The organism is Aquirufa sp. A-Brett2-W8 (assembly GCF_054558755.1).
Genome location: NZ_JBPXKS010000002.1, coordinates 1 through 57,671, shown reverse-complemented (window position 1 = coordinate 57,671; position 57,671 = coordinate 1). Strand labels below are relative to the sequence as shown.

48 protein-coding genes, 1 tRNA gene and 1 pseudogene (1 of these 50 running past the window's edge) are annotated in these 57,671 nt (G+C 42.0%); 18 read left to right on the top strand and 32 right to left on the bottom strand.

Translation table 11 applies throughout. From position 1 onward, the window contains the following. Nucleotides 1–969, bottom strand: the 5' portion of a protein-coding gene (locus ACST13_RS00275) for a ribonucleoside-diphosphate reductase subunit alpha (protein WP_459521217.1). It extends 1,482 nt beyond the left edge of the window; the window shows 969 of its 2,451 coding nt (coding positions 1–969); the start codon lies at nucleotides 967–969; its stop codon lies beyond the left edge, outside the window. A 537-nt stretch (nucleotides 970–1,506) separates the two neighbouring features. On the opposite strand from ACST13_RS00275, the gene ACST13_RS00270 reads away from it, so the two are divergent. From ACST13_RS00270 to ACST13_RS00250, 5 genes are all read left to right on the top strand, one after another. Next, complete coding sequence (locus tag ACST13_RS00270; protein ID WP_459521216.1) at nucleotides 1,507–1,746, top strand: type B 50S ribosomal protein L31; 240 nt, start codon at nucleotides 1,507–1,509, stop codon at nucleotides 1,744–1,746. A 73-nt stretch (nucleotides 1,747–1,819) separates the two neighbouring features. Beyond that, entirely contained in the window at nucleotides 1,820–2,899 is a 1,080-nt protein-coding gene (locus ACST13_RS00265) for a hypothetical protein (RefSeq protein WP_459521215.1), read from the top strand. Between the two features lie 26 nt (nucleotides 2,900–2,925). Then, on the top strand, nucleotides 2,926–4,056 hold the full coding sequence (locus ACST13_RS00260) for a DNA polymerase III subunit (RefSeq protein ID WP_459521214.1): 1,131 nt from the start codon (nucleotides 2,926–2,928) through the stop codon (nucleotides 4,054–4,056). A 1-nt stretch (nucleotide 4,057) separates the two neighbouring features. Then, on the top strand, nucleotides 4,058–4,984 hold the full coding sequence (gene hemC / locus ACST13_RS00255; RefSeq protein WP_459521213.1) for a hydroxymethylbilane synthase: 927 nt from the start codon (nucleotides 4,058–4,060) through the stop codon (nucleotides 4,982–4,984). Then, entirely contained in the window at nucleotides 4,981–5,892 is a 912-nt protein-coding gene (locus ACST13_RS00250) for an SDR family oxidoreductase (RefSeq protein WP_459521212.1), read from the top strand. The genes hemC and ACST13_RS00250 overlap by 4 nt, the downstream gene beginning before the upstream one ends. Here the strand turns inward: ACST13_RS00250 and obgE are convergent. Together obgE and ACST13_RS00240 are read right to left on the bottom strand one after the other, a co-directional pair. Further along, nucleotides 5,884–6,981, bottom strand: coding sequence for a GTPase ObgE (gene obgE / locus ACST13_RS00245; RefSeq protein WP_459521515.1), 1,098 nt, complete (start codon nucleotides 6,979–6,981; stop codon nucleotides 5,884–5,886). The two genes, ACST13_RS00250 and obgE, sit on opposite strands and share 9 nt — an antisense overlap. A gap of 8 nt (nucleotides 6,982–6,989) precedes the next feature. Next, nucleotides 6,990–7,559 carry an adenylate kinase gene (locus ACST13_RS00240; protein ID WP_459521211.1) on the bottom strand — a complete coding sequence of 190 codons (570 nt, stop codon included), beginning with the start codon at nucleotides 7,557–7,559 and terminating at the stop codon, nucleotides 6,990–6,992. Nucleotides 7,560–7,662: 103 nt separating this feature from the next. On the opposite strand from ACST13_RS00240, the gene ACST13_RS00235 reads away from it, so the two are divergent. Further along, on the top strand, nucleotides 7,663–8,385 hold the full coding sequence (locus tag ACST13_RS00235) for a nitroreductase family protein (protein WP_459521210.1): 723 nt from the start codon (nucleotides 7,663–7,665) through the stop codon (nucleotides 8,383–8,385). Here ACST13_RS00235 and priA read toward each other — a convergent pair. The 12 genes from priA to sucD form a co-directional block, all read right to left on the bottom strand. Continuing rightward, entirely contained in the window at nucleotides 8,382–10,865 is a 2,484-nt protein-coding gene (gene priA, locus ACST13_RS00230; RefSeq protein ID WP_459521209.1) for a replication restart helicase PriA, read from the bottom strand. The two genes, ACST13_RS00235 and priA, sit on opposite strands and share 4 nt — an antisense overlap. Next, the gene (gene gldD / locus ACST13_RS00225) at nucleotides 10,856–11,440 is read right to left on the bottom strand and encodes a gliding motility lipoprotein GldD (protein WP_459521208.1); all 585 of its coding nucleotides are present in this window, start codon (nucleotides 11,438–11,440) and stop codon (nucleotides 10,856–10,858) included. The genes priA and gldD overlap by 10 nt, the downstream gene beginning before the upstream one ends. Nucleotides 11,441–11,446: 6 nt before the next feature. Beyond that, a complete protein-coding gene (locus ACST13_RS00220; RefSeq protein WP_459521207.1) occupies nucleotides 11,447–12,010 on the bottom strand; it encodes a lysophospholipid acyltransferase family protein in 564 nt (187 codons plus the stop codon). Between the two features lie 227 nt (nucleotides 12,011–12,237). Next, the gene (gene pyk, locus ACST13_RS00215; RefSeq protein ID WP_459521206.1) at nucleotides 12,238–13,713 is read right to left on the bottom strand and encodes a pyruvate kinase; all 1,476 of its coding nucleotides are present in this window, start codon (nucleotides 13,711–13,713) and stop codon (nucleotides 12,238–12,240) included. A 98-nt stretch (nucleotides 13,714–13,811) separates the two neighbouring features. After that, on the bottom strand, nucleotides 13,812–14,729 hold the full coding sequence (locus ACST13_RS00210) for a gliding motility protein GldN (RefSeq protein WP_459521205.1): 918 nt from the start codon (nucleotides 14,727–14,729) through the stop codon (nucleotides 13,812–13,814). A gap of 10 nt (nucleotides 14,730–14,739) precedes the next feature. Further along, nucleotides 14,740–16,332, bottom strand: coding sequence for a type IX secretion system motor protein PorM/GldM (porM, locus tag ACST13_RS00205; RefSeq protein ID WP_459521204.1), 1,593 nt, complete (start codon nucleotides 16,330–16,332; stop codon nucleotides 14,740–14,742). Between the two features lie 2 nt (nucleotides 16,333–16,334). Next, nucleotides 16,335–17,072: a type IX secretion system motor protein PorL/GldL gene (porL, locus tag ACST13_RS00200; protein ID WP_459521203.1), complete on the bottom strand. Its 738-nt coding sequence runs from the start codon at nucleotides 17,070–17,072 to the stop codon at nucleotides 16,335–16,337. A 32-nt stretch (nucleotides 17,073–17,104) separates the two neighbouring features. Beyond that, a complete protein-coding gene (gene porK / locus ACST13_RS00195; protein WP_459521202.1) occupies nucleotides 17,105–18,253 on the bottom strand; it encodes a T9SS ring complex lipoprotein PorK/GldK in 1,149 nt (382 codons plus the stop codon). A gap of 153 nt (nucleotides 18,254–18,406) precedes the next feature. Beyond that, nucleotides 18,407–19,399, bottom strand: a complete 993-nt coding sequence (locus tag ACST13_RS00190) for a PorP/SprF family type IX secretion system membrane protein (RefSeq protein WP_459521201.1) — start codon at nucleotides 19,397–19,399, stop codon at nucleotides 18,407–18,409. Nucleotides 19,400–19,462: 63 nt separating this feature from the next. Further along, entirely contained in the window at nucleotides 19,463–20,242 is a 780-nt protein-coding gene (locus tag ACST13_RS00185; RefSeq protein ID WP_459521200.1) for a uroporphyrinogen-III synthase, read from the bottom strand. An 85-nt stretch (nucleotides 20,243–20,327) separates the two neighbouring features. After that, entirely contained in the window at nucleotides 20,328–21,455 is a 1,128-nt protein-coding gene (locus ACST13_RS00180; protein ID WP_459521199.1) for a hypothetical protein, read from the bottom strand. A 70-nt stretch (nucleotides 21,456–21,525) separates the two neighbouring features. After that, on the bottom strand, nucleotides 21,526–22,404 hold the full coding sequence (gene sucD / locus ACST13_RS00175) for a succinate--CoA ligase subunit alpha (RefSeq protein ID WP_459521198.1): 879 nt from the start codon (nucleotides 22,402–22,404) through the stop codon (nucleotides 21,526–21,528). A gap of 142 nt (nucleotides 22,405–22,546) precedes the next feature. Here sucD and recN point away from each other — a divergent pair, with 142 nt between their 5' ends. From recN to ACST13_RS00155, 4 genes are all read left to right on the top strand, one after another. Continuing rightward, nucleotides 22,547–24,208, top strand: coding sequence for a DNA repair protein RecN (gene recN / locus ACST13_RS00170; RefSeq protein ID WP_459521197.1), 1,662 nt, complete (start codon nucleotides 22,547–22,549; stop codon nucleotides 24,206–24,208). Next, a complete protein-coding gene (locus ACST13_RS00165; protein WP_459521196.1) occupies nucleotides 24,205–24,585 on the top strand; it encodes a hypothetical protein in 381 nt (126 codons plus the stop codon). The genes recN and ACST13_RS00165 overlap by 4 nt, the downstream gene beginning before the upstream one ends. Next, the gene (locus tag ACST13_RS00160; RefSeq protein ID WP_459521195.1) at nucleotides 24,560–25,171 is read left to right on the top strand and encodes an SCO family protein; all 612 of its coding nucleotides are present in this window, start codon (nucleotides 24,560–24,562) and stop codon (nucleotides 25,169–25,171) included. Before ACST13_RS00165 ends, ACST13_RS00160 begins: the two co-directional genes overlap by 26 nt. A 97-nt stretch (nucleotides 25,172–25,268) precedes the next feature. Then, the gene (locus ACST13_RS00155) at nucleotides 25,269–25,643 is read left to right on the top strand and encodes a c-type cytochrome (protein WP_459521194.1); all 375 of its coding nucleotides are present in this window, start codon (nucleotides 25,269–25,271) and stop codon (nucleotides 25,641–25,643) included. Here ACST13_RS00155 and lptC read toward each other — a convergent pair. Together lptC and ACST13_RS00145 are read right to left on the bottom strand one after the other, a co-directional pair. Continuing rightward, entirely contained in the window at nucleotides 25,640–26,182 is a 543-nt protein-coding gene (gene lptC / locus ACST13_RS00150) for an LPS export ABC transporter periplasmic protein LptC (protein WP_459521193.1), read from the bottom strand. The genes ACST13_RS00155 and lptC overlap by 4 nt on opposite strands. A gap of 9 nt (nucleotides 26,183–26,191) precedes the next feature. Next, nucleotides 26,192–27,499, bottom strand: a complete 1,308-nt coding sequence (locus tag ACST13_RS00145) for a hypothetical protein (protein WP_459521192.1) — start codon at nucleotides 27,497–27,499, stop codon at nucleotides 26,192–26,194. On the opposite strand from ACST13_RS00145, the gene ACST13_RS00140 reads away from it, so the two are divergent. Next, complete coding sequence (locus ACST13_RS00140) at nucleotides 27,489–28,673, top strand: mechanosensitive ion channel family protein (RefSeq protein WP_459521191.1); 1,185 nt, start codon at nucleotides 27,489–27,491, stop codon at nucleotides 28,671–28,673. The genes ACST13_RS00145 and ACST13_RS00140 overlap by 11 nt on opposite strands. 254 nt (nucleotides 28,674–28,927) lie before the next feature. Here the strand turns inward: ACST13_RS00140 and ACST13_RS00135 are convergent, their stop codons facing one another. From ACST13_RS00135 to lhgO, 9 genes and pseudogenes are all read right to left on the bottom strand, one after another. Beyond that, nucleotides 28,928–30,067: a 2-isopropylmalate synthase gene (locus ACST13_RS00135; protein ID WP_459521190.1), complete on the bottom strand. Its 1,140-nt coding sequence runs from the start codon at nucleotides 30,065–30,067 to the stop codon at nucleotides 28,928–28,930. 213 nt (nucleotides 30,068–30,280) lie between these two features. Beyond that, nucleotides 30,281–31,093, bottom strand: a pseudogene (locus ACST13_RS00130) (pyridoxal-phosphate dependent enzyme). Nucleotides 31,094–31,120: 27 nt separating this feature from the next. Continuing rightward, nucleotides 31,121–31,270 carry a hypothetical protein gene (locus tag ACST13_RS00125; protein ID WP_459521189.1) on the bottom strand — a complete coding sequence of 50 codons (150 nt, stop codon included), beginning with the start codon at nucleotides 31,268–31,270 and terminating at the stop codon, nucleotides 31,121–31,123. Nucleotides 31,271–31,340: 70 nt separating this feature from the next. After that, the gene (gene ilvC, locus ACST13_RS00120) at nucleotides 31,341–32,384 is read right to left on the bottom strand and encodes a ketol-acid reductoisomerase (protein WP_459521188.1); all 1,044 of its coding nucleotides are present in this window, start codon (nucleotides 32,382–32,384) and stop codon (nucleotides 31,341–31,343) included. 33 nt (nucleotides 32,385–32,417) lie between these two features. After that, a complete protein-coding gene (ilvN, locus tag ACST13_RS00115; protein WP_459521187.1) occupies nucleotides 32,418–32,954 on the bottom strand; it encodes an acetolactate synthase small subunit in 537 nt (178 codons plus the stop codon). Between the two features lie 2 nt (nucleotides 32,955–32,956). After that, on the bottom strand, nucleotides 32,957–34,699 hold the full coding sequence (ilvB, locus tag ACST13_RS00110) for a biosynthetic-type acetolactate synthase large subunit (protein WP_459521186.1): 1,743 nt from the start codon (nucleotides 34,697–34,699) through the stop codon (nucleotides 32,957–32,959). Between the two features lie 86 nt (nucleotides 34,700–34,785). Beyond that, nucleotides 34,786–36,462, bottom strand: coding sequence for a dihydroxy-acid dehydratase (ilvD, locus tag ACST13_RS00105; RefSeq protein WP_459521185.1), 1,677 nt, complete (start codon nucleotides 36,460–36,462; stop codon nucleotides 34,786–34,788). 104 nt (nucleotides 36,463–36,566) lie between these two features. Beyond that, nucleotides 36,567–38,315 (bottom strand): ABC transporter ATP-binding protein, encoded by a 1,749-nt coding sequence (locus ACST13_RS00100; RefSeq protein ID WP_459521184.1) that lies wholly within the window; start codon nucleotides 38,313–38,315, stop codon nucleotides 36,567–36,569. A gap of 9 nt (nucleotides 38,316–38,324) precedes the next feature. Beyond that, the gene (lhgO, locus tag ACST13_RS00095; RefSeq protein WP_459521183.1) at nucleotides 38,325–39,524 is read right to left on the bottom strand and encodes an L-2-hydroxyglutarate oxidase; all 1,200 of its coding nucleotides are present in this window, start codon (nucleotides 39,522–39,524) and stop codon (nucleotides 38,325–38,327) included. A gap of 68 nt (nucleotides 39,525–39,592) precedes the next feature. Between lhgO and ACST13_RS00090 the strand changes: the two genes are divergently transcribed. The 3 genes from ACST13_RS00090 to ACST13_RS00080 all read left to right on the top strand — a co-directional run bounded on the left by ACST13_RS00090 (nucleotide 39,593) and on the right by ACST13_RS00080 (nucleotide 41,725). Next, a complete protein-coding gene (locus ACST13_RS00090; protein WP_459521182.1) occupies nucleotides 39,593–40,744 on the top strand; it encodes an anhydro-N-acetylmuramic acid kinase in 1,152 nt (383 codons plus the stop codon). A gap of 180 nt (nucleotides 40,745–40,924) precedes the next feature. Further along, nucleotides 40,925–41,641: an RluA family pseudouridine synthase gene (locus ACST13_RS00085; RefSeq protein ID WP_459521181.1), complete on the top strand. Its 717-nt coding sequence runs from the start codon at nucleotides 40,925–40,927 to the stop codon at nucleotides 41,639–41,641. Nucleotides 41,642–41,653: 12 nt separating this feature from the next. After that, nucleotides 41,654–41,725: transfer RNA gene (locus ACST13_RS00080), tRNA-Arg, on the top strand. A gap of 58 nt (nucleotides 41,726–41,783) precedes the next feature. Here the strand turns inward: ACST13_RS00080 and ACST13_RS00075 are convergent. Then, nucleotides 41,784–43,211, bottom strand: coding sequence for a sulfatase family protein (locus tag ACST13_RS00075; protein ID WP_459521180.1), 1,428 nt, complete (start codon nucleotides 43,209–43,211; stop codon nucleotides 41,784–41,786). Nucleotides 43,212–43,446: 235 nt separating this feature from the next. Between ACST13_RS00075 and ACST13_RS00070 the strand changes: the two genes are divergently transcribed. After that, entirely contained in the window at nucleotides 43,447–43,848 is a 402-nt protein-coding gene (locus ACST13_RS00070; RefSeq protein WP_459521179.1) for a PspC domain-containing protein, read from the top strand. A gap of 85 nt (nucleotides 43,849–43,933) precedes the next feature. Here ACST13_RS00070 and ACST13_RS00065 read toward each other — a convergent pair whose 3' ends face one another. The 5 genes from ACST13_RS00065 to ACST13_RS00045 all read right to left on the bottom strand — a co-directional run bounded on the left by ACST13_RS00065 (nucleotide 43,934) and on the right by ACST13_RS00045 (nucleotide 54,100). Beyond that, nucleotides 43,934–46,294: a glucosidase family protein gene (locus ACST13_RS00065; RefSeq protein WP_459521178.1), complete on the bottom strand. Its 2,361-nt coding sequence runs from the start codon at nucleotides 46,292–46,294 to the stop codon at nucleotides 43,934–43,936. 47 nt (nucleotides 46,295–46,341) lie between these two features. Further along, complete coding sequence (locus ACST13_RS00060; protein ID WP_459521177.1) at nucleotides 46,342–47,775, bottom strand: Gfo/Idh/MocA family protein; 1,434 nt, start codon at nucleotides 47,773–47,775, stop codon at nucleotides 46,342–46,344. A 70-nt stretch (nucleotides 47,776–47,845) separates the two neighbouring features. Further along, on the bottom strand, nucleotides 47,846–49,489 hold the full coding sequence (locus ACST13_RS00055) for an amidase (protein WP_459521176.1): 1,644 nt from the start codon (nucleotides 49,487–49,489) through the stop codon (nucleotides 47,846–47,848). A gap of 1 nt (nucleotide 49,490) precedes the next feature. Next, nucleotides 49,491–52,244 (bottom strand): alpha-amylase family glycosyl hydrolase, encoded by a 2,754-nt coding sequence (locus ACST13_RS00050; protein WP_459521175.1) that lies wholly within the window; start codon nucleotides 52,242–52,244, stop codon nucleotides 49,491–49,493. Next, nucleotides 52,241–54,100, bottom strand: a complete 1,860-nt coding sequence (locus ACST13_RS00045; protein WP_459521174.1) for a glycoside hydrolase family 13 protein — start codon at nucleotides 54,098–54,100, stop codon at nucleotides 52,241–52,243. The genes ACST13_RS00050 and ACST13_RS00045 overlap by 4 nt, the downstream gene beginning before the upstream one ends. Nucleotides 54,101–54,339: 239 nt before the next feature. On the opposite strand from ACST13_RS00045, the gene glmS reads away from it, so the two are divergent. The 3 genes from glmS (at nucleotide 54,340) to ACST13_RS00030 (ending at nucleotide 57,256) form a co-directional block, all read left to right on the top strand. Then, a complete protein-coding gene (gene glmS / locus ACST13_RS00040) occupies nucleotides 54,340–56,175 on the top strand; it encodes a glutamine--fructose-6-phosphate transaminase (isomerizing) (RefSeq protein WP_459521173.1) in 1,836 nt (611 codons plus the stop codon). A gap of 690 nt (nucleotides 56,176–56,865) precedes the next feature. Then, a complete protein-coding gene (locus tag ACST13_RS00035) occupies nucleotides 56,866–57,069 on the top strand; it encodes a hypothetical protein (RefSeq protein ID WP_459521172.1) in 204 nt (67 codons plus the stop codon). Then, nucleotides 57,050–57,256, top strand: coding sequence for a helix-turn-helix domain-containing protein (locus tag ACST13_RS00030; protein ID WP_459521171.1), 207 nt, complete (start codon nucleotides 57,050–57,052; stop codon nucleotides 57,254–57,256). Before ACST13_RS00035 ends, ACST13_RS00030 begins: the two co-directional genes overlap by 20 nt. Nucleotides 57,257–57,671 lie beyond the last annotated feature (415 nt).

The window sequence follows — 57,671 nt, the reverse complement described above, 5'->3', positions numbered from 1 at the left end:
CATTTCTTCTTTTCCGTGGTTCTTCTTCAATTCTAAGAATTCGAACACATCGGCATGCCAAGGCTCTAGGTAGATAGCAAAACTTCCTTTACGCTTTCCACCACCTTGATCTACGTAACGTGCTGTATCATTGAATACGCGTAACATGGGGATAATACCATTCGAAGTACCATTCGTTCCCTTGATATAAGAGCCCGTTGCACGGATGTTATGGATGCTTAATCCAATACCACCAGCTGACTGTGAAATCTTCGCTGTTTGCTTCAAGGTATCATAGATTCCTTCGATCGAATCATCCTGTACTGTTAGCAAGAAACAAGACGATAATTGAGGCTTCGGAGTACCTGCATTAAATAGGGTCGGAGTCGCGTGAGTAAACCAACGCTCAGACAATAAATTATAGGTCTCTATGGCTGCGGCAATATCTGTATGGTGAATGCCTACCGCTACACGCATAAGCATGTGTTGAGGGCGCTCTGCTATTTGACCATCTAGCTTTAATAGATACGATTTTTCTAGGGTCTTAAATCCGAAATAATCATAGCCAAAGTCACGGTCATAAATGATTGCTTCATCTAATTCAACCGCGTTATTTTTAATGATATCATACACCTCTTTAGAAAGAAGAGCTGCATTTTGTCCTGTCTTAGGATCAATGTACGTAAACAAACGTTTCATCGTGGCAGAGAACGACTTCAAGGTGTTCTTGTGCAAGTTAGAAACGGCGATACGAGCTGCTAGTACAGCATAATCAGGATGTTTAGTCGTCAAAGAGGCAGCTGTTTCAGCCGCTAAATTATCTAACTCAGTCGTTTTAACGCCATCAAACAAACCAGTGATCACTTTTCTGGCAACCTCTAGAGGTTGGACAAAAAATGGATCCAAGCTATAACTCAGCTTTTCTATTCTGGCGGTGATTTTGTCAAACTTGACTGATTCGCGACGACCGTCTCTTTTTACTACGTACATGTGTATCTATCTGTTAATATTTAAACCCGTTATAACCTATATAAATGCGAAAACCGACCAGCAAAAAAGAAGACCATAATTTCCCTGCGTTAAGAGAATTTTTATCTTAGCTTTTTGACCCTTTTTGAGTTAACAAATTGAGTATGTGGCGGTTTTGTTTTTATGCTTTCCTAAACCAAAAACTGAATCATCTTTGGCTGATTGTGCTATTGGTAAAATTAGAAAAAAAGCGCGCTCTGTGCAAACTATTTTTTGGCCAAAAAAAAAGAAATAAAAGGGCGTATTTGAAATACAACATGCAAACCCCCTTCCCTCAATTAATTAGCCGTATTGCTTCTTAGAAAAGTACTATAAAAATATTTTAAAAAAAATTAACACCGTTAATCCGCATAGAATACTCCAAAATTTTGTTACTAAAAATATTTGGAAAATAGAATACATTCTGTAATTTTGCATCCCCTATTGTAGGGTCCAAATATCCCCTTTGGAAAACATCATTTAAACAGGACGGCAGGGAATCGTCTATTATCCATTATCATGAAAAAAGATATCCACCCAGAATACAAAGAAATTGTATTTCACGATCTATCAGCTGATTACAAGTTTTTAACTCGTTCATGTGCTTCTACCACAGAAACAACAGAATTCGAAGGAGCTACTTACCCCGTATACAAACTAGAGGTTTCATCTCAATCTCACCCATTCTATACAGGTAAGAACGTATTGTTAGACACAACAGGACGTGTGGACAAATTCAACAAGCGTTACGCGAAGTAATTTTCCTGATGCCTATATTAAAAAGCCTTCTTCCATTTTTGGGGGAAGGCTTTTTTTATCCTAGATTTGTCCTATGCAGCTCAAGGTATATTTATTCGAGGATTTGGCCCTAAAAGCCTCCCTACAACCGCTCACTCAGCATCGTAAAGTCGCTGAATTATGGGTAGGAACGAGTAGCCTTGAAAGCAAGTGGCCTAACTTAGTTTCTAATCCGAACGAGGCGGATATTCAGGTGAACAGCGGCGTCTTACCTCTACCTGCGACTTTCGCCCTGTTGGATCAAATGCCGGAAGACACTACCTACGTAAATCAGGGTCAGATTTTAGCGACAAGAGGACAAGGCACGAATCGCATAGAACAACACCTTTCTTTCCTACAACACCCCGAAGATTTACTATCCTACCAGGCTGAGTTTTTAGGTTCTGAAATCAAGGGAAATAACCCGGCGGCCGTAAATAATACATTTATCCACGCCGAAGACATCTACATTCATTCCTCTGCTCAGGTGCATGGTAGCATTTTGGATGCCAGCAAAGGTCCCATCTATATAGGCGAGGGTGTTATTTTAGCTATTGGAACCCTCATTCAAGGCCCAGCGGCGTTCCTACAAGGCTCTTCAACGAATTTAGGGGCTAAGATTCGTCCGAACACGACAATCGGCGCGGGCTGTAAGGTGGGTGGTGAGATTAACCACTGCATCTTCTTCCCTTTCAGCAATAAAGCACACGAGGGTTATTTAGGTAATTCGATTGTGGGTTCGTTTTCTAATTTAGGGGCTTTGACGAACGGATCGAATCTGAGAAATGATATTCAAACCGTCTCACTTTATGATTATGTGTTGCAGGAGCCTCGGAATACAGGATTGAAGTCTTTAGGCCAAATCATTGGCGACTACGTCACCACCGGTGTGGGGACAAATTTGAATACTGGGACGGTGATTGGGAGTCATTGCAACGTTTCGAGCATCGGTTTTCCTCCTCGCTACATCCCTTCCTTTAGTTTTGGGGAGTATCCCGCCTTGCGATCTTTTGACTTTGAGAAAGCCTTCACCTCTGCCTGCAGTTGGATTGAATTGAAAAACCAAAAAATCCCCGAAAATCTGCGCCAAAGCATGGAAGAAATTTGGAAAGAGGGCACATCTTTCCGAAATTAGCTCTTTCTCTATAAATAGCTATTTGCATGCGATTTCAAGACATTCCAGGTCTGAATAAAATCAAGAACACCTTGTCGCTGGCGGTGCAAAATCAACATATCGCGCATGCCCAATTATTCGTGGGACCTCCCGGGGGAGCACAGCTTGCCATGGCACATGCCTTTATCACCTATTTATTTTGCACAAACCGTACGGAGACAGATGCATGTGGGCAATGTCCCAGTTGCCAGAAATTGCAACGTGGCGTTCACCCGGATGTAGTCTACATGTATCCCACGGTAATCACGAAGAAAATCAAGGAGGCAGAGTCCGACGCCTACCTACCCGATTGGCGAAAGTTTATCCAAGAATCGTATTTCAGAACCTTGCCCGAATGGCTTGGATATATGGGTGCAGAGGGCAATCGGCAGGGAAATATTCCGGTGGAGGAAACGCGTAAATTAGTCCAGAAAATTAGCTTAAAACCATTTGAAGCGCCCTTCAAGGTTGTACTCTTATGGAATCCGGAGACCTTAAATGCGTCAGCTGGAAATGCGCTTTTAAAGACTTTAGAGGAGCCACCTAGCTCGACCTTATTCATCTTAGTTTGTGCGGAACCTGATAAACTTTTAACGACGATTATCTCGAGAACGCAGCGCGTAAGTGTGGGGGCAGTGGATGTGGAAGAATTAGCTACCTATTTAGTTCAAAAGGCCGAAATTGATGCCGAAAAAGCCCACCAAATTGCCGTGAATTGCGAGGGAAATATCTCCGAAGCTTTGGAAAATTCCTCCTCCGATAACCTGAGCACCACGACCTGGTTTGCCGAATGGATGCGGGCTATTTATGCCCGCAACTTGTCGAAATTAGTCCAATTAGCCGATCAATTCGACGGCTTAGCGAAGGAAAACCAAAAAAGTATTTTAAGCTATAGCCTTCATATTTTCAGACAATGCCTCTACCAAATTTCGGATGCCAGCGCTTTGATCAAATCGTTAGAAAAGGAAAAAGCCTTCGTGGATAATTTCTCGAAGACCTTAAGCACCGAAAAGATCGCAACAATGACCGAAAAAATCTCAGAAGTGCATTACCACTTAGAGCGAAATGCCCGTGCTAAAATGGTGCATCTCGACCTGTCTCTTTACTTATTACGTGTGTTTCACGCGAAAAACTCCTGATATGAAAACGGTTCGCATCGGTACTCGAAATTCGGCTTTGGCTTTGTGGCAAGCTCACTACGTGGGAGCTTTGCTCGAAAAAGAAGGCTTAGCTTATGAAATCGTAGCGATCTCCACGAAAGGGGATCAAATACTCGATCGTTCCTTATCTAAAATCGGATCTAAAGGAGTCTTCACCGAAGAATTAGAAACCATGCTGCGCGCGGGAGAAATTGACATCGCCCAGCATTCCGCGAAGGACCTTCCCTCCCATTTACCTGCAGAACTCGAATTAATTGCGTTTACAGAGCGCGAATCACCGGAAGATGTCGTTTTAAGCCTGGATCCTTTGAAGACTTTAGCCACTAGCGAAACCTTGCGCATTGGTACCTCATCTACACGCAGACGTGCTTTCCTATCTCATTTTTATCCACAACACACCGCTGTGGAGATGCGAGGCAACTTACAGACACGTTTGGAAAAATTAAAAAATGGGGAATGCGATGCCATGCTATTGGCTTATGCCGGAGTTCATCGAATGGAGATGGAATCTTATATCACCCAGCACCTGGATATTGATCAATTTGTCCCGGCAGTAGGCCAAGGTTCTGTTGCGATTCAATGTGCTGTATCTTTAAATAAGGCCGTGAAATCTCTAGTGCGCAAAGCTTGCAACCATACTGCCACAGAGGCAACCTTATTAACAGAACGCCATTTATTAGCCCATTTAGAAGGGGGTTGCAGCGTTCCAGTATATGGCCATGCGGTACTTAAAGGCGATAAAATAGCCTTGCATGCCGGCGTTCTCAGCCTGGATGGAGTAGAAAATATTTATCATTCTGCGCAGGGATCAGATCCAGCTATCTTAGGAAAAGAGGTCGCGATGGAACTCATTCATTTAGGTGCGCATCAATTATTACGAAAAATCAGACAGCAATTAGGTTCATGAAAAAACGCATATTAATCACGGGTTCAAATGGTTTATTAGGTCAAAAATTAGTCGACCTTTTACGCAAACAAGCGAGTGTCGATTTAATCGCGACCGCCCGTGGAAATAATCGTTTACCGGTGACCGAAGGATATACCTATGCGTCTTTGGACATCACTAATAAAAGCGACGTTCTAGACATATTAGATCAATTCAAGCCTGATGTGGTGATTCATACGGCTGCTATGACGAATGTGGATACCTGTGAAACGGATCGAGACGGATGTGATGTACTAAATGTTAACTCAGTCGCTTATTTAATCGAAGCCTGCGAAAAACACGGAACTTATTTATGTCACTTGTCGACCGACTTCATCTTCGATGGAGCGGATGGACCCTATACGGAGGACGGTATAGCGAACCCGATTTCTTATTATGGAGAAAGTAAATTAAAAGCGGAACAATTACTGTTCGCCTCTAAGATCCGATGGAGCATTGCGCGCACGGTTTTAGTATATGGAATTGTTCCCGATATGAGCCGCTCTAACATCGTACTTTGGGTAAAAAAATCCTTAGAGGATGGAAAAACAATACAAGTAGTGACGGATCAATTCCGCACACCTACCCTAGCTGAAGATTTAGCGATGGGCTGCTGGTTATTAGCCAAAGACGAGGTAGAAGGCATTTTCAATATCTCTGGATCCGATTTCTTAACGCCTTACGAAATGGCCGTGATGACAGCAGATTATTACGGATTAGATAAATCACTTTTACAAAAAGCCGATTCGTCCACCTTCACCCAAACTGCAAAGAGACCCGCCAAAACGGGTTTCATTCTAGATAAAGCAAAAAAAGTTTTAGGTTATTCACCTAAAACCTTTCAAGAGGGTATCGCCATCATGGCGCAGCAAGTAGCTGATTTAATCTAATGCTTCTGGATCTTCCATCATTTCATCCGCCATCGGATTAACCACCGGAAGATCTAACATAAGGGGAGTTTCTTTTAACTTATCGAAGTCTTTATTATCATCTAATAAGGTATTCCAAAGTAAATCCTTCAATTCCTGAAGTCCTTCTTGAGTCACCGATGAAATTAATAAAACAGGAATGTCTTGTGGTAAACTTTCCCGCATTTCTGTTTCCATTTCTGGAATCGACAAGTCCATTTTAGACACAACGATAACGCGACGCTTTCCTAATAATTCCGGGTTATACTTTTCTAATTCTCCGGTCAAAATACGGTATTCTTCTCCCCAATTTTCTGCTTCAGATGGAATCAAAAAGCAAAGAATCGAGTTCCGTTCAATATGACGTAAAAATCTCAATCCCAAACCTTTACCCTCTGATGCACCTTCGATAATTCCCGGAATGTCGGCTACCACAAAGGACTTATCATCCCGGTATTCGACCACCCCTAATTGAGGCACTAAGGTAGTAAATGGGTAATCTGCAATTTCAGGCGTAGCCGCTGAAAGTACTGATAAAAGCGTTGACTTTCCCGCATTCGGAAAACCCACTAAACCTACATCAGCTAATATTTTCAATTCCATCACCACCCATACATCTTGACCCTCTTCACCCGGCTGCGCATGGCGAGGGGATTGATTCGTCGAAGACTTGAAATTATGATTTCCTAAACCACCACGACCGCCGGGTAGCAATAAAATCTTTTGCCCTTCTTCTGTTACTTCTGCCAGAAAATCATCCGTCTCCGCATCTTTTACAATCGTACCTAAAGGCACTTGAATATAGACATCTTCCCCTTCTGCCCCAGACCGACGTCCACCTTCGCCACCATTTCCACTATCAGCGATAATGTGCTTCCGGTATTTCAAGTGAATTAAGGTCCAAAGCTGTGTAGAGCCCACTAAATAGACGTGACCACCTCGACCTCCATCGCCACCATCTGGACCACCTTTAGGCACGTGTTTTTCCCTCCGAAAGTGGGATGAACCGCTTCCTCCTCGGCCGGAACGCAGATTTATTTTAACGTAGTCAATGAAATTCGTTGTCATTATTGCTTCTTTTATCCTTCGATAATCGAGAGAATTTGAGAGAAAATTTCCTCAATTTCACCGATACCGTTAATTCCTGAGAATTTATGTTGTGCGGCATAATAACCCGCCACTGGCGCTGTTTTTTCTCCGTATTCTTGTACGCGTTTGCGTATTAATTCTTCATTTTGATCATCTGGACGGCCTGAAGTCTTACCACGCTCTAATAATCGTTGAGTTAATTCTTCTTCGCTCACCTCTAGCGCAATCATGTGATTAATCGCTAATCGATGTCCTGATAATAAGTTGTCCAAAGCTTGCGCCTGTGCTTCTGTTCTAGGAAATCCATCAAAAATAAAGCCAGCCGCGTCCTTGTTCTCGTTCAATTTATTCTCAATCATTCCGATCACCACCGCATCAGGAACTAAAATTCCTTGATCCATTAATTTCTTCGCCTCTAAGCCTAAAGTCGTACCAGCAGAAATTTCCGCCCGTAATAAATCGCCCGTCGACAAGTGAATTAAACCATATTTAGCAATTAGCTTGGCGGACTGAGTACCTTTGCCTGCCCCTGGAGGCCCAAATAAAACTAGATTAAGCATATAAATGTGAGTTGCTATTTGAAAAATCAATTCGAACCACAAAGGTAATCAAATCGGAGGCAAAAGCGGGGATTTTCTACTATATTTGAAACAAAAAAACCAAATGCTTTCAACACAATTCGAAGAAATAATACAAAAGAGACGTTCTAATAGACGATATGACCCAGCAGTAAAAGTCGATGACGCCATCATTGAACGCAGCCTACAAAGATCCATTTTATCCCCGAATAGTAGCAATATGCAATTATGGGAGTTTTATTGGATCAAAAGTGAAACAGAGAAGAAAGCATTTCTTCCACTTTGCCTAGGTCAGTCGGCAGCAAAAGACACCGGACACATCGTCGTTTTTGTTACGCGCCAAGACCTTTGGAAGAAAAGAGCAGCCTGGAACTTAAAACAAGTAAATGAGTCTATTGAAGGGGAACCGACTAAAATGCAGAAAAGAGGTCTTCAATATTATGGCAAGCTAATCCCTTTATTATACCGCAACGATATCTTTGGCATTTCTACTTTCATCCGATGGAACATTTGTTTCTGGATGGGATTGCGTAAACCTATGATGCGTTTTGGAGGCAAAGCAGATCAACGGGTGATGGTTCATAAATCATGCGCCTTAGCAGCACAAACTTTTATGCTTTCGATTTCAGCCGAAGGATTTCAATCTTGTCCAATGGAAGGTTTTGACGCGGTGCGGGTAAAAAAACACTTGAATTTACCCTCTGGCGCTGAAATCAATATGATTGTCTCGGTGGGAAAAGGAACAGAAGAGGGTGTTTGGGGACCTCGATTTAGAGTACCATACGAGGACGTAGTTCACGTTCGTTAGTTACAATCGACGTCCACGATCACTTGCACGCCCTTGAAAGCGGGCTTGGTGGATAGCGTATCTAATTCTTCCCGAAGTGATTTTTTAAAGGACGCTAAAGCCACTCCTTTCTCTAGTTTGATGAGGATTTCCATGGCATATTGATTTCTAATGCGCTCGATTAAAGGCTTTTCGGGTCCTAATACGCGCCCATTGCCAAATTTGGCCTTCAATAAAAGTCCTAAATCTTTTGCAGCTGTCTCTACATTGCGAGCCTCAAAATGGCGCATCACAATTTTAATCAATCGAGTGAAAGGTGGATAATGATACCCCTCCCGTTCAATCATTTCGTCTGCATATAACTGCTCGTAATTCCCGTCCTGTATGTAGCCGAATAAGCGGTGATTAGGCTGATTCGTTTGAATATATACTTGCCCCTGGACATCGCGTCTCCCCGCGCGACCAGCTACTTGTGTGATTAATTGAAATCCTCGCTCATGAGCCCGGAAATCAGGGAAATTAATAATTTTATCTGCGTCAAAGATCGCTACGATAGATAAACCTTCAAAATCAAGACCCTTAGCGACCATTTGTGTTCCCACTAAAATATCCACCTGACCTTTTTGAATCTCCGTAATCAAACTTGTAAAAGCCGTCTTAGAACGGGTTGTATCTAAGTCCATACGCGCAACGCGGGCAGAAGGCAAATGCAGTTGCAATTCCTCTTCTAACTTTTCTGTGCCATAACCCATGGTTTTCATTTGAGCAGAACCACAAGCCCCACAACGGTGAATCAACGATTCGTGGTGACCACAATAATGGCAACGCAATTCCTGTTCGCGCGCGTGATAGGTTAAGGAAACATCACATTGATGACACGTAGCGATCCAATCACAATCTTGACATTGCAAATAGGGAGAATAGCCCCGTCTGTTTTGAAACAAAAGGCTTTGCTTACCCTGCTTTAAATTATCCGCTAATACCTCGATTAAATCAACCGAAAATCCGCCCTTCATCAGCTTCATCCGATTCGCGTATTTTGTATCGATGAAATGCATCGCGGGTAATTGCGCTGCACCAAAACGCTCTTTCAAGACCACCAGTCCATATTTGTCTTGTTTGGCCTGGTAATAGGTCTCCATCGAAGGCGTCGCTGAACCTAATAAAACCTTCGCTTTTTGCTGGTGTGCTAACATAATCGCCACGTCCCGCGCATGATACCTCGGAGCTGGATCGACCTGCTTAAAGGACGTCTCATGTTCCTCATCGATGATGATCAGTCCCAAATTCTTAAACGGCAAAAAGACCGAAGATCGCACGCCCACCACGAAAGGATATTTCCCCTCCACAATCGACTTCCACACTTCAACCCGCTCGTTATCCGAAAATTTAGAATGGTAGATGCCCACCTGCTCCCCAAAAATCCGCTTCAGACGAACCACAATCTGCGTCGTCAACGCAATCTCTGGCAATAAATACAATACCTGATCGCCATTTGCTAGCGCTTCTTGTATCAGCTTGATATAAATCTCCGTCTTCCCTGAGCCCGTGATTCCGTGCAATAAGACAACATCTTTCTCTTGAAATTGATTCAATATCGACTGATAAGCCTTTTCCTGTGGGGCATTTAGCGTAAAACTGGAAGGAACAAAATTTTCGTCCGCTTCATCGAAGCGCGAAACCACGATATCAAAGATTTCAAAAACTTGGTTTTTTACCAAGGTTTGTAAGGAGCTTTCGGATAAACCGGCCTGGCTGAAACTATTTTTTGCTAAACCTTTTTGATTCGTTTCTGGACTTCGTAAAACAGGGATGAATTGCAAATAATGCAAAAGAATTGCCATTTGTTTAGGCTTCTCCTCCAAGGATTGAATAAGATCCGTTAAGGCTAACTTATTTTCAAAGGGAGCTGCTAAACGAATCTTGCGCTGCACCTTGGGTGTGTAGCGATCTTTTAATTCATCAAAAATAATGACCGCATCCTTACCTACTAAGGCCTTAATTAACTGGTAAGGACTTTTGACTTCGGCGAATTTGGCAAGCTCATCATAAGTCAAAGCCCCCTTATCCCTAATCTCCACATAAATCGCAAGTTCTCTTTCTGTCAGCGTCTCTGGACTCGTAAATTCCGGATTTACTTGCACTTTTGACTGGCTCGAAATTTTCAAACCTGCCGGTAGTGCCACCTGAAATACCTCGCCTGGATAGCACATATAATAATCTGCCACCCATTGAAAAAGGGCGATTTGGGACGCAGTCACTAATGGTGAATCATCTAAAATCTCTAACAAATATTTTGCTTGATATTGCTTAGGCGGCTGGTGATGTACCGTTACGATGACACCTGTAAGCACTTTTTTAGTTCCAAAAGGTACCACCACCCGTAATCCCGCTTGCACAAATTCAGCCCATTCCCGAGGCACTCGGTACGTAAAGTACCGAGGAATAGGAAGCGGAAGCAAAGCATCCACAAAAACCGTTTTTTCTTCCCCTATTTCCATTGCAAGGTTTGAATCAAATGAATGGCATCTTGCTTTAAATAGCGAATCACGGGCGCTAAAGAATCATTCTTCATCGCGGTATTTAAGTACACTGCCCCTCGCAAGAAATGGGTCGTAGAGTCTGTGGCAAAAAACTGAAATGGGGTGGCTACCTCTCCTTCTAATTCGATAATGGTTGCTTTAGAACCATCCATTCGTGTTAATACCGCATCTTCGATCCGATTCGCTTTCATTTGGTGTTTAGAGGCCAAAACATACGAATCCCGAATCATCTTATCGAGTCTTTTTCGATCTCCCTGAACCCGCTTATACGTTAGCTGTATAAAGGCATCCCAACGAGGATAATAGATATACATCCAATGTGGTTCTGCGCGCGCAAACGTGTCCTTTTTCACCACTGCAAAATGTGATAATTCAAAAGCAAAGGGATGTCCCTTTTCTAACGTTTGATAGGTATGTAATGGGATTTCCATCAAAGGAAAGCCTTTAGGCCGTGGCATAGCGGCATTTTCCTCCTCTGAGGCTGTTCCACAGGAAATTAAGGTCAATAAAAAACCTAGGAGGAAAAGACGCATGTTCGCTTATTTTAAACCGTAATACGCTAAGATAGGATTTTGTATGGATTCAAACACTTTTTCCCGCAAAACAGGCAAATCTTCCATCGTCAAACCCTTTGTCTCAAATGGTGGATGAATCTCCACATGTAATGTGCCTGGACGCATTAGCAACGACTTTTCATCCATAATATAGTGGTTATTATGAAAACTCATGGGTACAATAGGCACCTGTTGTTGAATCGCCATAATAAAAGCCCCATCCTTCAAAGGATTACCCATATAAGGCAATTGCTTAAACACAATTCCTCCCTCCGGAAAAATGACAATACTCCGTCCTGATTGTAATGCACGGATAGATCTACTCAAAGAACTCGCTCGGCTATTCTTATCATTTCGATCCACCAAAATATTCAAACGCGCATAAAGGTAGCCAAACAAGGGGATCTTCTTCATCGCATTCTTTCCTACAAAAGAGAAATAGTTCCGAATGACCACAACAACTACCGCAATATCCATATACGAAAAATGATTCGAACAGAAAACATACGTCTGATTAGGATCTAGTTTAACATGATGTGTGATCTTCACTCGTATCCCCGAAAAAAGAAAAAAGAGTTGACCCCAGAGCCTGACAAGCCGATGAGCAACTCTTTTCCAAGATCGTCTCTGTAAAAACACAAAAATGACAGGATACAAAACTAAGAATACAATCACAAAGCAGGATACTGCCCAGAAAGTATATAGCCCTTTTAAACTAGATGAAAGCAAAGAATTTTTGTTTTTCATAATTTAAACAAGGCCCCTAAATCTAGGATTTAGTCTACTATTCCTAATTGAACTGTATTTGATTTCAAGTCTTGATTTGCAGGAACCGATAAAGTCGTTACGAAGATATCGCCTTTAGCCAATAAATTATCTTGCTTTAATTTATCCACCATGGCTGCAACAGTTTTCTCTGCATTACCCGTTCCCGGATCGTAAAAGAAAACACGCGCTCCCCATAATAGACCCATGGTCGACATCAATTCTTTATTCGAAGTAAAGACGAATAAATCAGCCTTAGGACGGTGTGCTGATAAACGGAAGGCCGTATAACCAGAGTTTGTAATACATAAAATTGCCTTTGCTTTAGAATCACGTGCTAAACGACAAGCGCCTGCAATTAAGCGATTCTGCATAGGTACATTTTCAGACAATGACGTCCCTAATGAGTGATTCTTAAAGTAAATCGCTGCCTCATTTCCTTGTATAATTTCAATCTCATTTTGCTGTTGCTCTACCACTTCGTGAATGTGAGCCATGGTCTCCACTGCTTTTATAGGATAAGCACCAGAGGCTGTTTCTCCACTTAACATCGTAGCTGACGCTCCTTGCAATACGGCATTGGCTACGTCAGACGTTTCAGCACGCGTAGGAACTGGATTCGTAATCATTGATTCTAACATTTGAGTAGCGACGATGACTGGTTTCCCAGCAGCTGTACACTTCTCTACCATTACTTTTTGTAAGTAAGGCACAACCGCTCCATCCATTTCCACACCTAGATCACCACGAGCTACCATGATGGCATCTGTTGCCGCAATAATCTCATCTAAATTATCTATCGCCTCTGGCTTTTCGATCTTCGCGATGACACGCGTATTCTTGCCGTAAGCTTTAATTTTCTCTTTAATATCACAGATATCACTTGCTTTACGAACGAAAGAAAGTGCGATCCAGTCCACACCATTGTCTAAACCAAAGTATAAATCTGCCTCATCCTTAGGCGTTAAGCAAGGCAAAGACACTTTCGTTCCTGGCAAGTTAATTCCTTTCTTAGACTTCAAAATACCACCGTAGATTACCTGCGTAACTACTTCTTTCTTCACTTTATCAACTGAAAGTACTTTTACTTCTAAATTACCATCGTCCATCAAAATGCGCTCACCCGGATTTACATCTAAATACATCGACGTATAGGTAGTACCTACTTTTTCTGATGTACCTAGTAGGTTTTCATCCATCGCAAAGATTAACTGTTGTCCCGCTACTAAAGGAACTCCATTATTCTCCACTAATTGCGTACGAATTTTCGGTCCTTGTAAATCTTGAAGAATAGTTAAATTCAAGCCCATCTCTTCTGAGATGGAACGAATCAATTTTAAACGCTCTAAATGATCCTCATGGGTACCATGGGAAAAGTTTAAACGGAAGACGTTAACACCTGCCTTAGCTAATTGAATTAATGCTTCTCTTGATTCTGATGTGGGACCTACTGTGGCTACAATTTTTGTCTTGCGTTGATACGACATATGTTGGATAAGATTCTTTTGACACTGCAAGTTACATCTATTACACAAAAAAAACCACCCAAAGGTGGTTTAAATTGTATTAAAATAAGATTTGGGGCTTAATTCTCCCACATTTCAGCTTCTTTATCTTGCAGCTGTTGCTCCAGTTTTTGTGATCTCTTCAATGCATCTTTACCGTCACCGAATTGATCAGAAATGTCTTTGTTAGCTGCATTTCCTTTTTTGATAATTCGAGCGCTAAAAAAGCGTAAATCAAATGCGTCAGCCATATTGCGGTGTTGCATTTCATTCGTAGAATTAAACCAAACGCAGTTCGGATTATTCTTAAAGAACTTATAAACGTCCTTGAAACGGAAAGAAGCTACGATATCTTCTAATCCTGCATCAGACTCAGACGCAGGAATTTTCAAGGTGATAGCCTGAATATCAAAATACAAACGAGAACGCTTGCGATCGATAATCGCATCTTCTTTAATTTCCAATATGGATAATTGCTTAGGAATATAATAATCTACTCCTGCTACGATAGGACCTTTGTCAAAATCATCTGCTGCCGCTTTCTCTGCTTTAGATGTATCTGTTTTCTTACTACCACCCCATCCATCATCAGCACCACCGCCAGTGGTCGTTGCAGCTGGCTTCGCGTCACCACCAAAACCTGCGGCAATTTCCTCAGCGGTTAAACCGCCATTATCTAATTTACCTTTGATCTTCAAACGATCTATGAACTGCTCTGAACTTAACTTCGTATTCAAGGAGTCATTTGAATAAGGAATTAACAATCCTGCTTTTACGCCATCAATTAAGAACTTAGAGATTTGATTATTCTCTGCAAAAAATGGTTGATTGATTTTCTCATTCAAATCCATTCTACGCCAAATTTGAGCTCGGTATTGAATATCCGCCTCATCAATCGGGTGAGCCGAATTAGGATTAGGATTAAGGGTTGATTCCTGAGCTATAGCAGCTGCGGAAATCAAACTAAAACCTAGCAATAAAATATGCTTCAAATTCATATATATACGATTAATTCAATGGAATTACTTTGACAAACGAAAATGGAATCGTCTCTACAGTTCCTTTGAAATTCTTACGTTGTACCCCTTTAACTTCAATCCGGTAACGATCCCCTGCTTTTGCTTGACCTGCTAATGTAGCAATCGATCCTCCACCAGGCAAAGTAATGGATGCCACACGCTTTGTTCCACGGGCAAGTGCCACTTCGATTTCAGAAACACGGTAATTCGCATCTTCAGGATTCGTTGCACCAAATGATTCATCGGCAATCGCCTTCGCATTTACAAAACGTAAACCAGCTGAACTCTCTCCACTCTTATCATTTAATTCTGCACCACTACTTCCTACAATCTTAATATCAGGTCTAGGTACGCGACGCACTCTAAAAGTTTCTTTACCTAATAAAGTTCCCCCATTATTCACATTTAAGGTAACTGTCGATGAAGAGGGTACGATTGTTACTTTGCCTTTATTAGCACCCGCAATAGCCTCACCACCTTCTGCAGTAAAGCTTGGGTTCCAAAGTGCTCCTAAACCAGCACTCGCTACACTTAGACGATTTGCGCAGCCTAAATAAAGCGCAGGTAATGTACCTGTCTCAATATTATAAGTAGGCTTTAAAACAAAATATTCTTTCGTAATTGATTCCGTCTTAGGACCCTCAGGGCTCATATAGGAAACAGAGGCTACATAGGTTTTCTTGGATAAGCCATTTGCATCATATCCTCCACCAGATGTCTTGAATTTAATTTGCCCACGTCCATCTACAACTTGAAGATTCCCTCCATTTAGACTCATGCGAGGGGTGAAACCGCTAGAAGTAGCTGCGATAAACACTTCGGCTTGATACTCCATGCCAGCGACAACAGTATTAGCATTAGCCGAAACTTGCGCAAATACTTTGTCAAACTTAATCTCCTTCGCACCTACTTTTCCTGCTAATTGATTCAATACTTCCGCTTCATAGCGGCGAATTTCTGATTGCTTTTGCGATAAGGTCGCTAATGCAGCCGCTACAGGCGTAGTTTCAAAATTCAATTCAGCAAAATCTTTGTTCGATTGATTCGCGTCTCTGCTAGTTAAAGGATCATCCTTACCATCAAGAGCTAAAGAAGGGAATTTCGTGCCTGGATCTGCCGCTAATAATAAGTCTTTTGTATACTTATCAAACATAGGAAGTAACTTATAAGCCTCCCCTTGTTTAGCACCACCTACCATTAATTCATAGACTTTCTCTTCTTCTTTCGGGTTCTTAATATTTCCGGTCTCCGCATCAATCCCTCCACCTGCTTCTAATACTTTTCCTTTAACATTCTCAATGTGACTCACTAACGCATCGGTAATTCGTCTAACATCATTCGCTTTTTTCAATACATCCGCGTAGGCTGCCGGATTAGGAAGGTCCTTAATTCGGGACTCAATTCCTTGCACCATACCTTTACTTTTATTCAGAGATGATTGATTTGCCTGTTCTAAACTACTATTTAATAGAGCAAATTTTTGTAATAAAGCATCACTAACCTGCAACGCGAGCAAGGCCGTTAATACTAAATACATCATCCCGATCATTTTCTGCCGGGGGGTTTCTTTTAAACTTGCCATAATTAGCCTTTCATAGCTGTTAACATACTACCGTAAACTTGGTTCAAAGACTGAATATTAGCATTTAACTTAGCTAATTCTGCCTTGAATAATTCCGCATCTTTTTGAGTACCTGCAATGTGTTCTACACTTGTATTTACATTACTATAGAAGCCATTAATTGCTTTCATGTGCTTGCTAGCCTCTTGAATTTCAGCTTCGTAAACTGAATTCAATTTCTCTAATGAAGCCCCTGCTTTCGCATAGTTTTGGGTATACTTAGCCGCTTCAGACGAAGAGGCCGTGATAGTAGCTAATGATTGAGTTGCCTCTGAAACAGATTTGTTTAAGCCACCTAAAGATTCTGATGATGAATTCAATGATTTGACAAAATCTTGAGTCGCTCCTGTTGCTTTAGAAATCTCTGATAAGCTATTCGCTGTATCAGTTAATGATTTTAAACTCTTAGTCAAATGGGCCACCGCGTCTGCATCTAAACCTGGAACATCGCCTGTGTGACGAGCTGCGGCTGGACGAGGAGCTTCACCTGCTAATTCTGGATATACTTTCTCCCAATCATATTGCTTATCCGGAACTGACTTTAAATAAAGCACACCAAACAAAATAAAGATAATGGCTTCTGTAAACATACCCACCATCAACATCTCATTCGCACCTGTCCAGTGTAAAATTTTAAATAGTGCTCCTACAATTACGACTGCCGCACCAAAACTAGCAACTACATTAATCGACTTTTCCATTTTGTTGATTCTTAATAATAGATTTATTTAACTTATCTGGATGCAGGACGTCCTAAATAACGCATCACGCATCTAAATCCTACATAGGATCTTTTATTTTTCTCATATTCAAAGGTACGTGTACCAGTCTCTAAATAGTATCCAATGTCTTTCCAAGATCCACCACGCACCACTTTACGTGGATTATTGGCATCTCGGTTAATTGAGTTTAAATCCCAAGTCACTGCAGAGGCATTTTCTTCAAACGCATCCTCACACCATTCGGCCACATTTCCAGCCATGTTGTATAGACCATAATCATTTGCACTATAAGCATTAGCTGGAGCCGTATACTCGTATCCATCGGCATCGTAATTACCCCGATGTGGCTTGAAATTCGCTAATAAACAGCCTTTCGCATTAGACAAATAAGGATTACCCCACGGATATTTTGCTGAAGCACGACCACCACGAGCAGCCCACTCCCATTCAGATTCCGTAGGTAAAGTAAAACGAGGTAAGGACGCTAAACCTTGCGTCTTGCGGTAGCTATTCATTAATTTAGAACGCCAATCACAGAAATACTTCGCAGCCGACCAATTAACACCAACTACAGGGTACATATCAAAGGCAGGACTAGAATAATAATTTTCCGTCATCGGATCTCCATAGGTAAAGTCGCGCGTTTGATAACCAGGCATTTTAAGATCTTCTGCCCAACGAGTCGTATCAGGGTAATAATCTGACATTATTTTTGTCTCCCCTAAAACAGATAAAGAATCACGCAAAATGGTTTCCACAAATTGACGGTATTCGTAATTTGTTATCTCCGTGTCATCCATAAAGAAGGCAGAAACGGTTACTCTACGGGGAAAGTTTATGGCAGAACGAGATGGATCCTCATCACCTTGGCCCATTAAGTAACTACCAGAAGGAACTAAAACCATGCCAAATGGTGTGGGCTGAGACCAACCTTTCCGATTCACTGCAACGATTTCACCATTAAACACACCAGGAACTGCTGACGCAGGCTTAAAGAATAGACCTTTCAGTCCTTTAGACTTTGTAGACTTAGTTGATTTAGCAGAACTAAGTGTTTTACCACCTGTATTGCTTTTAGAACCGCAACTTGTGACAGCTAGAGTTAACACAACTAATGAAAACAACCAAACTAACTTCTTATTCAGATTATGAAAATTCATATACCTTTTTAAATTTCTGTTTTTCAAACGTTTAGGCAGTAAATAATATTGCCTCTAATCAAAAATAAACTCCTCACAGAATCAACAAATTCCTCAAATTTAAAGGAATATTCTAACAATCGAATAGGTTTTAACATAATTTTATACCTACCATTATAAAATTCTAAACCTAGGCGTTCGAATGGGAGCCGCCTTTTGTTTTATACTTCTTTCTGGAATTCGAAATCTTAAGAATATCTCATGAGACAACGGCTTCTTATTCAATGCATTAGAAGTTGTAATATCCATTGAATAACCGATATCTAACTTATTTTGAAGAATCGATACCCCTAATAAACCCATGGCCGCATCCCCATTTCGATAGGCTGCACCTGCATAAATAAGTTTATTATAATACACTCTTGCACCTCCTTCAGGGACTATTTGCCCAGAATAATACCGAACAAGCGCATAAGGCAAGACATCAAAATAATCACTCAAAGGAATTTCTGTACTTCCATGTATAGCAAAAACACGTTCCAGTGGCATTGCAGCCGTTCCTCCATTAAAGTCAAATGTAGGCGATGTTATATGGTCAGCCGTAATACCAACTTGCCAATTATCTGTTGAATAAACAGCACCTAGTCCTAAGTCAGGTTGCGTTTGACTAACAGGAGACCCTGAGACTAAGTTTACCAAAGGATCATTCGGGTCTCTTACCCGAAATGCGCGCCCGTCAAACGATTTTGTCTGCAATCCCACAGAAAAACCAAAAGACCACAAGCCATTTCCTTTATTTAAATGGTAGGCCCCCTGAATTTGAAATGATTGCTGCGTAACTCCGGAGGGTGTCTTATCTGAATAAAACTGTAAACCTATGCCACCTTTAGGAGTAATCCCAAATGATCCCGCAATCCAGGTGGTTCCCAATGTCCCAGATCCATCAGTAGATGTAGTATAGCCTGACCATTGATCCCTCACTTGAAGGGCCACGTAATTATTTGATTTCCAACCAGAAAAGGCTGGATTTACACTATTCGAATTAGCTGAAAAAATACTAAACTGGGGACTTTGCTGAGCTAACGTTCTTGCGCTGTTTAATAGCAGAAAAATCCCGAAAATAAGGGAAAAGTACAGCTTGTTTAGGCGAGTCATTTTAAACGTCATTCGTTGGATGAAAAATAGGTAGGCTAAAATAATAAAAAAGCCTCAATCGATGAGGCTTTTTTATTATTTATTTACTTGCTTGATGTAATGTTCTAGCGCTCCTGTCATGGATGGAGCGTTAGGCATGGGTGCCTGAATGTCTACAACCAGTCCGGCGTCGACTACTGCTTGCGCTGTGGTAGGACCAAATGCCGCTAAACGGGTATTGTTTTGCTTAAAGTCTGGGAAATTATGAAACAAGGACGTAATTCCTGATGGGCTAAAGAAAGCAATGACATCATAGAAAACTTCTTCTAAATCAGACAAATCTGCTGAAACCGTTTCATACATAACAGCCTCCGTTAATTGGAAATCGTTTGTTCCCATGTAATCGGGAAGGTCTTTTTGGCGCTTATTAGAACAAGGAAATAAGAATTTCTCCGTCTTGTGCTTTTTAATAATTTCCAAAAGATCTAAAGCCGTTTTCGTTCCTGTAAATACCTTACGCTTACGGATAACGATATATTTCTGTAAATAATTAGCCGTTTGCTCCGTGATACAGAAATATTTCATGTCTGTAGGCACCTCAATCTTCGCTTCCTTACAAATACGGAAGAAATGATCGATAGCATGACGGCTAGTAAAGATGATAGCAGTATGTTGAAGAATCTCTATTTTTTGCTTTCTAAAATCTTTAAAAGCAATTCCTTGTACTTCGATAAAAGGCCTAAAATCCACTTTTACGCTGTACTTTTTTTCAATATCAAAGTAAGGCGATTTAGCATCTGCAGGAGCAGACTGAGTAACAAGAATACTCTTTACCTTCTTTAAACGATCTTTTTCTTCAGAAGCTGTTTTACTCATAATCAGTTCATTAGGGCCAAAATGATGCTAGCTTTTTTATTCAAAGTGCAAATATACGACAATTTTTTACAGAAATTATTCTATACTAGATGTTAGCGGTAAAAATTAATTCCTTGATTCCAAACAAGATAATCTGCCCTTCGATGATCAGTAGGTAGATAAAGAGAAACAAGCGCGGAAAAGAGAAACTCCTTTGAAAGGATTGAAAAAAATAGAAAAAACGGAAAATAAAATAAAAGTCCACTATATAAATAACGGAACTAAAATCGATCAGTGTGGATGGGCCCACATAGACAGCATAGAAACAAAGAATGGCGAACAATAATGAAAAAAACTGCAAATTCGTCTGCAGAGATTTGAAATAATGCACATTCGCTAAACCCTTCAGCTTGAATAAATCCGTAAATAAATAATAGACGAAAAAGCGCGAAATAAATAATAAAAACGAGAGACCTAGTTTGGAGAAAATAAACAGAACACTAGGCCAAATCGTGACAAAATTATCGACATTACTAAAGAACTCGTCTTTTTGAGATGTTTTAAAACCCGTCAAATAGGCTAAACAAGAGGTTACCAAACTAAGGGTAAACAAGACCAAAATATTAGGCAATGCAAATGGCCGCCTCATCCAAACCTCGTCTTTTACCTCCCAGCGCATCCAATCTGAATAGCGATAAAAGGACGTAAATACGCGCGGATATGCTGCAAAAAGCAGGCCTAAGCAGGCCATAATCGAGACCAAACTTAAGAGAAAGAAATTAGAAAATGGGGCACTTGATCGAATGTCCAGTAAGAAGAAGTCCGCCTTTTCTTTCGCAACCACCACCTCATTTCGTTCTAGATAAAAATCTCCAGGTAATCCTTGTAAATCCTCTAAATAAACTGTTAAGATGAATTTATCGTCTCGATTAAGACTATCTAAAGAGATTCTAAAGACCTCCCCTTTCTTCAATGCCCTGAACAAGGTTCCTTGCAGAAATAGGTGGTAGTTTTCTTTCGGGTAAATGGCTAGAGAGGCTTTGGGGAAATCATCCGGATGAATTTCTAGCGACTTCGACTGATAAGAATAGTGCTTAGATGAGACATAAGGCAAGAAACTTTTCCAATCTTCTTGGTAAACTAACCAATCTCGATCAAAGGAATAGACCTTTTTCCAGGCAGCTTGGCTGGATCCTGCTAGCAACAATAAAGTACATAAAAAAAATCTGCTCATCGTTTTCCTCCAGGGAATTAAATGAGCAGATTTAAATAGGAAAGGAATCATTCCTTGAGATTAATTCAAATTATTTAGCAGATAATGCTTTAACCATCGTATCACCAATATCAGCTGGAGAGTAAACCACGTGGATTCCACACTCTTGCATGATCTTCATTTTAGCTTCTGCTGTGTCGTCAGCACCACCGATGATCGCGCCTGCGTGACCCATGCGACGTCCTTTCGGAGCTGTTTGGCCAGCAATAAAACCAACGACTGGTTTGCGATTACCATCTGCTTTAATCCAACGAGCCGCTTCCGCTTCCATACCGCCACCGATCTCACCGATCATCACGATACCTTCTGTTTCTGGGTCGTTCATTAATAATTCAACCGCTTCTTTCGTAGTTGTTCCGATGATAGGATCACCACCGATACCGATAGCTGTTGTTTGGCCTAAACCTGCTTTCGTTAATTGATCTACAGCTTCATAGGTTAAGGTTCCTGATTTAGAAACGATACCTATGCGACCTTTTTTAAAGATAAAGCCTGGCATAATACCTACTTTACACTCCTCAGCTGTCATAACTCCTGGACAGTTTGGCCCGATTAAACGGGTGTCGTAATTCGAGATATATTCTTTCGCCACGATCATATCCTTCGTCGGAATCCCTTCCGTGATACAAATAATGACTTTAATTCCTGCTTCAGCTGCTTCCATAATCGCATCCGCTGCAAATGCGGGTGGAACGAAAATGATCGATGTATCTGCTCCGGTAGAAGCAACTGCATCTGCTACTGTATTAAAAATAGGGCGATCTAAATGCGTAGCGCCGCCTTTTCCTGGTGTAACTCCCCCTACCACTTGGGTTCCGTAAGCAATCATTTGTTCGGCGTGAAATGATCCCTCAGTACCTGTGAAACCTTGAACGATAATTTTTGAATTCTTATTTACTAAAACACTCATTTTGTAGGGGTTATAAAAACGTAGGCGAAAATTTTCCCAAAGGTACAAAATATTGATAAAATTTATCAAAAACCTGATTGTTACACGAAATAAAAATGTGAACAATTTTTTTTGCGTAAATTCGAACTTTGATGCCTTTCTTATGTTGAAGCACCTACATATCCAAAACTACTCTCTAATCGAACAGCTCGACCTGCATTTAACAGGTGGACTGACGGTTATTACGGGAGAAACGGGTGCAGGTAAATCCATTTTATTAGGTGCCATTTCTTTATTATTAGGCCAAAGAGCGGACAGCAAAAGCCTTTTCGATACCTCCAAAAAATGCATCATTGAAGGACAGTTTTCCCTCGCTTCTTACCCGCATTTACAAGCCGTGTTTGAAGAAGAAGAAATCGATTTCGATGAACCCTGCCTCATCCGACGGGAAATCAATCCGCAAGGCAAATCGCGCAGTTTCGTCAATGACACACCCGTTACTCTTGAATCGCTAAAACGAATCGGAAACGAATTAGTAGACATACATTCCCAACAGGACACGTGGTGGATGTCGCATCCCGATTTTACGCTGGATATGATCGATGCATATGCGCAGAATGATGGATTGAAAAAAGGGTATTTCTCCGCTTTCAGCAATTGGCAAGTTTCAGTTTCGTCTTTACGTGACTTAGAGTCCGCCTCTTCGAAAGGATCCCAAGAAATGGATTTCATCCAATTTCAATTCGATGAATTGAGCAGAGCTCAATTAAAAGAGGGGGAATTTGAGTCACTAGATACAGCCGTACAAAAGCTCCAAAATGCCGAACAGATTCAGGAGAAATTAGCCATTTTAGCTGAAGCATTAAGTGTTTCTGAAGTTTCTGCCTTACAGCAAAGTCGCATCGCCTTGCAGCAAGCTACTTCTTTAAGTAAATGGGGAGAGAATTTTGCGGATTGGAAAACTCGGATCGAATCCATTTGGATTGAATTAAAAGACCTAGGGGCAGAAGTCGAAGGCGAGGCTGACGATTTCATTTATGACCCACTTGAATTAGAACAAAAACAGAAGCGATTAGACAGTCTAAATCGCTTATTACAAAAATACCAAGCGACCCATGTCTCGGAATTGATTGAATTAGTTGCGTCTCTCGATGTACGCCTTTCTCAATATTCGTCCATGGACACTGTTTTAGCAGAGGCTAAGGCGCTCGTGAATGCAGATTTTAAACTGGCCTCAGAGGCTGCTTTGGCATTATCTTCGTCTCGTTCATCCGTAGTAGAAGCGATATCTTCTGCCTTAGTGATTTCCTTGCAGTCCTTAGGGATTCCTAATGCAAATTTAGCTTGGGATCACCAGCAGAAAGAGCTTTCTTCTAACGGTTCTGATAAAATCCAATTATTGTTTTCTGCGAACAAAGGTTTAGCGCCTAAACCGTTTAAACAGATTGCCTCAGGTGGTGAAATGAGCAGATTAATGCTTTCGATAAAACATCTTTTGGCAAAAAAACGCGTACTACCTACCCTTATTTTAGATGAAATAGATACGGGGGTTTCTGGTGAAATTGCCATTAAAATGGGACAAATGTTGAGTCAAATGGGTAATGGGCATCAAATTGTTGCTATCACACACCTTCCTCAAATCGCGGCGGCTGGATCGAAACATTGGTACGTTTATAAAGATCACGCAGGAACGAAAACAGTTTCTAATCTTCGGGAGTTACAACAAGAGGAAAGAGTAGAAGAAATCGCGAAAATGATCGGTGGCACACAAGGCTATAAAGATTTGTTAGCGAATGTTCGAAATTTAATCCAATCAAACGAATGAGAAAGTATATCGTTTTGAGTTTACTGGTTTTCGGCTGCTCCCAAGCGGAAGAAAAATTGAGCCAAGAATTAAAAAGCACTGTATTAGGATTGCACGATGATTTAATGGGGAAAACGGAACAAATTGTATCCTTAAAATCGAAGCTTGATAGCATGTCTACAGAGGCTGATTCCGTTCAAGTTAAGCAACTCATCAGTGCACTGGAAAAGGCAGATAATTCGATGATGAACTGGATGCACCAATTTTCGATCGATAGCTTGGACAAAATGGAGGTAAATTCAAAGCTTATTTATCTCAAGAAACAATACAAACAATTAACTGATCTTCAGAAACTGACAGATTCTACCCTGCATGCGGCACAAACTTATAAGCCTTAGTCTTTTTCTTGCTGTTTTTGCCATGTCTTGTTCTCAGGATAAAAAACTACCCTTTCTAGGCCCTAAGACTGTTAGTGCGTCTGGAGACACCGTCTACCATCAAATCCCTGCCTTTAATTTTTTAAACCAGGATTCCGTTATTATAAGTGAAAAAGACGTGGCCGGAAAAGTATATGTCGCCGACTTCTTCTTTACAACCTGTCCTACCATTTGCCCTAAAATGAAAACGCAAATGCTCCGTATTTATGAGAGATACAAGGAACGTGACGATGTGCGCCTTCTTTCGCACAGCATCGATCCTGATTTCGATACGCCGTCTGTTTTAAAGGATTATGCAGCCCGACTTCACGTGACTTCACCTAAATGGAATCTATTAACGGGGGATAAAGCAAAAATTTATCAATTAGGCCAAAAAAGTTATATGGTCTCCGCCCAAGAAGATTCTGCCGAAGCCGGCGGATTTGTGCACAGCGGTGCCTTTATTTTAGTCGATAAAAATAGATATGTTCGTGGCATTTATGATGGCACAGTGGAAGCTGAGGTTAATCATTTGCTGGAGGATATGGAAGTGCTTTTAAAGGAATAAAAATGCCTTCGGTATTGTTAACAGATTAGAGATAATAGAGTAGAGAGTAAGCCAATCTCTTATCTATACTCTCCTCTCTCCAATCTTAAAAAAAAATATGAAAAAATACATCCCCATCGCGATCATCGCTTTTTTCTTTTTCTCTTGCTCCAGCAAGGAAGAAATACTTCAACAACAATATGCTGTAGAAGGGATGGCATTGTATAAAACTCATTGCGAAAATTGCCACCAAGCAGATGGTTCAGGATTGCGGGATCTATATCCCTCGATTAATAAAAGCAAAATAAGTCCGGAGGCTTTAACCTGTTTAATGCGAAATGGTAAAAAAGTAAATGGTTATATGCCAGCTAATGCTAAATTACAAGGATTGGACCTAGCTGAATTAGTCACTTATATGCGGGATAAATGGGGCGAAAATAAGCAAATCTATCCGATAGATAGCGTTCAAATAGCACTAAAGAATTGTAACTAATTCGTAGGTAAACCATCCACAACTACCACCGAATTACGAACTTGGCGCAAGGAGTAACTGGAGAAATCCTGAGCCGCATCGAGGCCTACCCCATTCACTAATTCAGTTCGCGTTCGAAGTTGCACGGCCTTGTCTGTGAAAATTCGTTTCTCCACTGGTAGCCAATTAAATTCATCGGTTTTTAAAGTTTCCTCCTTTTCGATGTTGTGAATGACCACATGGCCCATGAGTTTGTAGGTATTTTTTTGGCGATAAAAATGAGCTGAATCACCGCGAATTTCAGTGGTGATTTTACCGGATTTGTCATAAAACCAAAGCTTCATTTCCTTCGGATAAATCCGATCCTCCGAGGCTAAAGTCAACTGCTGCTCGGTCACCATTCTAACTACCTTCTTAGCTGAATCAGAATAAATCATATCTATTCCAAAAAGTTCTGATTTAGGTCCTATGTAGCTAGCCTTCGAATCGGCTTCTTTTTCACTACAAGAAAAGAAAGTGCTAATAATCAAGAGCAAAAAGAGTAAGCTCGAATTGCGCATGAGAGAAAATTAGTTGATTTTCTGCTTTTGGAACCAAAGATCACTAAAGGTAATACCTAGAGTCAACCGGTGGTATTGCTCCTCTAACCCATTATCCGTAATTACCCCACGGCGTCCCACTTGATAAGCAACATTAAAGACAGAAAGGTTACGAAGCGGAAATGCAATTCCAAAACTCAAATGCTTATCCACCGCATAATTTCCGTTTCCTAAGAAATCATAAGGGGTCTTTTCATAAGAAGCGCCTAATCGGTAGGTTGTTCTTTTAAAGTAATTCGATAACGACTCAACATCTGGAGTGAATTCACCCCCAATAGAAACTTTGTGTGAAGCAGGTAGTGAAGCTGATCTGCCTAGATTATTAGCTACTTTACTCCAATCTGTATAGGTATAATCAACCCCTACCATCCATTTAGCAGCCTTTTCTAAGCTTACACCAAAATGTTTAGCTACAGGTATTTGTTGAACAAAAGCGGAGGAATTTTTCAAAGTATCCGCATTGATTACGGTTAGACCAGATAAATCCATGGTCGCGAAACGCTTTACTTGATTTGCATTCAGGGTAGAATTCAAATCCAGGGTTGCTCCTAAATTCAAAAACAAATCAGGTTTTAAGTTTGCTCTGTAAGCAAATCCCGCCTTAAATTGAAAATCAGAATAGGAGGTTAAATCTTCTAATTGTACTTTATAATATTGTCCATCAGACATATTTTGGGTAGCTACATTACGGTTCACTTGTCCGAATAAGTAATCCATTTGTAAGCCTACATAAAACTCTTTATAAACTCGAACCCCATTAGAGATGGAAACCTTGCTAACACCGCCACTTCCTTTATAGCTATAAATCAAGCTATCCACACCTAATAAATTCAGGCGACGATAAGATCTCGTTTCATATTCCACCGCAGAATGTGGGCGAATCCCTACTGACATTGTCCAGCGACTTGTTACTGGTAAGGTTAAATTTAAAGACTGGTAATTACCACCAAATACTTTCTGTTGTTGACGGTAATCTTGTAAGGTTTTGTATTCCGTATTCACCCCTACTTCGAGATTGGTCCACCGATTGCGTGCCAATAAAGCTGGATTCACCATATTGGTATAAATACCATTTGAATTAGAAACGCCTATTCCACCCATCATCATTTGGGTTGCATTTTCGCTGCCTTGAATCTCTCCCATCCCTAGATAAGAGTAGGGTGAATTCAAGATAGTTTGAGCCCACACAGCTGGGGCCATCGATAACAATAATACGATTAAAAGAGATCGAAGCGTTTTCGAAAGGGTTGTAGGCTTATTCAAAGAAATGAAATTCATAAAATTAAAATCTTCCCTTTTGGGAATACAAGTGTGTAAAGGTCGTAATTTTATTTCACATTCGACTAAGTTATTAGCTATATTTGGGTTCAAAATGAATGACAAAATGATTGAAGATTTAAAAAATGGGATCTACTTAGATAATTCGGCCTGGGATTTGATCCTTTTCGGCGGAATTATTTTAATCGGGTTTATATTAAGACGCTTTTTCTCTAATTCATTTTCTAAAATCGTTTATCGCTTTATTCCGGATGAATCCATCTCCATTCAAGATTGTGTTCAGCTCATTCGCAAGCCCTTTGAATTATTAATATTCTGGATTTTCTTATTTTTTGCGGTTAAAAACCTACATGTACCATCGGCCTGGAATATGGAGCCTATTGGCCAATCAGGCTTACTCTATTTTATTAAAAAAGCATTTGAATCAGCGGTTATTTTTACGGTCACTTGGGTCATTATTCGATTAATGAAAGTAGTCATATTAGTTGCTCAAGAAAAATGGAACGGGGCCGACCAAAAATCGAAACAACAATTTATTCCCTTCCTGAACGACCTATCTATGGTCTTTATTATCACGGCAGCAGGATTTGTTTTTCTAGGTCGTGTATTTGAAGTAGATGTAGTTGCACTAATCACGGGACTAGGAATTGGAGGTTTAGCTCTTGCTTTAGCCGCTCGTGAAACCCTAGAGAACCTTTTTGCCTCCTTTACCATTTTCCTAGACCTACCATTCGTAGTCGGCGATACTATTCAAATAGGATCTGTTAGCGGAGATATTGAAAAAATTGGATTTAGAAGCACTCGAATCAGAGGTGCAGATGGGAATTTAATAGTAGTGCCTAATCGCCTCCTAACATCTCAATCACTCGAAAATATGAGTGAACGTAACTATAGAAGAGCCAAATACACCATTCAATGTGAGCTAAATACAAAACCAGCTCAAATTGAAGCTTCCATCGCAGCGATTGAAGCTTTCATTCTAGAAGATTCTCTATGTAAGAAAAAAGCGCCAAAAGTAATCTTCGAAGGCTTTGGAGCCTATTCGATCGATATATCCATTACGTATTTCGTCCAAACAAAGGACTTTGCTAAGTTCCAAGCGACGAAGCAATCCATTAATCTGGGGATACTGAAGGTGCTGGAGAAGGAGAAGATTGTGATGGCGAGGAGCTAGCTCGCGGCCTGCGGCCGCGAGAGAGTGGAGTAGTCCGAAGTCCGGAGGGAATTAGTCCGGAGGAAGATTAGAGAGAGGAGAGTATAGATTATAGCATAAAGCATAAAGATGGCATAAAAAAAAGGGAACAGTTGTTCCCTTTTTTTTATCGTATGAAATGTGAATGAGTCTGAAGAAAACATTTCTAAAGTTCATCCCCTGCGGGGATTCCGACTTTATTCTTTGTGCTTTATGCTCTATGCTTTAAAATAGATTTAACCGACAAGTTCCTTAAGATCTGCATCATGAATCATCTTCCTGTCATCCGCCATCAACAAGAAGCGCGTGTAGATCTTATCTAATTCAGGTTTTTCGAAATCAAATCCGAGTAATGTTAAGCGGTGGCGCAAAGCGGCACGGCCGGAACGAGAGGTTAATAGAATCGCTGATGAGGAAACTCCAACGTCTTCCGGATTCATGATCTCATAGTTTTGGGCATGCTTCAAGAAACCATCTTGGTGGATTCCAGATGAGTGAGCAAATGCGTTAGCTCCTACTACAGCTTTGTTTGGCTGAACGTGCATTCCCATCAAATTCGAAACTAGGGTACTGGTAGGGTATAAGTATTTTGGCTTGATGCCCGTCGTAAATCCTAAATCTTTGTGGACATTTAAGATCATAGCTATTTCTTCCAAAGACGTATTTCCAGCGCGCTCCCCTATTCCATTAATCGTCACTTCGACTTGTCGGGCACCAGCTTGAATACCAGCGATGGTGTTCGCCGTAGCTAAGCCTAAATCATTGTGGTTATGCATCGAAATCGTAGCCTGGTGAATGTTATCTACATTTTCATATAAATACTTGACGCGCTCATGCATGACATGAGGCAATAAATAACCTGTCGTATCTGGAAGGTTAACGACTGTAGCACCGGCCTTGATGACTTCACACGTTAATTGTGCTAGGAAAGCTAAATCAGCACGACCCGCATCTTCGGCGAAGAACTCGACGTCTTCGACGAAGGATTTGGCATATTTAACAGCCCAAACTCCACGCTCAATGATTTCTTCGCGCGTCGAATTAAATTTATGCTTGATATGTACGTCTGAAGAACCAATTCCTGTATGAATACGTGGTTTTCGAGCCGTTTTTAAAGCGGCGACTGCTGCATCGATATCTTCTTTTTTGGCCCGAGTCAAGGCACAAATTGTAGGCTCTTTGACTGCGTCACAAATGGCTTGAACCGAAGCAAAATCACCTGGTGATGAAATGGGAAAACCAGCTTCAATGATGTCCACCCCAAGCAACTCGAGTTGTAAAGCAACTTCTACTTTTTCTTCTCGGTTTAATTGACAGCCAGGTACTTGCTCGCCGTCGCGTAAGGTGGTATCAAAAATTTGAATTCGGTTACTCATCTGTTTTTAGGTGTTTTATTTCGTTGTGAAATTACATCTATTTGAGTTTACGAACAAGCAAAGACCAAAGAGCAAAGAGCAAAGTTCAGATTAAAAATCTTAAATTTTAGTAAAATAAGATTATTTAACTATCATTAATCTAATATTAACCTATAATAAAGATAATTAATCTAAAATAGAAAACTTCGTCAGAATATAAAATTTTGCACTTTTTTAAGAAGAGGCGAGTAATTTAATCTCAGGAAAGCGTTTGGGGTCAAAATTTCCACCCGATATGACACAAACTACGGTTTTGCCTTTGATTTCCTCCGCCATTTCAGCGAGTCCGGCTACACTTAAAGCACCGGCTGGTTCGACGATCATGCTTTTGAGAGCATAAAGGTCCAACATGGTTTGGCATAAGTTCTTCTTCGAAACTGTTAGCATGCGGGACAAGCCTTTCTGACAAATAGCAAAGGTCTTTAGGCCCACCTGCTTTACAGAAGCGCCGTCGACAAAGCGATCAATCTCAGGCAAAATCACCACCCCCGATGCCGCTAAACTTTGCTACATCGATGGTGCACCCGCCGGCTCCACACCGATTAAAGTAGTAACAGAAGGTAAAACTAACGTAGCACCAGCCGCTAAACCGCCTCCACCAATGGCTAAAAAGAGATAATCAGGTGCCTCCGGCAAAGCCTGCAAAATCTCTAAAGTCACCGTGGCTTGGCCCGCGATAATATCATAATCGTCAAATGGCGGAATATAGATGGCGCCATTGGTTTCGCAAAATTTTCGAGAGGCAGCAAAAGCCTCGTCATAATTCTCTCCCAAAAGGTAAATACGCACTTTTTCCTTGCCAAAAAACCGAACCGCCTCCACCTTTTGCAGTGGGGTAGATTTTGGCATAAAAATATGGGCTTGTATTCCGAGTAAAGCACAGGCTAAAGCAACTCCTTGTGCATGGTTTCCAGCAGATGCGGCCACCACCCCTTTCGATCTAAGTTCCGAGGGGATGTTCGAAATTTTGTGGTAGGCACCCCTAATTTTATAGGAGCGAACGACCTACAAATCTTAGCGCTTAAGATAGATTTTAGCCCCATAGCGCGCAGAAAGTGAAGCAGAATATTCTAAAGGAGTCTCTGAAATCACTCCTTTTAGCTGTTCCACTACTTGTTTTATTTCTGTGACGCTAGGAACGTGTTTTAGTTTGTTGAATTCCATGCATCCCAAAATTAACAAAAAAAGGGTAGACACATCACGTATCTACCCTTTTTCAATCCTAAAAGGAAATTTAGTTATTCTCTGGACGCAAGCTACGTACCGCAGCACCTGCTCTCCACATTTCCATATCTGCCATTTCTTTCAATTCAGCATCTAATTTCACGCGGTAATCCAGTTGAGAATTCAATGTAATAGAACGCTCTGCTTCAGCTTGCGTTTTCACTGAATTATATAATTTCTCGAATACGGGCTTCGTCGCATCACGGAATGGCTTCCACCAATCCAATGCACCACGTTGCGCTGTAGTAGAGCAGTTTGCATACATCCAGTCCATTCCGTTCTCCGCCACTAATGGCATTAACGATTGCGTTAATTCCTCCACTGTTTCGTTGAATGCCTCTGATGGCGAGTGTCCGTTCGCGCGCAAAACATCGTATTGTGCAGCGAAAATACCTTGGATAGCTCCCATTAATGTTCCACGCTCACCAGTTAAGTCAGACGTTACTTCTTTGTAGAAATCAGTTTCAAATAAATAGCCTGATCCTACACCGATCGCCATGGCAATACATTTCTCACGCGCTTTACCGGTTGCATCTTGGTAAATAGCGAACGATGAGTTCAAACCTTTACCTGCTACGAATAAACGACGTAATGAAGTACCTGAACCTTTAGGTGCAGCTAAGAATACGTCTACATCTGCTGGAGGAATAATTCCTGTCTTCTCTTTGTAGGTAATACCGAATCCATGAGAGAAATAAAGTGACTTACCAGCTGTTAAATATTTCTTCACTGTAGGCCATAACTCGATTTGAGCGGCATCCGAAAGTAAGTAACAGATGATGGTTCCTTTTTCCAAAGCTTCTTCGATTTCAAATAAAGTTACACCTGGAACCCAACCGTCAGCGACAGCTTTGTCATAAGTTTTACCTTTACGTTGTCCTACGATTACATTCAGACCATTGTCTTTCATGTTTAACGCTTGTCCTGGACCTTGTACGCCATATCCGATCACTGCGATCGTTTGATCTGCTAATACTTGTCTAGCTTTCTCTAATGGAAACTCTTCTCTTGTTACGATGTCTTCAACAACTCCACCGAAATTAATCTTTGCCATTTTGTTTTATTTTAATTTATATTCTTTTTTCGATTATACAATTTCCCAAATGCCTTCTTCCGGCAAGAACTCCACTAAGCCTTTCTCCGTTTTACCTACGGCAACGCGACCCGACTTAACATACTCTAAAATCTCCCACTTCTTCAAAAAGGTATAAAACTCTTGAATATCCGCTTCTGATCCATTTTTTTCAACCACGACATAATCCAAACCAAAATGCACAATCTTCGCATTCCAATCCAAATTAATCGTCTTCACATCCACCGGCACACCGCCTAGAGGAGTTGCTATCTTAAATAAGGCGATTTCGTTAAACACGATTTCGTCATCTAGGTAACCAAAGACTGCGAGAACATCGGTTACTTTACGGATTTGGCGAACTAATTTCTCTACAAATTCCCGATTTTCGTGTTTAATCACAATCGTAAAACGTGATACGCCTCTACGCTCTGTCTCTGAAACCGTCAAACTCTCGATATTTACCCGGCGACGCGTGAAAATAATCGTGATGCGATTCAATAGACCGACCGTATTAGTCGTAAAAACAGAAATAGTGTAATTCGTTAACATAATTATTCCAGCCTAATACTTGTTACACAGCCACCAGCAGGTACCATGGGGAATACATTTTCCTCTTTTTCGCAAATAATTTCTAACAGATAAGGCTTATCTGAATTCAATAAAGTATCGATAGAATTACTTAAGTCTGCCCGATCAGATACCGTATGGCCTGCAATGCCAAAACCTTTTGCAATGGTGATAAAATCAGGATTCTGAAGTTCTACGAACGAATAACGATTCGCAAAGAAGAGCTGCTGCCATTGGCGAACCATTCCTAAGAAGTTATTATTCAAGATGATTATTTTCACTGGCAAACCGCTTTGCGCGATGGTGCCTAGTTCTTGTAAGGTCATTTGGAAACCACCGTCACCGATGACCGCCACTACTTCGCGTTCTGGGACCGCCACCTTTGCTCCAAAAGCAGCAGGTAGGGCAAAGCCCATTGTTCCAGCGCCACCGGAAGTAACAATCGAATTGCGTTTTTTGAAACGATAATAGCGATTAGTAATCATTTGGTGCTGACCTACGTCAGTCACAACGACAGCTTCGCCTTTCGTTTTAACAGACAAAAGATTAACGGCCTCACCCATCTTGATCTTATCCCCTTCGTGGAATAAGTCTTTCTTCGTGATTTTCTCGTACTCTTCGTCGTCGTATTTTTTAAACTCCGCTCTCCATTCGCTGTGATTCGCTTTATTCACTAAAGGCAAAAGAGCCCGAAGTGCTGCCTTCGCATCGCCTACAACGGGAGCATCCGCTTTCACATTTTTATCTACTTCACTTGGGTCGATTTCAATGTGAACTACTTTTGCTTGCTTCGCATAGGTACTTAAATCACCCGTAATCCGGTCATCGAAACGCATTCCGATGGCAATTAAAACGTCGCAAGAATTCGTTAAAACATTAGCACCATAATTACCGTGCATACCTGGCCAACCCACATATAACGGATGATCCGCATCCATAGAAGACATACCTAATAAGGTGGTAGCCACAGGAATACCTGTTTTGTCTACGAAATCATTTAATTCTTTTTCCGCACCTGCAATTATAATACCGTGACCGGCTAAGATATAAGGACGTTTTGCTCCATTAATTAATTTCGCTGCAGCCTCCACGTGCTCTGCCTTAGGCTCTACACGAGGTTTGTAGGAAATAATCGACTTACAAGGAATATATTCGAACGGTTTGGTCATCAAATCCGTTTGAGCCGTGCGCGTAATATCAATTAAAACGGGGCCAGGACGACCTGTTTCCGCGATGTAGAAGGCTTTCGCCATGATCTCTGGGATCTCATCTGCATCCACTACTTGGTAGTTCCACTTCGTTACCGGCATGGAAATACCGATTAGATCGCACTCCTGAAAGGCATCTGTTCCTAATAAATTGGCTTTCACCTGACCTACAATACACACCATAGGAGTTGAATCCAACATCGCATCAGCGATAGGTGTAATCAAGTTCGTGGCACCAGGACCGGAGGTCACCAGACAAACGCCCGCCTTGTTTAACATACGTGCATAGCCTTGCGCTGCATGACCTGCCCCTTGTTCGTGGCGAACTAAAATGTGTTTTAAGCGATCTTGGTAATCGTATAAGGCATCATAGGTAGGCATAATTGCACCACCTGGATAGCCAAAAATAGTATCCACCCCCTGCTCTACCAGTGATTGCATAATAGCTTGTGCCCCTGACAAAAATTTCTTTTGGTCAGGTTGATTCGCTGCTTCGGTCTGAGTTTGGGTTTGTCCCATGGTTTTAAAAACTAGTCAGAAATTTTGTTTCAATTGTTTTAGAAGGTCTAAATTAAGCCTTCTGGATAGATAAAAAAATATTTTTCTTATAAATCCGTCACGCATCCCTCGCTCGCTGAGGATACGTTTTTAATGTATTTACGAAGAACACCTTGCTTGAATGGAGACTCAATAGGCTTCCAATTTTTCTTGCGTTCTGCTAATTCCTCATCAGAAACATGTAAGATCAAGGTATTATTCACGGCGTCAATCGTAATCTTATCGCCATCTTTTACTAAACCGATCGGACCTCCTTCTTGTGCCTCTGGCGTCACGTGACCCACGACAAAACCGTGCGTACCACCTGAGAATCGACCATCTGTGATCATCGCTACAGAATTACCTAATCCTGCGCCGATAACGGCCGAAGTAGGCTTAAGCATTTCCGGCATACCCGGTCCTCCCTTAGGTCCTTCATTGCGAATCACGATCACGTGACCTGCTTTGATTTCCCCTTTAGATATATATTCAATCACTTCTTCTTCACGCTCACAAACTTTCGCAATACCCTCAAAACGCTCGCCTTCTTTTCCTGTAATCTTAGCCACGGCACCGCCTGGGGCTAAATTACCATATAGAATCTGCAAGTGACCTGATGGTTTTAATGGTTGCGTAATAGGGAAAATGATTTTTTGCGTCTCAAAATTCAAGTCCGGAGCCTCTGCTAGATTCTCCGCCATCGTCTTTCCTGTCACCGTCATACATTCGCCGTGCAATAAGCCTACGCTATGTAAATACTTCAAAATAGCTGGCATGCCACCGATCGCTAACACATCTTCCATGTAGTATTTACCACTTGGTTTTAGGTCAGCGATTAAAGGCGTGCGATCCGAAATATCTTGTACATCTTTCAATGTAAATGAAATCCCTGCCGCATGACCGATCGCTAAATAGTGTAGAACTGCATTCGTACTTCCACCTAGCGCCATCACTACCGTCATCGCATTTTCGAAAGCTTTGCGGGTCATAATATCACGCACACAAATGTTCTTTTCTAATAAGATTTTCATCGCTGCACCGATCGCCAAACACTCCTCTTTCTTCCCTTCGTGCGTCGCTGGATAGGTCGATGAATTCGGTAATACTAAGCCCATCGCTTCCATGGAGGATGCCATTGTGTTTGCTGTGTACATACCGCCGCAAGCCCCTGCTCCCGGGATTGAATTGCGTATCACGCCTTCATAATCCTCGTCAGAGATGGTTCCTGCATATTTTTTTCCCAAAGCTTCGAAAGCCGAAACGATGTCTAATTTTTCTCCTTTGTATAAACCGCTGCGAATCGTTCCACCGTATACTAACATACCTGGACGATTCAAACGAGCCATCGCCATCATAGCGCCTGGCATATTCTTATCACAACCTACCACGGCGATAACGCCATCGTACCATTGTGCTCCTACTACATTTTCAATTGAATCTGCGATGATATCACGTGATGGCAAAGAATAGCTCATCCCGTCATTTCCATTGGTCATTCCATCTGAAACTCCAATCGTGTGGAAGATCAAACCGACCATTCCATTCTCTTGAATTCCCTTTTTCACGTGAACAGAAAGTCCATTCAAGTGCATATTACAGGTATTCCCTTCGTAGCCTGTGCTGGCGATACCGATTTGGGCTTTACTCATATCCTCGGTGGTTAAGCCAATGCCGTAAAGCATCGCTTTCGCAGCGGGATTAGAGACTTCCTGAGTTAATGTCCGTGAATATTTATTTAATGACATAGGGTGTAAGAAATTTTTTCAAACCATAAATATACGCAATTCGATTTGCAGGAGGGTAGTTTATGCCAAAGAATCTTTGGCATTTATAGAAAAAACAAAATTAATTATTTGTTTTCTCCTACCTGCTGTCTCCACATCGCAAAATACAATCCTTTGCTCGCCACTAAATCGTCGTGCGAGCCCTGTTCTACAATCTTTCCTTTCTCTAACACATAGATCCGAGTCGCATGCATCACCGTCGATAATCGGTGAGCAATCAAGATGGTAAGGTGCTCCGTATCAACGGATAAAGAACGAATGGTTTCGGATATTTCCTCTTCGGTTAAGGAGTCCAAAGCCGAGGTCGCCTCGTCGAAAACCAATAAGTTTGGATCACGCAACAAGGCGCGCGCGATACTCAAACGCTGCTTCTCTCCACCAGAAACCTTCACACCACCCTCACCGATTAAGGAATCTAATCCGTTGTCAGCTCTGGCTAAAAGCGATTGGCAAGCGGCTTTGTCTAATACGGCTAAACATTGTGCGTCAGTCGCTTTCGGGTTTACGAACAATAAATTTTCGCGAATCGAACCAGAAAACAATTGCGTATCCTGCGTTACGAAACCAATTTTCTTACGTAATTCATCGAAATCGATTGCATCACTTGGTTCCCCGTTATAATAGACCTGACCTTTTTTGGGACGGTACAAACCTACTAGCAACTTAACTAAAGTCGACTTCCCGGCACCCGAAGGCCCCACAAAGGCAATCGTCTCGCCGCCTTTCACGGAGAAGGTAATTCCATCCAAAGCCTCTGTCGTAGCCGACTGATGTTTGAAGGAAACGTGATCGAACTTCAATTCATGAATAGCTGAGATGGACTTAGGATTTTTTGGCTTCTTCTCCACCGGAATACTCATCACCTGTTCGAAGTTTTGTAAAGAAACCTCTGCTTCGCGGTAGGTATTCACCACATTACCAATTTCTTGTAATGGGTTGAAAAGGAAGAATGAATAAATGTTGAGGGAATAGAATTGACCGATCGTAATCTTTCCTTCGTAAATCAGGTAGATCAACACGACCACCATCAGCATACGCAATAAGTTCACGCAGGTTCCTTGAACGAAGGCCATCGAACGGACGTAGCGGACTTTTTTCAATTCTAATTTTAGGATCTTCTCCGTCGTCGCATTTAAGTGAGCGATTTCTTGCTCCGCCAAACCGAGGGATTTCACTAACTCGATATTGCGCAATGATTCCGTGGTAGATCCCGCCAGGCCGGTCGATTCTTTGACGATTTCGATTTGAATGACTTTAATCTTCTTACTTAAAACGGACGAAACGTAACCGATTAATGGACCCGTGACTAAGAAAAGGGGCATCACCATCCAATGCACTGAAAAGGCGTAGACCGAAATGAAGATTAAGGCAATGACCGATTGGAATAAAATGTTGATTCCTAAGGTGATCAGTTTTTCGACATCGGTGCGGACTTTTTGGAGTTTACCCAGGGTTTCGCCTGATCTTTGGTCCTCAAAAGTCTCGTAAGGCAACTCTAAAGAGTGACGAATCCCGTCTGAATAGAGGTTTGCGCCTACTTTTTGGGTAACCGTATTAATAAAATAATCCTGAAAATTTTTCGCCACCCGGCTCACGAAAGCCACGCCCACGGACGCTAAGGCTAAAGGCCAAATCGCCGAAACGAACTGATCCATCGTGTGGGTATTTGAGCGGTAGACCGCTGCCACATCATCAATGATCTTCCTAAAAATATAGGGATCCATCAAGGAGAAGATCTGATTCGTTGCTGCTAGAGCCAAAGCCCCCAGTACGCGCCAGCGGTATACCTGTAAATAATTCAGTAATAATTTCATGTACTTATTTTAAAATCGGGTCAGGGCCATTTCTGCGATGGTTTTTCCAATCGCTAAAGAAGAGGTTGCCGCTGGACTAGGCGCATTCAATACGTTGATTACTTTCGCGTCTTCCACGATCGAGAAATCATCTAATAATCCACCATTTCGATCGCAGGCCTGGGCTCTTACGCCCGCGCCGCCTTCGACTAAATCGTCAATTTTGATTTCTGGAATCAATACTTGCAAGGCTTTAGTAAAGGCCTCTTTCGAGAAGCTGCGGTACATTTCACCTAAACCAGTTTCCCAGTATTTCAGGGCTACTTTTTGGAATCCTGGCCAGGTTAAGGTGTCCCAAAGCTCCTTCACATCAATCCCTAATTTCTTGTAACCCTCTTTTTTAAAGGCCAAAACCGCATTCGGTCCTGCCTCCACGCCACCTTTCATCATGCGCGTAAAGTGAACGCCTAGGAAGGGGAAATTCGGATCTGGCACCGGATAAATCAGGTTCTTCACTAGATATTCTTTCTCTTTTCTTAATTTGAAATATTCCCCACGGAACGGCACGATGCGCACGTCCAAAGGTTCTCTCTGCGTCATCTGCGCCACTTTATCTGAGTAAAGTCCTGCACAGTTGATCACTAATTTTGCTTCGTAAACCGACTTCGCTGTTTCCACGATGGAAAAAGTCAAACCTTTCTTGATATCAATGACTTGTTCGCCCAGGTGCATTTCGCAACCCTTGATTTGGGTTCCTACGGCTAATTTTGCAGCCATGGCACGGTAATCCACGATGCCTGTTTGGGGAACAAACATCCCCTCTACCCCTGTCACGTGCGGCTCGTATTCCCGCATTTCGGATAAGCTCAATTTTTTCAATCCATCTAGGCCATTTTGCTGACCTCTTAGGTATAAATCATTTAACTGAACCCGCTGATCGTTCGTGGAAGCCACCACAATTTTTCCCGTCAACTCAAATGGAATATTTTCTTGTGTGCAATATTCAATCAATTGATGGTAGCCTTCGATGCAATTTTTTGCCTTCAAAGAGCCTGGTTTATAGTATAATCCCGAGTGGATTACGCCGGAGTTATTGCCTGTTTGGTGCATCGAAACCATGCTTTCCTTCTCAAACAAAGCGATATTAAGTTCTGGGCGTGCTTCTAATAAACGATGAGCTGTCGCCAGGCCGACGATGCCGCCGCCTACTATGATTACGTCTAATGCCATAAATTGAAAATTGAATAACAAATATACGGCGAAACGATGGTAAAAAGAATTATTCGTAGCTTTGAAGTATGAACCCGCGGATCGAGCAACTTTATCAGATTTCCAAAGCCCCTACACGGACCATTTTAGGTTTGATGTCGGGCACATCCTTGGATGGTTTGGATTTGGCTTTGGTTCGATTTACTGGTTTTGGGTTGGACACCTCGTACGAGATTTTGCATTACGACACCCGCCCCTATCCGGCAGATTTTAAGGAGTCGATTCGTTCGGTTTTTGCCAAAGAAAACATTCATTTTCCCACCCTTTCGACGCTTAACGCGCAAATTGGACGTTTGCACGCTTCGCTCATTTTAGAAGTTTTAGCCTCCTGGGGTATTCAACCTTCCGAGGTAGACGCGATTGCCTCTCATGGCCAAACCGTCATGCACCGCCCCGACAGAACTGGGCAATTACCGCATTCCACTTTGCAAATAGGCGACGGTGATCATATCGCCCAATTAACAGGCATCATTACTCTTTCCGACTTCCGCCAAAAACATGTGGCAGCCGGTGGCGAAGGGGCGCCTTTGGCGATGTTTGGCGATTATTTTCTGTTCTCTCAAAAAGGGGAAGACCGCATACTGTTAAACATAGGTGGCATCGGAAACTTCACCTATTTACCGGCTTCAGGAGATCCAGCTGGGATTTTAGTAACAGACACTGGCCCCGGAAATACCTTGATCGACGCTGCCGTCCGCCGCTATTTCAATAAAGCCTACGACGAAGATGGCGCCATCGCCCTCTCCGGAAAAATCGACGCAGGAATTTTAGCAGAACTGATGAGCCTGAGCTTTTTCAAGGATCAATTCCCTAAAAGCACTGGCCCCGAATATTTTAATTTAGACCTCATTAACGCTTCCATTAGCCCGGATGATTTAGTCACGACATTAACCGAATTCACCGCCCAAAGCATCGCCCTCGCCATGAAAACCTACATTCCTTCTGACATAGAAGGCACGGTTTACGTCAGTGGTGGCGGTAGCAAAAACCCGGTGATCATGGCCCGTTTAGCCGAGCTTCTTCCTTTCCGCGTTTGCGAGAGTGATGAATTAGGTATGCCCTCTGCAGCGAAAGAAGCTGTTTTATTTGCTTTATTAGCGAATGAGACCTTAGCTGATTCGCCTGGTGCGGAGAGGTTAGGGGATTCGCCGTGGGTGAGTTTAGGTAAGATTTCATTGTAGGCTTAGATAATAGATTGTAGAGTAGAGAGTATAGATTAGAGCATAGAGCATAAAGCACAAAGAATAAAGTTGGAATCGCCTATGGCGATGAGTATAGTGAAAAATCCTCCGGACTCATTTCCTCCGGACTGATTACTGGATACTGATTACTGATTACTACGCCGCCACGCGGCGCAAAACATGAAATACAAATTTACCGATTCCATCCTTTTTGAGGATGCTGACTTTATCGTCATCAATAAACCATCTGGCATTTCGACGCTGGATGAGCGGAAAGATGATTTAGCGCCGGCGATCTTGCGTTTAGCGAAGGAATATTCGTCGGATGCACAGGTGGGACACCGTTTGGACAAAGAAACATCAGGTGCTTTAGTAATCGCCAAAAATCCGGAGGCCTACCGACATATTTCCATGCAATTCGAACACCGGGAGACGGCGAAACGCTATCACGCGGTGGTAGAGGGAATGCAGGACTGGGATGGATTTCTAGTGAACCTTCCGATTCTTCCCTTGAAAGATGGAAAAGTGGTGATTGATCGGGCCAAAGGAAAGCACGCCGAAACCTGGTTTCGCACATTGAAAGTATTCCGGGGCTATACTTTGGTCGAATGTATGCCTATTACAGGGCGCATGCACCAAATCCGTATTCACTTAACTTGCCTAAAAGCGCCCATCGTTTGTGATGGTATGTATGGCGGCAAAGAGGTCTTTTTGTCCGATTTAAAACGCAATTTTCATCTCAAAAAACAGACCGAAGAACTTCCTGTGATGCGGCGCGTAGCCCTTCATGCCCATAGTTTATCGTTCAAGCTGATGAATGGCGACCCGATCACGGTGGAGGCACCGTATCCAAAAGATTTCAATGTGCTGGTTAAGACTTTGGAGAAGTATTCGTAATTTTACAACCCTGGCTCCGTAGTTCAATGGATAGAATGTAGGTTTCCGGTACCTAATATGAAGGTTCGATTCCTTCCGGGGCCACACCGGTAATTAAAAAGGCTTCCTGTTATCAGGAAGCCTTTTATATGCAAAACTTATTCTATTGGCCGACTGCCCTATTCTCTTTTCCTTTTCTTTGAGTCAAATCATCGCCTAGTTCTTCCCTTGCTTTTTCGGCTAATAGCTTTAATTCAGCTACGATTTTTGGATATAAGGATTGAACATCATATCGCTCGCCTGGATCTCTTCGTAAATCATATAATGCCTCAGGGAATGGGAAGTCCTCTTGGAGTTTTCCTGGAAACCCATCTTGGCCTGGCATAAACCCTTCATGAGTTCTTCCTGGATGTGCTAGAACTAATTTCCACTGACCTTTTCTGACAGCTTCTAGATTGTTTTTTCGGTAATAGTATAAAAATTCTTTTCGAGGTTCGGCTTTATCATCGCCTTGTAAAAGAGGAATTACATTGACTCCATCAATTTTTTTACTGGGTAATTTGGAATTAGTGATGGCACAAATGGTGGGCAAAAGATCGATGTTAGAGGCTAGGCCATTGTTGACTTTTCCGCCTTGAATGTGACCTTTCCATTGGGCGATAAAGGGAACTCTTTGGCCGCCTTCGAATGAACTACCTTTTGCTTCTCTTAAACCACCGGTTGATCCAGCATGGTTGCCAAAATTCTGCCATGGTCCATTATCTGATGTGAAAATCACCAGTGTATTATTGTCGATTTTCAAGCGCTTGAGTGTATTCAGAATTTCCCCCACAGACCAGTCCATTTCCATCATAACATCACCATAAAGCCCTTGCTTACTCTTTCCTTTAAATGCTGCTGAGGCATTGATGGGCACATGTGGCATGGGATGAGGCATGTAAACGAAGAAGGGTTTTGCCTTGTTTTTTTCAATGAATTTAATGGATTCTTGAGTCAATATGTTGATCAGTTGTGCTTGATCATCCAAGGTTTTGATAAACCTTTCTGGTTTAGAACCTCGAATAAGGGGGAGTTCCGGAAAATCCTTTCTTTGATTTATGGCGTTTCTGGTACCATCAAAATGTACGGGCCACATATCATTCGAATAAGGTATGCCCACATACTCATCAAATCCATGTTGGGTGGGCAAAAATCGTTCAGAATCCCCTAAATGCCATTTGCCAAAAATACCAGTCGCATACCCATTTGCTTTTAAAATCTCCGCAATAGTCTCTTCCTCTTTGCTAATTCCAATGGGGGAATTGGGGAAAAGGGCTCCAGAAATACCTATTCGATTCGGATAGCAACCTGTCAGAAGGCCGGCCCTTGACGCGCTACATACGGCCTGTGCGGACAGGAAATTAGTGAGCCTAATTCCATTCTTTGCCATTTGGTCCAAATTAGGCGTTTGGTATTGACTCGCACCGTAGCTACTTAAATCCCCATAACCTAAATCATCCATTAAGATGACGATGATGTTTGGCTTTTTTTGGGCAAAAATTTGCGAGCTGGCAAAGGCCAACAAACAAACAAGGAGGAGATATTTTTTCATAGGTTTAGTATTCATTCGCTGCGCACACGTAATTTTTCATTGAATATACACAACCCCTGGAAAATTCCAAAATATCAATTAGCTCTAATTATACTAAGTAATCAATGCTAAGAAATGAGTTTCATTTAAGATATTAGAAAAAAAATACCGTTAAATAAATAATTTATTATTTTTTGTAAAACAACACCACCTTGCATCAAACCATTATAATTAATTAAACTTAAATTTTAATACTATGTTCTGTAGAAATTGTAATAATGAAGTAAGTGAAAACAGTGTCGCATGTGTCAAATGCGGATGTAACCCATTATCAGAAACTAATTTCTGTCATAATTGTGGTAGCGATACAAATGAAAAACAAGTGATTTGTATTAAATGTGGAGTTAGTTTAGACAAAAAAGCAATAAAATCAACATTCAAAACTGCAACATCAGCTTCAAGTGAATATGATGGTTTTTATGCCAGTTCTGACGAAAAAATACTTTTAGGTGTTTGTGGAGGTATTGCACATAAATATGGCATTCAAATTGGGGTGGTAAGATTAGCCTTTTTTATTGCAGGATTCTTTATTATTGGATGGATTTATATTGGCGGATTTTTTATTCCAAAACTTCCAACAAAGGGGGTTGTATTATAAATTTCAATTAATCTGAAATAATTAACAAAAGAGGATTCCATAGAAGTGGAATCCTCTTTTGTTTTCAACTGCCACATTTACTAAGCTAATCAATTAAAACCAGCTGGTGGCGCCATCCTTTAAGTTTTAGCGTTGGGCGCCCATTTCGAACCGATGGTTTCACGATTTCGCCGTCTAATACCCAGCGTTTGTAGGTTGCTGTTTTAGGACTAAAATATATCGTCCATGGCTTTTTTTGCTGCAAAATATAGGTGCTTTTTTTCGAAGCACGCTCATAAGAAATCGACAAAGAGTTATCCCCTATTTCCACGTTCTTGATAGATCCTGAACGTAACGCATCTGGCCAGGACGGCTGTAGATCAATCTCTTTTTTATAGGCCAAAGGTTGAATACCGAAAAACTGCTGTATCACCGGTACCTCAAACGCATAACTATTCCAGGCCTGGGTCATCATCCCATAATCAGGGGAAACTTCATAGATAGATCCGGGCAAAGCAAAAGAAAAAGTGCGCAACATGCGTTGGACTAAATCGTACGCCTGATTAGGATGTCCATAATTATTCTCAGAAATTGCTTGCACACCCGTGGGTAAAGTCATCACGGTTCCGGTGTAGGTGAATTCAGATTTTCCTACTTTGGCCGCATAAGACTCCGCCTTATCTGAATTAGCGGAACGATCGATCCCGGTCACATACATCCCAAATTTATTGCGAAATTTTTCTGCGGTTTTCAGGGCCGCCTTTGCCTTTTCTGAATCTGCTAAACCGGTCTCCATGGGCGTATTCACCACCCAATTATGGTGTAGCACAAAGCCTCGTTTCGAGGTATCTGGATTCGCTGTAATTTGCTTTTGCAATACCTGCAATTCCTCCACGGCCCAGTCATTTTTCAAACCACGAGCTCTTTCAATGGCATCCTGCGTTAAGCGCAATGCCTGAGCTTTTGTCCCTAAAAAGTCTGCATAGGAATTAGAAGAGGGTACCCAGAAATCACGGTTGATTTTTAATCGAATGGCTTCATAATTCGCCAAATACTGACGCGCTAAATCCGCACGGTCTAATTGCTCAGCCATCTTAGAGGCGTCTAAATAGGCTTTGGCAGAATAGGCCGCCACGTCGATCATCTCTGAATCCAAACCGTGTATTTCCATCATTCCATTTCCGTCCGGAATCAGATTATGATCCTTGTCCTGTTGCATCAACCAAGCTAAGCCTTTTTCTACCAGAGGAAAATACTGGGCTAAAAAAGCGCGATCCCCGGTCCAAGAATAGACCTTGTAGATTAAAGACGCAAACTGAGGTGTTTCATTGACATTCCCTGGATTATAAACAGATCCATTTGTGCTGACTTCGTGCACGATGCGGCCATTCCCATTCGTTTTTTCTGAAATTTTCGCGATTAAATCAATCGTACTATAGGCCAAATCCTTACGTCCAGAAGATATCAAACCTTGTAAGGAATAAGTCATATCTCCTCCAAAAAACCAAGGATAATCCGGCATGCCCGCCGTGATTCCGCGACCGATTCCATCCACATCATTGATTAACCAATCCGCATTATATTTTAACCAGTGCATCGCTTGCGTTAAATTGGCATCCGAAATTTGGATGTCAGATTGAGCAGCTATTTTTTGAAAACGACGCTTTTTAGCTAGGGCTAAAGTGGGGCCATTTTCTACTACTTCTGAAAATAAGGCCAAGGCTTCGGACTCCGAAAAAATGGAACCTGCTACCACAAAAGGAAACGAAATGCTTCCATTAGCAGGAATCTCCAGCGAATAGGTTGATTTCGAGATAGCAACATTGGGCTTTTCTGGAAGACGAGGCAATGCCTCGGACTTAGCAGGCAAATTACTCCCCACCACGGCAAACCACGTATTTGCTGAATCACGCAGCACCGTTTTGCCCTCCTTAAATTGAGCAAAATCCTTCGAATCTAGCATCCCGGTCCTTTCCCCTATCCAAACGGGTCGCAGGTTAGAACGCGTACGAATCGAAAATTGTATGGATTTTTTGACTGACGTTTTATTCGTAAAAACATATTCTACATAGACCGCCTTCTTCCCATCGGGAACAAATTGAAACCTGCTTACTTGGATTTCTGATCCCGCGTATTCGTGCTGATTTGCGAACGGATAATTGATGAAGGAAGATGCTTTATCCAGCTGAACAACTTTTTCACCGTCAGCATAGGAGGCTTCGAAACCGTCTACTAATTTAATGGGGTGTGCCCAAATCCCGCCCATCTCATCCTTCACATGCCACCCTAAGGGAGGAAATGTTCCGTCTTGGTGGCCTACGAGATATAATTTATCGCCCGCCGTAACGAAGGGAGTGGATAAATACGCAGCTTGCCCATGAATGGATTCCGATGACCGAATGTAGTCGGACACCTTTCTTTGGGCAAATAGACTGCCACTGATCAGTAATAAAAAAAGAAGTCTCATAGAAGATGAAATTAATCAAATTCTATGAGACCTCGGTCAAATACTTCTTAAACTCCTAAACTCCAGCCTTCGCGGTACGAACGCTTTACGAATTGGTTGGCGGCATCGAAATTCGTTACGCGCATATTTTCATTATCCCACAATAATTTCGTGTTCGATCCTGGATAGTGATTTCCTTTTCCAGTAGTGCGAGGGAAAGGCATATCGGCTACACGAATCGCAAGATTAGCCATCAAGATTGCTTCCGTTAATGGTCCAGCCATTTCAAATGATGAACTCATTTGTTTATTTCCGTAACCAGCAATCGCACCTTCTACCCACTGCGCATAGTGACCATCTGCACTGCCCGGTACGCGCTCTAACTTTTGCTTCACCTTCACTTCTTGATTTCTAGAAAGAGGTAATAAACGTGGATTAGCCGCGTATTCGCTGGCCATCATTTTGCCTTTAGTTCCGATGAACAAGATGCCAGAGTTTCCGTCGCCAAACATTTCGTCCGGTCCTAACTCTTCTGGACGCTCTGGTTTGATACCACCGTCCATCCAGTGCATGGTGACAGCACCTTTCGTTTTAGCTGTTTTCGGGAATGTCAACGTCGCGTGACTTGATGGAGGGCAACTGTCTGGGAAGACGCCTCTTTGGCCAAATGCGGTAAATACACTTCCTACGCTTGCTTGTACATCGGAGGCATATTTTAATCCCAAAACGCGGAAAGGCGCTTCCATTAAATGGCAACCTAAATCGCCTAATGCGCCCGTGCCATAATCCCACCAGCCTCTCCAAGAGCCTGGAATCAAATTATCTACATAATCCTTCGAAGGAGCGGTTCCTAACCATAAATCCCAGTCTAAACCAGCTGGAACCGGAGGTTTCGCTGATGACCAAGGAATCCCTTGTGGCCAGATGGGTCTGTTGGTCCAAATTTGGACCGTATGAACATCCCCTATAATTCCGGCATCATACCATTCAACTAATTGTCTAACACCGTCACCAGAGGACCCTTGATTTCCCATCTGAGTCACCACTTTGTATTTATCAGCCGCCGCCGTTAACATGCGCGCCTCATAAATATCGTGAGTCATCGGTTTTTGAACGTACACGTGCTTGCCTAATTGCATGGCAGCCATCGCCTGAACGGCGTGGTTATGATCGGGTGTAGAAACAGACACAGCATCGAAATTTTTCGATTCGACATCCATCATTTTACGCCAATCTTTGTAGTATTTCGCCTTCGGATAAGCGGCTACAGAGTCCTTAGCTTGTCGATCATCTACGTCGCATAGAAAAGCAATTTCGGCTTTTCCACTTTCATAGAATTTTTTCAAATCCGACTTACCCTTTCCTCCTACTCCTATACCCGCCACTACCAATTTGTCGCTAGGGGCTAAAAATCCTTTTCCGCCCAAAACGTGGCGAGGAACAATAAAAAAACTAGATACTAAGGCGCTTTTTTCTAAAAAGCCACGTCTGGAGATGCTCATGATTCAATAGTTTTATAGGTTTATGTTTCTAAATTAGAAATAAATAAAATTATAAACTACTATAAATCAGTCAATTCAGAAATTTCCCTGGATGCGCTTCCTCGTGCTTCGTATGATCTTGGTAAAATTGCGCGATACGCAATAAAGTGCCTTCATCATATAATTTCCCTACAAAGGAAATTCCCGTAGGTAAACTGTTTTTCGCATCAAATCCCGTAGGAACGCAAACGACCGGATGACCCGTCAGATTCGTGATCGCAGATTGATTACCCCCGCCGCGAGAAGGACAAATAATCGCATCGTATTGTGACACGACTTTGTTTACTTCCTGCATCAAAAGGTAGCGGTGACGTTGAGCGTTAATATATTCCACGGCCGGAACGAAACGAGCCGTTCTGAATTGATTCGGCCAGTCGTATTTGGTTTGGCGGGTGAGTTGATCGTCAATATTTTTACGCGTCATCTCGTCGAATTGTGCCGCACATTCCGCCCCGATTACCACATCCATGATGTTTACTTTGTAGACGTTTTCATCTGGAAAATCGACTGGAATTAATTCCACACCTTGTTTCTTTAATTCCGCTAATACCTTCCATTCGCTGCGGGTGGTATCTTTTATTTTGTCAAAATAATTTTTCGCATAGGCGATTTTCATGCCTTTCACCGGTCGATTTGCCTGGTAATTAAAGGGCATGTTGACGGCTGCCAAATCCTTTCCATCCGTTCCGTGCAGGTAATTAAAAACGATAGCCGCATCGTTTGCGGAACGGCATATAGGTCCCACTTTATCTAAGGAATAACTCAATGCCATCGCTCCTGAGCGAGAAATACTCCCGAAAGTAGGTCGCAATCCGGTCGCACCACAAGTGGTGGCTGGCGAAACAATACTACCCCAAGTCTCCGTTCCAATCGCGAAAGGGACTAAACCGGCCACAGTCGCAGACGCAGAACCTGCCGAAGAACCAGATGATCCATAAGTTAAATTCCACGGATTTTTCGTTCGTCCTCCGTACCAATAATCGCCCATGGCTAAAGCGCCTAGCGTGAATTTGGCGACTAAAACGGCGCCTGATTCTTTCAATTTTGCATATACGTAGGCATCTTCATCGATGACCTGATCTTTGTATGGAGCAGCGCCCCAAGTCGTTTTCGTCCCTTTTACGGCAAACAAATCCTTCAAACCGTAGGGAATTCCGTGTAGTAAACCACGGTATTTTCCTGCGCCGATTTCCTGATCTGCTTGACGCGCTTGTGCTAAGGCTAGGTCCTCTTGAAGGCTAATCACACATTGCAAAGTTTCACCGTGCTTTTTGATTCGTTCAATGAAAAACTTTGTTAACTCAACTGACGTGACTTGTTTTGTCTTTATGAGATGCGCTAGTTGATCGATGGAATAGAAAGCTAGGTCATTGCGGTTTTTCGGCAGAGTCACGCGAACCGCCGGCCACACCACCGCACGTTGCGTTTGATCAAATTTCATCCCCGGGAGTTTGGGGTTTTGCCAAAGACTCAAAGGCACATTATTATTCAACGATAAAGCATGCATCGCCTTGTAATTCGCTAGATTATCTACCACGTCCGAATACAGGGTGTCTAATTCCTGAGTAGTGAACGTCAAATCAAATAAGTTAGCTGCGCCGGAAAGATCAGACTTAGTCTGTGCCTGTGCGAAAAGTGGGCTAACGAAGAGCAGCAAAAAGGCGATTTTTTTCATGTTACTGTACAACTAGTTTGGCTCGAATATTGTTTATTTGGATGAAATATACGCCTTTTACCAGGTTTTGGGTGGTAAAACTGTGGGTGTTTTTGCCGCTGATTTGCATCAGGTTTTTTTGTAAAATTTCGCGGCCTGCACTGTCTACAAAGTGTAATACCGTTTCGCCTGTTTGCTCAGCCACCCATTCAACCTTCACATATTCTTGAGCAGGATTTGGATACACCTGTAAAGCAAGTGATTCCGACTCCACGCCTAAAATATTAAAATCAGGAATGGCCCAAGGCACTAATTTTAAATCAGACGTGTTCCATGCCACATTGGTCAGTAGGTGGAATTCGCCAGGGAGTAAATTCATTTTGGCCTCCGCATTATTCACCTCAAATGATTTACCGCTGAAATAATCATACCAAAGACCAGTTTTAGGGAAAGTCGCAGAGATTGCCTGGGAGGTAATATCTGGATTCGCAATGACCAACAGGTAATCAGATCCCTTCGTGAGTAAATTCCGTTTAACAGCACCGATGGCTCCCACGGTAAAATCCGTCGAAGTAAATATCGGTTTAGAGGTCTTCAAAGCCCCTAGTTGCTGATACACTTTCAGTAATTTCGAGCGCTCTGAATCTAGCGCATAAGTCCATTTTAGTGGTTTAGCACCCGTGCGACCATTTTCATTAATCGTCACATCGTAGCCTAATTCGCCAAATTGCCAGATCATCTTAGGTCCTGGAATCGTGAAGAAAGTGGCCGCCGCCATCTTCATTCTTTCTAGCCTTTCCTGTGCCGTAAACGTCTTTTTACCTCCGTTCGCGACCTCCACCATCAGGCGTTCTTCGTCGTGGGATTCGATGTAATTCACGACACTTGGATTTGTAAACATACGCATTTTATACGATGCCTGACTGAAATCTTGGGTATATCCCTGTGCAATTTTGGCCATATCAAATTTGCTATTTCCCCACAAAAGCATTCCATAATTCCCTAATTCATTCTCCTCATTATTCGCCGCAAAATGTTCTAAAATGACATAGGCAGACGCATCGTAGGAACGAATTTTATCATAGATTCTTTTCCAAATCTTCACGCGGGACGCGTCGTATTGCCCCCACTGACTTACATTAGTACCGGAGGGGGTTTGGGTGAAACCTTTGGACAAATCGAAGCGATAGCCATCAATTTTATATTCTTCTAACCAAAACTTCGTCACCGCATCCACGAGCCATTGCGTGTGCAAACTCTCGTGATTAAAATCAAAAAAGACACTGTAGGGGTGCGTCGCAGTTGGATTAAAAAACGGACTCGTCGCCGTAGGTTTAGCACCATCCCAATACATTTTCACGTAGGGATTCTCATAATCCGCCTGGTTCAACACGATGTCCATAATGACCGCAATCCCATTTTCGTGGCATTTGTCAATCAAATACTTCAAGTCATTTTTCGTCCCATAGGCCTTGTCCGGAGCCGTATAAAAAATGGGATTATAGCCCCAAGAATCGTTACCCGAGAACTCCGCCACCGGCATCAATTCCAGCGCATTAATTCCTAATTTTTTCAAATAGCCCAGCGAATCTGCCACCGTTTTATAGCGACGATCTGCCACAAAATCACGCACTAATAACTCATATACGTGCAAATTCGATGAAGCCGGACGCGTAAAGCTTGTTGTCTTCCACACATAAGGCGTCGCTCCTGATTCAAAAACGGACACGATTCCTTTTGCTTCGGTTGGATACTTTTTCAGCGATGGATAGGTTGTTGCCGAAATATAGGAGTCATTCGAAGGATCTAAAATCTTCTCCGTTAACGGATCCGCCACCGCTAATTTCCCGTCCACCCAATATTGATAGGCCACTTCTTTGCCAGCCTCTTGAACCCCTAAATCAATCCAATAGCGTAAGCCATCCGCCGTGCGTTTCATTAGATACGCGGGCAAAGCCGACCAGTTAGAAAACTCGCCGATGGCATAGACAAAAGAAGTCGAAGGCGCATAGAAACAAAGCACCACCTTGTTTCCCACATAATTAACGCCATCCTTAATTCCGGCAGGCAGCGCTTCCGTCACCACGAGAGGTTTGGTTAAAATGCGCACTGAATCTTTTATACTGGAAGTTCCTGAAGTTCCCTCTAAAATCAGGGTGTGCAACTTACCTTTTTCGGTTCCTAATGCGTACGTATAATTGATGGAATCGGACGACGACGCAGAAGCCAGCACTGTTCCGGCCGATTTCAAACTAATCGATGAAGTCGAGGAAAATTTCGCACGGACGTTCACTGATGTTCCCGCCTCCGCTAAGGTAAAGGACTCTGTAGGTGATAGCCACTTTAAGGCATACGAACCCGTGTAAAGTTTCAGAATAAAATCTTCCGTCTGTGCTTTCCCGTCTCCACTTTTTAAAAGCAAGCCTAACTTCACAATCGGATTTGCAGCTGGTACACTAAAATAGGAACGCGGAGTTAATTTAATCGACCACTTATCATTACCTAAGGAGGTCATTTTTCCTTTTTCAAAAGGAACGCTGAAGTTGGTTTGACCAGCAGGCTGGTATTTAAAGGCATCTCCTGGATCCGCATCTCCGGCACCGGACCATAGAAAGACGTCGCTTGTTTTGCCTAATAGACCGGAAGCCCGCGAATCTTTTGCGAGCTTCAAATCAAAAATTAAGGTAATCTCTTTATCTCCCGTGGGGAAAATTTCCTCTGTTGTTACTTGCGCAAAAGCAGAGAAAGAGAAAAGTAGGACGAATAAGATCCTCATCGGATTTCAAAGATTTGAGCCGATTTACCTGGCACGCTCAGTGTTTTAGAGAAAACTACATCCGTAGATTCCATCACATTGTGTGCCTTCGCCCCAGCCGGCAAAATTTCTTCGTAATGACTTAAATCGATGGCGCGTGCATCGGTATTTTTGTTCAGTACCACCATGACTTTGGCCTTATCCGTATAACGGAAATAGACGTAAACGCCGTTTCCTTCTCCGGAATTCTCTGGTCCAAAATGCACTAATTTTCCCTTGTGAATCGCCTCAGAGCCTTTTCTCCAGTTCAACATCTTCTTAAAGAAATCCTGTGTCGCCTTCTCATCTGCCGTCATATTCGCACCCGTAAAGGCATTCTTAACATCGCCAGCCCAGCCACCTGGGAAGTCACCGCGAATCTCGCCATGCTCATTTGATTTAGGGTTAGACATCAAAATTTCTGTGCCGTAGAACACCTGCGGAATTCCACGCGTCGTGAAAATATACGTCATCGCCATGCGCAAAAGTGCTTGGTCATGCTTCATCTGTGTGTAGACGCGGGACATATCATGGTTATCCATAAATACGACCAAATTATCTGGATTTGCATAGACTAGATCGTTCGAAATGGCACTGTAGATTTTGTTCAAACCTTTGCCCCAGTCCTTATCATTTTCATTCATCGCTTCCGAAATCGCATTCTGTAATGGAAAGTCCATCAAAGCCGGTAATGACGATTTATAGCCATCGCGGTTCACTTTTCCACGCTGCCAGTACGAGGTGATGATCGGATTAGATGACCATTCCTCGCCTACCAAATTCAAATTTGGGTATTCATGTAGAACCGCATCCGACCACATAGTCGCGAATTCCTTCGTCGAATACGGGTAGGTATCGATGCGAAGTCCTCCTAAATGCGCATACTCAATCCACCAAATCGTGTTTTGGATAATGTATTGCTGCATGAACGGATTTTTCTGATTCAAATCCGGCATAGCTGGCACGAACCAACCTTCCGTCTGTAATTTCGCATCGTATTTCGATACATGTGGATCCTGAACCGTCTCGCGGCGGTGTGTTGTCGATGTGAATTTTCCACCAAAATTAATCCAATCCTTGAACGGCTTATCTTCCATCCACCAATGGCCATTTCCGCCATGATTTAAGATAATATCTTTGATCAAATACATGCCATTCGCCTCCATCTTCATCCCTAATTCGCGGTATTCTTCATTCGTCCCAAAACGACGGTCAATCTTATAATGATCCGTTATTCCATACCCGTGATAACTTTCTAGCGTTTGGTCATTTTCTACCACCGGCATATTCCAGATAGCCGTAAAACCCATATTTTTTATATAATCCAAATGGTCAATAATTCCTTTCAAATCCCCACCGTGGCGATCATACAGCGCAGCCCGATTCAAGGACATATCGCGCATTCCTGCGAATTTATCGTTCGCCGGATTGCCATTTGCAAAGCGATCTGGGGTAATTAAATAGATGACATCTTTCGTAGAATAAGACGAACGATTCGCTGAATTTCTCGCCCGAGCCTCCAAGGAATAATTTACCGTATAAATCACGGCGCCATTCTTTTTAATCACCAAAGGATACGTTCCCGCCTGAGCTCCCGCCTCCACAATCAAGTCGACAAATAAGTAATTCGGGCTATCGCCATTCGTTACTTTTTTCACGGTCAAACCTTGCTTCGAAGACGTCACAACGCCTCCGCTAAGGTCTTTACCTTTAATCAATAATTGTAAATTCGGGTTCTTCATCCCTACCCACCAATTCAGCGGTTCCACGCGTAAGTCTTGAGAAATGAGGGAGAAAGAGGCGCAAAAAAGGAGGCCTAGAAAAAGGACTTTTTTCATAAAATAAATTAATAGTGAATGATTGAAGGGCAGTATTATTGCTTATACGAAAATAGGCAAAAATAGCGATACGGCGGAGCATTCACGGAAGAATCCTATATTATCGATGTACCGATAAGTAAAACATTTCCGATAAATTTGGTATTATTCATCAAATTGGAGATATTTGCTAGGAAAATGAGCCTCAATGGCCCAAACGACTAATTATTCAAATAATACAAATATAAATTACCTCTTTTATGTGTGGAATCGTAGCGTACATCGGAAATCAGGCAGCTTATCCCATTATTTTAAAGGGCCTAAAGCGCTTGGAATACCGTGGATATGATAGTTCTGGTATTGCTTTATTTGGCGATATGGTGAACACATTTAAGAAAAAAGGCCGCGTGGTCGAGCTAGAGGCTTGGGATGAGGAAATCATTTCTACCGCTACGGTCGGAATCGGTCATACCCGTTGGGCAACCCACGGGGAGCCGTCAGATGCGAATGCGCATCCGCATAGCTCGAATAGTGGTCGTTTGACTTTGGTACATAATGGAATCATCGAAAATTACGGTTCTTTAAAGCAGGAGTTAATTCAGAAAGGCTATACGTTTCAAAGCCAAACTGACACGGAGGTTTTAGTGAATTTCATCGAAGACATCCAAATCAACAACAATTCTTCCCTGGAAGAGGCAATGCGTATCGCATTGAAACGCGTGGTGGGCGCTTATGTGATTATCGTGATGGAAGAAGGTTTTCCTAACCGTTTGATTGCCGCTCGTAAAGGGTCTCCTCTCGTGATTGGCGTAGGCGATGGCGAGCATTTTTTGGCCTCTGACGCCTCCCCTATCATCGAATACACGAAGAAAGTTATTTACGTAAACGACTACGAATTAGCGATCATTTTTCCAGATGAGATCATCTTGAAGAACTTAGGTAACGAAAACATTACACCGTATATACAACAATTAGACATGGAATTAGCCCAAATCGAAAAGGGCGGTTTCGACCATTTCATGTTGAAAGAAATTTTTGACCAACCCGGCAGTTTAACGGATTGTTTACGTGGACGTTTGGACATGGAAAACCTGACTTTAACGCTGGCTGGTGTGGAAGAGCACATGTCCGTTTTCTCTCAAGCAAAACGCATCATTATCGTGGCTTGCGGAACGAGCTGGCACGCCGGTTTAGTCGCGGAATACATGATCGAGACCCTTTGCCGCATTCCGGTGGAGGTAGAATACGCGTCTGAATTCCGTTACAGAAATCCAGTCGTGGGCGAAGGCGATGTATTGATTGCTATTTCCCAAAGTGGGGAGACAGCCGACACCCTAGTCGCTATCGAAAAAGCGAAAGAAGCAGGTGCCTTTATTTTTGGGGTTGTGAACGCGGTAGGATCATCCATTGCCCGTTTATCTCACTCCGGCGCTTACACACACGCAGGACCCGAAATCGGTGTCGCAAGTACCAAAGCCTTCACCGCACAATTAACGGTTTTAGCGATGATGGCCATCAAAATTGGCCGCGAGAAGAAGACGGTTACCGAAGCAGAATACAACCGCTATTTAGCCGAACTAGCTTTAATCCCGGAAAAGGTAAAAGCCGTTTTAGAAACACACGAATCCATCAAAGAAGTAGCGAAGCACTACGCAGACGCACGTGACTTCTTATTCTTAGGTCGCGGATACAATTTCCCGGTAGCCTTAGAAGGCGCCTTGAAACTTAAAGAGATTTCCTACATCCATGCGGAAGGTTACCCAGCGGCAGAAATGAAGCACGGTCCTATCGCCTTAGTAGACGAAAACTTACCGGTTTTATTCATCGCAACAAAGGATGCCTACTACGAAAAAATCGTTTCGAACATCCAAGAGATCAAAGCCCGTAAAGGCATGGTAATCGCGGTCATCTCAGAAGGCGACACCCAAATCCGCGACATGGCTGATCACGTGATGGTGGTTCCAGAAGTGGACGAATTATTAGCGCCACTTGTTTCGGTGATTCCTACGCAGATTCTTTCTTACTACATCGGGGTCATGAGGGGGCTGGATGTGGATAAGCCGAGGAATCTGGCTAAGAGTGTGACGGTGGAATAAAAGAAACAGGTCATTTTTCTTACCCCTACATCTTACTAGTAAAGTTCAATATAACAATAGAATCAACGTCTTTTTGGGAATCTAACTATAAGGATTCACAAGTTGATTTATTCGAAAAAATTAGAGGTTATAAAGAAGATATTCTTACCCCTATCGGTTATCGAAAAATCTCAAAAATCTTAAATGATGAAGGAGTTCTTACTCCTGAAGGTCACCCCTTTTCTCCTCCACACGTTTTTGGTATATATAAAAAGGGTAAAGTAAGGATGGAGAGAGTAAATCGAAAAGATATCATTATCGTTTCTCAACCAATTGTGGAGGTATTCAAGACAATCAAATCAATGTTTGAATCCTACAACAGAGAATAATTTCAAAATTTTTCTAATTTTTTAACGTTTCCCACACTTCTTGATACTTATATACAGAACTGGTATCCAACATAGGGTAAAATACCAACCACCCACGAGGGTTCAAATGAATAGTTAATGGGTTAGAAGTCGGATTGTAATCTGTATGGTTGAAATAACACTAAACAATAACGGATGAGGTTTCTCCGATAGTTCTGAAAATTGTTCTACTATAAAACAAATATGGGTGTATTACGAACTGGTTTGTTGAAATGTAGGGTTAAACATAAAAAATGGGTAAAACCTTAAAGGGGATTACTATATCTAATTAACAAATATGAAAATGAATACAACTGAAAAAGAATGGATACTTAATAATATGAAAGAAGTAGTATCCGAATTGAGAACAAAATCAGAACTGATAAAGAACTTCTCTCAAGAATTAGAAGAATTCAGAATAAGACAAGATAGAGTTGGGTACAATACCAAATTCAATGAATTACTAAAAAAAGAAGAGGAAAAAACAAATGGAAGAAAGAATAAGTAAACAAGAGTTAATGAAGATGTATAAGGTCAATAGAAGTACCATAGAAGAGTGGAGGAGGAGGTTTGGGTTACCAATGATAGAAATATCATCTCACAAAAAATACATCAGGAGAGAGGATTTAATGAGGTGGGAAAATCAGATGAAAGATGGGTTGTGTGAAGTGAGTTTAACTCCGACTAGTGTGTAAGAATTGAATTAGATACACTCCCGAAAATACACTCCACATAAGTATCCTATCAGTATTTCAAAAAACCTTTCTTTGTTTGAAGGAAAAGAGAAAGGTGGAACCGAGAGAATCCACCTTTTCTACAACCTTAACCACTAATAGATGGAAATTTAGGTAGTTTAAATTCAAAACCCGAATCTGGATACGAGATTATCAATAAACTGATAATTTTACCTTACTTGATGGAATTCTCAAAAATTAGATTACAGATTGTTCTGTATTTTAAAGGATTGTTTAATCAAACTAAAAGGCACTATCCCATTAACTGTGTAAGTAAAAAATAAAGGGTTCGGATTTTCATTTAAATTCGGACCCTTTTTTCAAATATAGCCAAAAACTGGTTAATAATAATTCCCCAATTATGAATTGGCATACT

Bases quoted from the DNA above. Each gene is read 5' to 3' on its own strand.
- ACST13_RS00270 (WP_459521216.1), top strand. From the start codon at position 1,507: ATGAAAAAAGATATCCACCCAGAATACAAAGAAATTGTATTTCACGAT.
- ACST13_RS00265 (WP_459521215.1), top strand. From the start codon at position 1,820: ATGCAGCTCAAGGTATATTTATTCGAGGATTTGGCCCTAAAAGCCTCC.
- ACST13_RS00260 (WP_459521214.1), top strand. From the start codon at position 2,926: ATGCGATTTCAAGACATTCCAGGTCTGAATAAAATCAAGAACACCTTG.
- hemC (WP_459521213.1), top strand. From the start codon at position 4,058: ATGAAAACGGTTCGCATCGGTACTCGAAATTCGGCTTTGGCTTTGTGG.
- ACST13_RS00250 (WP_459521212.1), top strand. From the start codon at position 4,981: ATGAAAAAACGCATATTAATCACGGGTTCAAATGGTTTATTAGGTCAA.
- ACST13_RS00240 (WP_459521211.1), bottom strand. From the start codon at position 7,559: ATGCTTAATCTAGTTTTATTTGGGCCTCCAGGGGCAGGCAAAGGTACT.
- ACST13_RS00235 (WP_459521210.1), top strand. From the start codon at position 7,663: ATGCTTTCAACACAATTCGAAGAAATAATACAAAAGAGACGTTCTAAT.
- priA (WP_459521209.1), bottom strand. From the start codon at position 10,865: ATGGAAATAGGGGAAGAAAAAACGGTTTTTGTGGATGCTTTGCTTCCG.
- gldD (WP_459521208.1), bottom strand. From the start codon at position 11,440: ATGCGTCTTTTCCTCCTAGGTTTTTTATTGACCTTAATTTCCTGTGGA.
- pyk (WP_459521206.1), bottom strand. From the start codon at position 13,713: ATGTCGTATCAACGCAAGACAAAAATTGTAGCCACAGTAGGTCCCACA.
- ACST13_RS00210 (WP_459521205.1), bottom strand. From the start codon at position 14,729: ATGAATTTGAAGCATATTTTATTGCTAGGTTTTAGTTTGATTTCCGCA.
- porM (WP_459521204.1), bottom strand. From the start codon at position 16,332: ATGGCAAGTTTAAAAGAAACCCCCCGGCAGAAAATGATCGGGATGATG.
- porL (WP_459521203.1), bottom strand. From the start codon at position 17,072: ATGGAAAAGTCGATTAATGTAGTTGCTAGTTTTGGTGCGGCAGTCGTA.
- porK (WP_459521202.1), bottom strand. From the start codon at position 18,253: ATGAATTTTCATAATCTGAATAAGAAGTTAGTTTGGTTGTTTTCATTA.
- ACST13_RS00190 (WP_459521201.1), bottom strand. From the start codon at position 19,399: ATGACGTTTAAAATGACTCGCCTAAACAAGCTGTACTTTTCCCTTATT.
- ACST13_RS00185 (WP_459521200.1), bottom strand. From the start codon at position 20,242: ATGAGTAAAACAGCTTCTGAAGAAAAAGATCGTTTAAAGAAGGTAAAG.
- ACST13_RS00180 (WP_459521199.1), bottom strand. From the start codon at position 21,455: ATGAGCAGATTTTTTTTATGTACTTTATTGTTGCTAGCAGGATCCAGC.
- sucD (WP_459521198.1), bottom strand. From the start codon at position 22,404: ATGAGTGTTTTAGTAAATAAGAATTCAAAAATTATCGTTCAAGGTTTC.
- recN (WP_459521197.1), top strand. From the start codon at position 22,547: ATGTTGAAGCACCTACATATCCAAAACTACTCTCTAATCGAACAGCTC.
- ACST13_RS00165 (WP_459521196.1), top strand. From the start codon at position 24,205: ATGAGAAAGTATATCGTTTTGAGTTTACTGGTTTTCGGCTGCTCCCAA.
- ACST13_RS00160 (WP_459521195.1), top strand. From the start codon at position 24,560: ATGCGGCACAAACTTATAAGCCTTAGTCTTTTTCTTGCTGTTTTTGCC.
- ACST13_RS00155 (WP_459521194.1), top strand. From the start codon at position 25,269: ATGAAAAAATACATCCCCATCGCGATCATCGCTTTTTTCTTTTTCTCT.
- lptC (WP_459521193.1), bottom strand. From the start codon at position 26,182: ATGCGCAATTCGAGCTTACTCTTTTTGCTCTTGATTATTAGCACTTTC.
- ACST13_RS00140 (WP_459521191.1), top strand. From the start codon at position 27,489: ATGAAATTCATAAAATTAAAATCTTCCCTTTTGGGAATACAAGTGTGT.
- ACST13_RS00145 (WP_459521192.1), bottom strand. From the start codon at position 27,499: ATGAATTTCATTTCTTTGAATAAGCCTACAACCCTTTCGAAAACGCTT.
- ACST13_RS00135 (WP_459521190.1), bottom strand. From the start codon at position 30,067: ATGAGTAACCGAATTCAAATTTTTGATACCACCTTACGCGACGGCGAG.
- ACST13_RS00125 (WP_459521189.1), bottom strand. From the start codon at position 31,270: ATGGAATTCAACAAACTAAAACACGTTCCTAGCGTCACAGAAATAAAA.
- ilvC (WP_459521188.1), bottom strand. From the start codon at position 32,384: ATGGCAAAGATTAATTTCGGTGGAGTTGTTGAAGACATCGTAACAAGA.
- ilvN (WP_459521187.1), bottom strand. From the start codon at position 32,954: ATGTTAACGAATTACACTATTTCTGTTTTTACGACTAATACGGTCGGT.
- ilvB (WP_459521186.1), bottom strand. From the start codon at position 34,699: ATGGGACAAACCCAAACTCAGACCGAAGCAGCGAATCAACCTGACCAA.
- ilvD (WP_459521185.1), bottom strand. From the start codon at position 36,462: ATGTCATTAAATAAATATTCACGGACATTAACTCAGGAAGTCTCTAAT.
- ACST13_RS00100 (WP_459521184.1), bottom strand. From the start codon at position 38,315: ATGAAATTATTACTGAATTATTTACAGGTATACCGCTGGCGCGTACTG.
- lhgO (WP_459521183.1), bottom strand. From the start codon at position 39,524: ATGGCATTAGACGTAATCATAGTAGGCGGCGGCATCGTCGGCCTGGCG.
- ACST13_RS00090 (WP_459521182.1), top strand. From the start codon at position 39,593: ATGAACCCGCGGATCGAGCAACTTTATCAGATTTCCAAAGCCCCTACA.
- ACST13_RS00085 (WP_459521181.1), top strand. From the start codon at position 40,925: ATGAAATACAAATTTACCGATTCCATCCTTTTTGAGGATGCTGACTTT.
- ACST13_RS00075 (WP_459521180.1), bottom strand. From the start codon at position 43,211: ATGAAAAAATATCTCCTCCTTGTTTGTTTGTTGGCCTTTGCCAGCTCG.
- ACST13_RS00070 (WP_459521179.1), top strand. From the start codon at position 43,447: ATGTTCTGTAGAAATTGTAATAATGAAGTAAGTGAAAACAGTGTCGCA.
- ACST13_RS00065 (WP_459521178.1), bottom strand. From the start codon at position 46,294: ATGAGACTTCTTTTTTTATTACTGATCAGTGGCAGTCTATTTGCCCAA.
- ACST13_RS00060 (WP_459521177.1), bottom strand. From the start codon at position 47,775: ATGAGCATCTCCAGACGTGGCTTTTTAGAAAAAAGCGCCTTAGTATCT.
- ACST13_RS00055 (WP_459521176.1), bottom strand. From the start codon at position 49,489: ATGAAAAAAATCGCCTTTTTGCTGCTCTTCGTTAGCCCACTTTTCGCA.
- ACST13_RS00050 (WP_459521175.1), bottom strand. From the start codon at position 52,244: ATGAGGATCTTATTCGTCCTACTTTTCTCTTTCTCTGCTTTTGCGCAA.
- ACST13_RS00045 (WP_459521174.1), bottom strand. From the start codon at position 54,100: ATGAAAAAAGTCCTTTTTCTAGGCCTCCTTTTTTGCGCCTCTTTCTCC.
- glmS (WP_459521173.1), top strand. From the start codon at position 54,340: ATGTGTGGAATCGTAGCGTACATCGGAAATCAGGCAGCTTATCCCATT.
- ACST13_RS00035 (WP_459521172.1), top strand. From the start codon at position 56,866: ATGAATACAACTGAAAAAGAATGGATACTTAATAATATGAAAGAAGTA.
- ACST13_RS00030 (WP_459521171.1), top strand. From the start codon at position 57,050: ATGGAAGAAAGAATAAGTAAACAAGAGTTAATGAAGATGTATAAGGTC.